This window comes from Enterobacter sp. PGRG2 (assembly GCF_030291195.1).
GTDB lineage: Bacteria > Pseudomonadota > Gammaproteobacteria > Enterobacterales > Enterobacteriaceae > Enterobacter_D.
On the sequence record NZ_CP127837.1, the window covers coordinates 1,346,188 to 1,403,858 of the forward strand.

Genomic DNA, 57,671 nt, shown 5'->3' on the forward strand with positions numbered 1-57,671 from the left:
TAATCCTCTATCACCGACCAAATTTAAAAACCCGTCGTGGAAACACGACGGGTTTTTTGCATTTTCCGCCGCTCCTGTAGGCCGGGTAAGCGSAGCGCCACCCGGCGGAAATAACACTTTTAAATCACGCGTCGATATCGCTCATAATTCTCTGCATTTGCCAGATATTCCATCGTATTTTTTTATATATGTTTGAATCTTTTTTCGCGTTGCTTATGGATAAGCTCAGCATTTTCACCTGTGCGTTTTAACGTTCGCGGTATTAATCGCTCAGATATTCATCATTCCGTCAGAAATTTTTCATAAACTGAGTAAATGTTAATCACTGATGTGAGACTTAAAAGCAGCGGTTTATTCTGGCATCCGACCAGTAGCACAATTTTCCCTGCTGAAAACAGGGGCGTGCACTTTTTTTAATCTTTGTTTGCCAATTCTCACCGTCGTTGTAAATCCCGGTTACCTGTATTGACGTTTTGACATTCTGTTGACAGATTGTAGGGCATGAGGGGCATTTCACGGAGAATCTGCACTGCAACTCAGTCAACCTTGTGAAAGGATTCCCCATCTCTCATATAGCCTCCGGGCACAACCGACCAGACCGGTAAAAAATAAATAAAGGCCTGTCGGATATACCCTTTGCAACGGGTAAACAACACATATCACATTGGAGCAGAATAATGAGTATTTCCTTGAAGAAGTCAGGGATGCTGAAGCTTGGTCTTAGCCTGGTGGCCATGACCGTCGCAGCAAGCGTACAGGCCAAGACCCTGGTTTATTGTTCAGAAGGCTCGCCGGAAGGCTTTAACCCACAGCTCTTTACCTCTGGTACCACTTACGACGCAAGCTCAGTGCCAATCTACAACCGTCTGGTTGAATTCAAAATTGGTACCACCGAAGTGATCCCGGGCCTCGCTGAAAAGTGGGAAGTCAGCGAAGACGGTAAAGTTTATACCTTCCACCTGCGTAGCGGTGTGAAGTGGCAGGACAACAAAGATTTCAAACCGACGCGTGAATTCAACGCCGACGACGTGGTGTTCTCTTTCGATCGCCAAAAAAACGCTGAAAACCCGTACCATAAAGTGTCCGGCGGCAGCTATGAATACTTCGAAGGTATGGGCCTGCCAGACCTGATTAGCGAAGTGAAAAAAGTGGACGACAAAACCGTACAGTTCGTACTGGCGCGTCCGGAAGCCCCGTTCCTGGCTGACCTTGCCATGGACTTCGCTTCTATCCTGTCTAAAGAGTACGCTGACAACATGCTGAAAGCCGGTACGCCGGAGAAAATTGACCTGAACCCAATCGGTACCGGTCCGTTCCAGCTGCAGCAGTACCAGAAAGACTCCCGCATTCTGTACAAAGCCTTCGAAGGCTTCTGGGGTACTAAACCGCAGATCGACCGTCTGGTGTTCTCTATCACCCCGGACGCGTCTGTACGTTATGCAAAACTGCAGAAAAATGAGTGTCAGGTTATGCCGTTCCCGAACCCGGCTGACATTGCACGCATGAAGAAAGACACCAAAATCAACCTGATGGAGCAGGCCGGTCTGAACGTGGGCTACCTCTCTTTCAACACCGAGAAAAAGCCGTTTGATGACGTGAAAGTTCGCCAGGCGCTGACCTATGCAGTGAACAAAGAAGCGATCATCAAAGCCGTTTATCAGGGCGCCGGTACTGCCGCGAAAAACCTGATCCCGCCAACCATGTGGGGTTATAACGACGACGTTAAGGATTACACCTACGACGTTGAGAAAGCGAAAGCGCTGCTGAAAGAAGCCGGTCAGGATAAAGGTTTCACCGTTGAACTGTGGGCGATGCCGGTACAGCGTCCTTACAACCCGAACGCACGCCGTATGGCTGAGATGATCCAGTCTGACTGGGCGAAAATCGGCGTTCAGGCCAAAATCGTGACCTACGAGTGGGGCGAGTACCTGAAGCGTGCGAAGGCGGGCGAACACCAGGCGGTGATGATGGGCTGGACCGGGGACAATGGGGATCCGGACAACTTCTTCGCCACCCTGTTCAGCTGCGACGCGGCGAAACAAGGTTCCAACTACTCTCGCTGGTGCTACAAGCCGTTTGAAGATCTGATCCAGCCGGCACGTGCGACTGACGATCACAACAAACGTATTGAACTGTACAAACAGGCTCAGGTAGTGATGCACGACCAGGCTCCGGCGCTGATCATCGCGCACTCCACCGTGTACGAGCCAGTGCGTAAAGAAGTGAAAGGCTATGTGGTTGATCCACTGGGCAAACACCACTTCGAAAACGTGTCAGTTGAATAATTAAAACCCAGGGGGTGCTCACGCACCCCATGCCCGGCGGCGCTACGCTTGACCAGGCCTACACCCGTAGGCCGGATAAGCGCAGCGCCATCCGGCATAATGCTTTACCTGAGCGGTATCCGCGCAGGATAAGATTTGTGAGCAATACAGACACGTCTTTGACGCTGTCACTACAGAGAATCCGGGTTATGTTGCAGTTCATCCTCCGACGTCTGGGGCTTGTCATCCCTACGTTTATCGGTATCACCCTTCTCACCTTTGCCTTTGTCCATATGATCCCGGGCGACCCGGTCATGATCATGGCGGGTGAGCGTGGTATCTCCCCTGAGCGTCACGCGCAGTTGCTGGCCGAGCTTGGCCTGAACAAGCCGCTGTGGCAGCAGTACGTCAACTATGTGTGGGGCGTGTTGCATGGAGATTTAGGGGTTTCGCTTAAGAGCCGTCTCCCGGTGTGGGACGAGTTCGTGCCGCGTTTTAAAGCGACGCTGGAACTCGGTGTCTGCGCCATGATATTTGCTGTTGCCGTGGGTATTCCGGTGGGCGTTCTCGCCGCCGTTAAACGCGGTTCTATCTTTGACCACACCGCCGTCAGCGTCGCGCTGGCCGGTTACTCCATGCCAATCTTCTGGTGGGGCATGATGCTGATCATGCTGGTGTCGGTGCAACTCAACCTGACGCCGGTATCCGGGCGCGTCAGTGACATGGTTTTCCTTGATGATACTAACCCGCTGACCGGCTTTATGCTGATCGACACCGCCATCTGGGGTGAAGAGGGCAACTTCATTGATGCGCTGGCGCATATGATCCTGCCTGCGGTGGTGCTCGGCACTATCCCGCTGGCGGTGATCGTGCGTATGACCCGCTCATCAATGCTGGAAGTGCTGGGTGAAGACTACATCCGTACCGCCCGCGCGAAAGGCCTGACCCGGATGCGCGTGATCGTGGTGCATGCCCTGCGTAATGCGATGCTGCCGGTGGTCACGGTGATTGGCTTACAGGTGGGCACCATGCTGGCGGGCGCTATCCTGACGGAGACGATTTTCTCCTGGCCGGGACTGGGACGCTGGTTGATCGACGCGCTGCAACGCCGCGATTACCCGGTGGTGCAGGGCGGCGTGCTGCTGGTGGCGACGATGATTATCCTCGTCAACCTGCTGGTCGATCTGCTTTACGGCGTGGTGAACCCGCGTATTCGTCATAAGAAGTAAGGGGCCATCATGTCACAAGTAACTGAAAATAAAGCGGTGTCCGCACCGGTGCCGATGACCCCGATGCAGGAGTTCTGGCACTATTTTAAACGCAACAAAGGGGCGGTAGTCGGCCTGGTGTATATCATCGTGGTGCTGATTATTGCCATCTTCGCCAACTGGATCGCGCCTTATAACCCGGCCGACCAGTTCCGTGACTCGCTGCTTGCGCCGCCGGTCTGGCAGGAAGGCGGCAGCTGGGCGCATCTGCTCGGCACCGATGACGTAGGCCGCGACGTGATGTCGCGTCTGATGTACGGCGCGCGCCTGTCGCTGCTGGTGGGCTGCCTGGTGGTGGTGCTGTCGCTGGTGTCCGGGATTATCCTAGGCCTTATCGCCGGGTATTTCGGCGGCCTGGTGGATAACATCATCATGCGCGTGGTGGACATCATGCTGGCGCTGCCGAGCCTGCTGCTCGCGCTGGTGCTGGTGGCGGTCTTTGGCCCGTCCATCGTCAACGCCTCGCTGGCGCTCACCTTCGTGGCGCTGCCTCACTACGTGCGCTTAACCCGCGCCGCCGTAATGGTGGAAGTGAACCGCGATTACGTCACCGCCTCCCGCGTGGCCGGTGCCGGTGCGATGCGCCAGATGTTCGTCAATATTTTCCCTAACTGCCTTGCGCCGCTGATCGTTCAGGCGTCGCTCGGCTTCTCTAACGCCATTCTCGATATGGCCGCCCTTGGCTTCCTTGGCATGGGTGCGCAACCGCCAACACCGGAGTGGGGCACCATGCTCTCTGACGTGTTGCAGTTCGCACAAAGCGCCTGGTGGGTCGTGACCTTCCCTGGTCTGGCGATCCTGCTGACGGTGCTGGCATTTAACCTGATGGGTGACGGCTTGCGTGATGCGCTCGACCCCAAACTCAAGCAGTAAAGGGCTACGAAATGGCGTTATTAAATATAGATAAATTATCGGTGCACTTCGGCGACGAAGGGACACCGTTCCGTGCCGTAGACCGCGTAAGCTACAGCGTTGAGCAGGGTGAAGTGGTCGGCATCGTCGGTGAATCCGGCTCCGGTAAATCCGTCAGCTCGCTGGCGATCATGGGACTGATTGATTTCCCGGGCCGCGTGATGGCCGACAAGCTGGAATTCAACGGCCAGGACTTAAAGCGCATCTCTGAAAAAGAGCGCCGCAGTCTGGTGGGCGCGGAAGTGGCGATGATTTTCCAGGATCCGATGACCAGCCTTAACCCGTGCTACACGGTGGGTTTCCAGATTATGGAAGCCATTAAGGTGCATCAGGGCGGCAACAAGAAAACCCGCCGCCAGCGTGCCATCGACTTGTTAAACCAGGTGGGAATTCCCGATCCGGCCTCGCGGCTGGACGTTTACCCGCACCAGCTTTCCGGCGGGATGAGCCAGCGCGTGATGATTGCGATGGCCATCGCCTGTCGTCCTAAGCTGCTGATCGCCGATGAACCGACTACCGCGCTGGATGTGACTATCCAGGCGCAGATCATCGAACTTTTGCTGGAGCTTCAGCAAAGGGAGAACATGGCGCTGATCCTCATCACCCACGATCTGGCGCTGGTGGCGGAAGCGGCCCATAAAATTATTGTGATGTATGCCGGTCAGGTGGTGGAAACCGGCAAGGCCACGGATATCTTCCGCGCGCCGCGTCATCCGTACACCCAGGCGTTGCTGCGCGCGCTGCCTGAGTTTGCGCAGGACAAAGCGCGTCTGGCCTCGCTGCCGGGCGTGGTGCCGGGTAAATATGACCGTCCGAACGGCTGTCTGCTGAACCCGCGCTGCCCCTATGCCACCGATCGCTGCCGCGTGGACGAGCCTGCGCTGAATACGCTGAGCGATGGCCGTCAGTCTAAATGTCACTACCCACTCGATGATGCCGGGAGGCCGAATTATGAGTACGCATGAGGCCACCCTGCAACAGCCACTGTTGCAGGCTATCGACCTGAAAAAACACTACCCGGTGAAGAAAGGGCTGTTTGCCCCGGAACGCCTGGTGAAAGCGCTGGACGGCGTCTCTTTTTCGCTGGAGCGCGGTAAAACGCTGGCGGTGGTGGGCGAATCCGGCTGTGGAAAATCCACGCTCGGTCGTCTGCTGACCATGATCGAAGTGCCGACCGGCGGCGAGCTTTACTATCAGGGGCAGGATCTGCTCAAGCCTGATATGAGCGCCGAAAAGCTGCGTCGCCAGAAGATCCAGATCGTCTTCCAGAACCCGTACGGTTCCCTGAACCCACGTAAAAAAGTGGGCCAGATCCTGGAAGAGCCGCTGCAAATCAACACCACGCTGAGCAAAGAACAGCGCCGTGAAAAAGCGCTGGCGATGATGGCGAAAGTCGGCCTGAAAACCGAACACTACGACCGCTACCCGCATATGTTTTCCGGCGGCCAGCGTCAGCGTATCGCCATTGCCCGCGGGCTGATGCTCGATCCGGATGTGGTGATCGCCGATGAACCGGTATCCGCGCTCGACGTGTCCGTGCGTGCGCAGGTGCTGAACCTGATGATGGACTTGCAGCAGGATCTGGGGCTGTCTTACGTGTTTATCTCTCACGATCTGTCCGTGGTGGAACACATCGCCGATGAAGTGATGGTGATGTACCTCGGTCGCTGCGTGGAGAAAGGCACCAAAGAGCAGATTTTCTCCAACCCGCGTCATCCGTATACCCAGGCGCTGCTCTCTGCCACGCCGCGCCTGAACCCGGACGACCGCCGCGAACGTATCAAGCTGACCGGCGAGCTGCCAAGCCCGCTGAATCCGCCGCCGGGCTGTGCCTTTAACGCCCGTTGTGTCCGTCGCTTCGGCCCCTGCACCCAGTTGCAGCCGCAGCTGAAAGAGTACGGCGGCCAGCTGGTTGCCTGCTTCGCGGTGGACCAGGACGAGAATGGCGAAAAGCCGATTGTTCACGGTTGATTAACCCTGCCCGGCGGCCCATGCCTGCCGGGACCGGGGCAGCACCGATTTTCCAGGCCGGGTCAGGCGTAACCGCCGCCCGGCAATTTAAGCACCCGCGCTGGTTGCTTAAAATCCTCTTTTGAACCACCTGACTAATGCAAAAGACTGACTATTTAGGATAAGATAATACTTTGCACTAATAATGTGGTTATTCATGAACGTATAAGACTTTACTTATTCCGACATCAAAAAAAGATAGCATCCTGGCGGGCAAAATTTATATATTTGCTGCCGTTAAGTGGTGGGTTAAAAACGCCCTATAAAATCACCCACTAAATTAGCTTAACGCTTCACCCTGTTATTATACCCGCACGTTATTATTAATTACGCCACCTTATCAGTGAAATGCTTTTAAGAAGCATTAAAGGTTGATTGTAATATTTTTTATTTGTAAATCATGAGTATAACTATGAACCATTATGATGATTTGCAGAGGTTTAAGGATAAGACTCGCACTCAGCATCTCGATTTTAAGGATTTGTCTTCCCAGAATCAGGGTAGCGAGCAGGGGAACTGGGCGATTATTAATCAGCTGTCGCCCGCTACTGAAGAATCGACGCTGGCGATGGGTGGACACGTTTCTGCTGCTATTCCCCAGGCGGTTAATCCTGAAATCTTCGCAGTAAACCCAACCACGCCGCCTGCTGACGCTATGACTCACGCGTCACCTGAGTCAGCGCCCGTGACGACCTCCCTTTTCCAGGACGTGGCCTCACAGCTGGCTGTCCCGCCGCAACCCGAGGCCGCGCCTGCGCCAGCCATCACGCCTGCGGCTCCGCCGTCTGCGCCCGAGCCTGTCGCCATCGCGCCTGCGCCGCAGCGGTCAGTTACCCCTGCGCCTGCCGCCGCACCGGTGAATTTTGCGCAGCTGTTTGCGCCAAAGGTCACAGAGACGAAACCGGCCGCAGAAAAGAACCAGCCCCTGAAATCGCTGTTAGAAAGGATCGCTTCATGCCGTTGATCTGTGTCTGTTCGCCCAAGGGCGGTGTCGGAAAAACAACCATGACCGCGAACCTTGCTTACGCGCTGGCACGGGCGGGAAGCAAAGTGCTGGCGCTGGATTTTGACGTGCAGAACGCGCTGCGCCTGCATTTTGGCGTGCCCCTTGCCGATAGCCGCGGTTTTGTTGCCCGCGCGGCAGAGTTGCCTGACTGGAGCCAGTTTGTATTATCGGCAGGCAGCAACATGTTCGTGCTGCCTTACGGCGACGCCACCGAAGCCCAGCGCGAAGCCTTTGAAGATCGCCTGACGCACGACGAGCATTTTCTGACCCGCGGGCTGAACACGCTGCTTAATTATCCGGGTCTGATCATTATCGCCGATTTCCCGCCCGGCCCCTCACCGGCATTAAAAGCGCTGTCACGCCTTGCGGATCTGCATCTGGTGACCCTGCTGGCGGACACGGCGTCTCTCTCGTTATTACCGCAGGTGGAAAACCACCGTCTTACCGGCGATGTGCTGAACCGCAAAGCGGGGCATTACATTCTGCTGAACCAGAGCGACAACCGTCGGCAAATCAGCCGCGACGTGACGGCCTTTATGGAGCAGCGGCTGGGTGAGCGCCTGATTGGTATCGTGCATCGCGATGAGAGCGTCGGGGAAGCGAACGCCTCGCAACAGTCCGTCTTCGATTTCAGCCCGGCCTCCGCCGCGGCCTTTGATATTGAGCTGATTGCCAAAAAGATTGCCAATATCCTTGATGTGAAAGTTGGCGATGGCACCGTTCATAACCTTCCGAAGATGTCTGGTTTCTAATTCTCCACAGAGCGATTTATGAAAAAGTTCCTGTTTTACTTGCTGGTGCTGGCACTGGCGCCTGCTGCCGTGCTGGTCGTCATTACGCCCATGGACAGCCAGAAACAGTATATTTTTGGATTGATCAGCATCGGGATTTTATTCCTGATGGGCTTTTCTAAAAAACGTAGCATTTCGGTGATCATGGTGGTGATGTCGATATTAATGTCGACCCGCTATATGTATTTCCGCGTCACGCAAACCCTTCATTTTAATTCCGAGATTGAGACGATCCTCGGCATGGGATTATTTCTGGCGGAAGTCTATATCTGGATCATGCTGCTGCTGAACTATTTGCAGACCATCTGGCCGCTGAAGCGCGAAATTGTGCCCTTGCCGGAGGATATGAACCAGTGGCCGACCGTTGACGTTTATATCCCGACCTATAACGAATCCCTCGACGTGGTGCGCGACACCGTGCTGGCGGCGCAGTGCATTGATTATCCGAAAGATAAAATGAAAATTTATATTCTGGATGATGGCAAGCGCCGTGAATTCGCGGTCTTTGCCGCCGATGTCGGCGTCGGCTATATCACGCGTAATGAGCACTCGCACGCGAAAGCGGGCAACCTCAATCACGCCATGAAACTGACCCACGGCGAGCTGATCACCGTCTTCGACTGCGACCACGTGGCAACGCGTATTTTCCTGCAGGCGACGGTGGGCGGTTTTCTCACGGATCCGAAACTGGCGCTGGTACAGACGCCGCACTATTTCTATTCGCCGGATCCCTTCGAGCGTAACCTTTCCGTCGGCCGCAATATTCCTAACGAAGGCCAGCTGTTCTACGGCCCGATCCAGCAGGGTAACGATAACTGGAACGCCACCTTTTTCTGCGGCTCCTGTGCGGTGATCCGCCGTAGCGCGCTGGAAGAGATCGGCGGCTTCGCCGTGGAAACCGTCACCGAGGATGCGCATACCGCGCTGAAAATGCAGCGTCTGGGCTGGAAATCCGCTTTTCTGGATATTCCGCTGGCGGCGGGGCTGGCGACCGAGCGTCTGGTGCTGCACGTTATCCAGCGCACCCGCTGGGCGCGTGGCATGACGCAGATCTTCCGTGTCGATAACCCGCTGTTCGGCCGCGGCCTGACCATCCAGCAACGTCTGTGTTATCTCAGCGCAATGATGTATTACCAGTTCGCCCTGCCGCGCATTGCGTTTCTGACCGCGCCGCTGGCGTATCTGCTGTTTAACCTCAACATCATTTACTCCTCCGCAAGCCTGGTTTTTGCCTACGCGCTGCCGCACCTGTTCCTCGCGGTTTATCTCAATTCGCGTATGAACGGACGTCACCGCTACAGCTTCTGGGGCGAAATTTATGACCTGGTGCTGGCCTTCCATCTGGTGCTGCCGACGGCGGTCACCATGCTGTTTCCGAAACGCGGCAAGTTTAACGTTACCGATAAAGGCGCGCTGCTGAACGTCGGCTACTTTGATTTCCGGGTCGTGCGTCCGCATCTGGTGGTGGCGATCCTGCTCGCCATTGCGGTGATCTGGGGCCTGGTGCGCGCTTTCGCCCATGACCATTTTGGCGTCGATCCTAAGGTTATCGCTCTCAACGTGTTCTGGGGACTCTACAGCCTGATCTTCCTGCTGGCGGCTATTGCCGTGGCGCGGGAAACCCGTCAGACGCGGAAAACCATCCGTATCGACGTGAAGATCCCGGTATTGATCCATTACGCCAGCGGTATCTCGTCGCGCAGCGAAACCCTCGATCTGTCGATGGGCGGCTGCCGTATCGTCGCGCCGGATGAACGCCATTTAAATGATGACATCGAAGAAGTGGAGCTGTTATTACAGTCCGGCGCCATCAGCATTCCGGTGACCACCATGGGCGTGGACGGTGAATTTATCCGCCTGAAGTTTGCAGAGGATATTCCGCTTTCACGTCGCCGTGAACTGGTACGGGTGGTGCTGTCCCGCGCTGATGCGTGGATCAACCCGCCGAAGCCGCAGGACAACCCGTTCCGCTCGATGCTCACCATCATGCGCTGTGTGTTCGACCTGTTCTGGCTGACGTGGAAAACGCGCCGTGAAAACCGGCGTCAGCGTGCTCTCCTCAACGCCTCACCGGAGGACGGCAGCCTATGAAACGTTTAACCCGACTGGCGATTATCGTCAGCGCACTCTTTATCACGCCGCTTTACGCGGAAGAAACGCTGCCGGACACTCTGCTGCCGTCGGATTTCCCCGCGCCTGTGGTGGATACTGCCCCGGCTGCGCCCCCGGCCTTTGTGCCGACGGTGGTGACTTCCCTTTCCGTGGCGCAAATGGGCCAGCCGCAGGGCATCGTCCTGAGCGGCGGCCAGTTGCAGGGCGGGGTGAACTTCACCCTGCCGGTCGGTCAGGTAATGACTAACGCCCAGCTGTCGCTAAACCTGAAAGTCTCGCCCGCCATGGCGACCCGCAACGCCACCATGCAGCTGATGCTTAACGGCCAGCCGCTGGGCACGGTGCCGCTGGGCGCGGCGGAATCCGATGTCTCGCGCTTCCAGCTGGATGTGCCGGCGGCGCTGATGGTCTCCAGCAATACCATCAGCTTCAAAATCAACGATGGCGACGCCATGATGTGCCAGCGGGATCTGACGGATAAATACCGCGTCACCATCCTGCCGGATTCGGCGTTTAACCTCGAAGGGCAGCCGCTGGATATTGGATCGGATCTGAGCCACTTCCCGCGCCCGTTCTTCGACAACATGCAGATGACGCCCGCCACTATCACTTTTGCGTTCCCGGCGAAGCTGACGGCAGATACCATCAGCGCGGCGGCGCTGGTGTCATCGTGGATGGGTATTCAGGCGGACTATCGCGGCGTTTCTTTTGCCGCGCAACGCGATCGCCTGCCGGAACAGAACGGCATTCTGATTGGGCATCCCGGTGAGCAGATCGGCGGCGTTTCGCTGCCGCAGTCGGCTCAGCCGACCCTGACCATTATCGATAATCCGGCAAATCCAACCTACAAGCTGCTGCTGGTGGTGGGGAAAGACGACGCCGCGCTGCGTGCGGCGGCCTGGCGTCTGACGCGCGGCAATTTTGATCTGCAAACCGCCAGCCTGCCGGTGGAGTCCCAGACGATCCCGCAGAGTAAAGCTTACGACGCGCCGCGCTGGATCCCTACCGATCGTCCGGTGAAGCTGTCAGAGCTGATCCGTAAAGATCAGAGCCTGACCGTTAACGGTATCTGGCATGACGCCCTGCGCGTCGCCTTCCGCGCCGCGCCGGATCTGTTCCTGTGGGATGGCGAAACCATTCCGCTGCGCATCGGCTACCGTTTCCCGTCGGAAAACTGGATCGATGAAGAACGTTCGTGGCTGAGTATGACGCTGAACGACACTTTCCTGCACAACCTGCCGGTTAACAAGCAGGGCGCGCTGGAAACCCTGTGGCATAAGATTGGCGGCGATGCGCGTCAGGAACAGTTCGACATGCCGCTGGAGCCTTACATGATTTATGGCGATAACCAGCTGTCGCTCTATTTCAATATTGTGCCGAAGGCCAGCGCGCCGTGCAGCGTGCTGCTGAACAACAACATCAAGAGCCGCATCGACGATGACTCCTGGATCGATTTGAGCCACACGCGCCACTTCGCGCTGCTACCGAATCTCTCCTACTTCGTGGGCGCATCTTTCCCGTTCACGCGACTGGCGGACTACGCCGAGACGGTGCTGCTGCTGCCGGAAAATCCGACCGAAACCCAGGTGGCGACGCTGCTGGACATGGCCGCCCGTTCCGGTAACGCCACCGGCACGGCGCTGAGCCAGAACCGCGTGGTGCTGGGGATGCCGACGGCGGGTACTAATCTGCAACTGCTGCGCGATCGCGACGTGCTGGCGGTGACCGGCCTTAGTCAGCATGACTTCAATGCTGAACTACTGAAGTCCTCGCCCTTTGTCGCCCATGACAATCAGCTCAGCGTCCGCGAGCCGACGCAGTGGGAAAAAATCCAGCGCTGGATGGCGGGCGACTGGAACGCCGAGATCGTGGAAGCCGATCGTTACTTCTCCTCGAACGAATCCTGGCGCGGCTTTGTCAGCTTCCGTTCGCCCTGGAACAGTCAACGCACAGTGGTGACGGCGCTGGGCAGCAATGACGAGCAGCTTGCCCGTCTGCACGGCGATCTGGCCTCCGCCCGCATCAACGCCGGGATCCGCGGCGATGCCGCGATCATCACCAATGAAAACGGCGTGCGCAGTTTCCGCGTTGGCCCGCAGTATCCGCGCGGTGAAATGCCGCTGCACCTGCTGGTGATCTGGTATGCCAACCAGCACTCCGGCCTGCTGGCGGTGCTTGGCCTGTGCTTTAGCGTGGTGATCGGCCTCGCGCTGTACGCGCTGCTGAAAAGACGCGCGCGTAAACGTCTGAATCCTGGGGACAACGAGTGAAAATAATGACCATAAAAACCGCCCGCACGTTATCCACCCTCTGTGTTTCGGGCGTGCTGGCGCTGGCAACAGCGGGGATAGCGCAGGCCGCGCCCAATGACGCGGTGCTGAAGGCCTTATTCGACCAGGCCAATTACTGGCATGAAAAGTCTCACGACGATCTGGCGAACGAATCGCTGAAGAAAGTGTTGATGGTGGATGCCAATAACACCCAGGCGCTGTACCTGATGGCGCTGTGGGCGCAGCAGGGCGGCGATCTGAAAGCGGCCGCGCAGTGGCGCGCCCGGCTGGCGGCCGTATCGCCGGACGACGGCGGGCTACAGGCGCTGGATAATGCCAAACAGCTGGCGCAGGTGCCGCAGGGACAACTGACGCTGGCCCGCCAGCAGGCGCGCAGCGGCAATATTCCCGCCGCGCTCGCCACCTGGCGCAGCCTGTTTAACGGCGATACGCCGCCGCCCAGTCTCGCCCCGGAATACTATCTGACCATGGGAAGCGACAAAGCCATGTATCCGCAGGCGCTCAATGAGATCCAGCGATTCGTGGCGCAAAACCCGCAGGATAACGCCGCCCGCGTGGCGCTGGGCAAAATGCTGACGTGGCGCGAAGAGACGCGCCGCGACGGCATCATGCAGCTTGAGCAGATGGCGAGCGGCAACAAAGAGGCGGACGATGGCCTGCGTCAGGCGCTGCTGTGGCTGGGGCCGCAGGCAGGGGATGAACAGTTTTACGATAACTACCTGCAACGCCATCCGAAGGACAGTGACGTGCAGGCGTATTACCGCAAAAGCATCGGCGGTGCGGCGAAAGGCGAGGGCTATAACGCGCTGAACAGCGGCAATACCCGCGATGCCCGCCGCCAGTTTGAGCAGGTGCTGCAAACCAACCCGGAAGACGCGGATGCGCTGGCAGGACTGGGGTATATCGCCCAGCGTTCCGGCGACTACCAGGCCGCGGCGCAATATCTTAGCCGCGCGGCCAGCCAGGGGGGCGAGGCCTCTGCCGAACGTAAAGCTCAGGCTGAAGACGCGGCTTTTTATGGTCAACTGGCCCAGGCGCAGCAGGCGCTGAAAGAGGGCAACGTCAGCCAGGCGCTGGCATTATCCGCGCCGCTGGCGCAGCAAAGTGGTGAGCGCGGCACGGCGGCGAAGCTGTTCCGCGCCGATGTGCTGCGCCACAACAAAGATTATCCGCAGGCGGAGCAGACGCTGCGCGAGGTGCTGAACGACCAGCCGCAAAACGCCGCCGCGCGGGAAAACCTCTATTACGTGCTGCGCGATCAGAACAAAGCCGAAGAAGCGCAGACCGTATTACGCACGCTGCCCGCCGGTTTACAGGCGAAGCTGCAACCGCGCGTGGTCACCGGCTTGCCGGGCGATCCGATCCGTCGTCAGGCGCAACAGCTGGCGGCGAGCGGTAACACCAGCCAGGCGATTGCCGTGCTGCAACAGGGCGTCGCCCGTCTGCCGGACGACCCCTGGCTGCGTCTCGATTTATCGCGCCTGCTGCAAAAAAACGGCAATGACAGCGAAGCCAGCTCGGTCATCGCCCCGGCCTCTCGTCCTGGTGCGGGAGCCAGTTCGCTGTACGCGGCGGCGCTGTTTGCCAGTGAAAACGGCGCCTGGCAACAGGCGCAAACGCTGCTGTCGCGTATTTCTCCGGCCAGCCAGAACGGGCAGATGCGCGATCTGGCGAAACGGGTGAACTACAACCTGCAAATGGCGACCGCCGGGCGCTATCTGGCGCAGGGTAACACCCTTGCCGCCGCCAATACGCTGAAAACCCTGACCGCCACGCCGCCTGAAAGCCCGGTGGATGCGGGTAAACTGGCGCGTCTGCTGGCGCAAAGCGGCGATCTGACTGGCGCGGTAGCGCTGGTGCGGGAAAACATGCGCGCAGGGGTGCAGGGCAACGCCGGGGATTATGCCGATCAGATCGCCGTGCTGAACAAGGCGGGCCTGAACAGCGAAGCCCAGAGTTTCCTGGCCCGTCCGGAGATTCAGGCGCGCAGCACGCCGACGCAACTGGCGGGCTTACGCACCGGTTATGTCATCAATGAAGCCGATGCGCTGCGCGAGCAGGGTAACTATGCAGCGGCCTATGACAAGCTGATGCGCGCCCTGCAAAGCGATCCGCAGAATACCGATCTGATGTTCGCCATGGGCCGTCTCTACCAGACCGGCAAAATGAACAAAGAGGCCGGGGTGGTCTATGACTACCTGATGACCCGCGATACCGACAGCCAGGATGCACGCGTCGGTGCGATTGATGTGGCGCTGGCGGAAAATAATGTCGAGAAAGCCGACGCGCTGGCCCGTGGCCTGCGTGCGGATAACTCTGCCGATCGGCTGCTGCTGCTGGCCCGTCTGGAAGAGGCGAAGGGCAACCATCAGCAGGCCATGACGTATCTGCGCAGCGCGCGCGGCAAACTGGTGGGGCTGGATGCGTCAAACGGCGCGGCGACGCCGACCATCGGCGGCGTGCTGGTGGCGGATAACCCCTTCGTGCGTACCAGTGCCTCCGCAGGGCAGGCGGCGTCTGCGTCAGTTTACGGCCAGACGCTGCCGTGGCAGGTGGCGCAGGTGGCAGGTGAACCTGGCAGTACGCTGCCGGGCACCACCCGCACCGATCTGCCTGTGGAAACCGCCCAGGCGCGTACGCTGCGTCAGGTGGATGACATGATGCAGAGCATGGAGCAGAAAACCGGCATGTGGATGCAGGGCGGCGTGGAAGTGCGTGGACGCGATGGCGAATCCGGCACCAGCAAGCTGACCGAAGCCAAAGCGCCGTTAACCTGGTCCAGCTCGCCGTTTGGCGAGTCGCGCTTTGAGTTCACTGCCACGCCAATCACCCTGAGCGCGGGCAGCGCCTCGGGCGACACCTGGCGGCGCTATGGCACTAACCCTATTGATAATGCCATCAGCAATATCTCCTCATCCATTGAGAATGCGCAGAACTCCGTCGATCCGACGGCGGCAGCCTTCGCCGATTTGCAGGGCTACAATGCGGAAAATCTCTCCCCGCTGACCGACACTGGCCTTGCCAATCTGAACAGCCTTAATGAATCCGGTCGCCTGAAGGCGCTCAGCGTATCGAACTTCAAATCCAGCCTGGATAACAAGATAACCTCCTCTACCGACTCGCAGAAAGCGAGCGGCGTCGAGCTGGCGATGGCGCTGAGCGGCGAAAGTTACCGACTGGATATTGGCACCACGCCGCTGGGCCAGGATCTCAGTACGCTGGTGGGCGGCGTACAGTGGTCGCCGAAGCTGACCGATTATCTGACGCTGATCATCAAAGGCGAACGCCGCGCGGTCACCGACAGCCTGCTCTCCTATGTCGGCATGAAAGACGCCTATTCGGGTAAAACCTGGGGGCGGGTGACGAAAAACGGCGGTAACGTACAGCTTGGCTATGATGACGGCGACGCGGGCTTTTATGTCGGCGGCGGCGGTTACAGTTATCTCGGCGAAAACGTGGCCAGCAACACCAGCATGAACGCCAGCGCCGGGGTGTATCTGCGTCCGTTCCACGACGATTACCGCCAGCTGCAAACCGGCCTGAACGTCAGCTGGATGGATTTCTCGAAAAACCTCAGCTACTACACCTACGGGCAGGGCGGCTATTTCAGCCCGCAGAACTACGTCAGCGTCTCTTTACCGGTTGATTTTAGCCAGAAAATTAACAACTGGAAGCTTAGCCTTGGCGGTTCCGTGGGCTATCAGTCCTATACCCAGGACAGCAGCGACTACTTCCCGACCGATGCCGGGGCGCAGGGGCTGATGAAAGAGCTTTATGACCTGGGCTACGCGCGTGATTATCGCTATAAAGGCGGATCGGAAAGCGGCATCGGCTACACCATGCGCGCGGGCGTGGATTACAACGTGAATAAAAGCATGACCGTCGGCGGGAAAGTCGGCTATGACACCTTCGGCAACTATAACGAAAGCACCGCCGGACTCTATTTCCGCTATTTGTTAGGAGACAAATAACTATGACAGTGAACAGTCAACACGCGCCGCTGATCGGCTGGTTTCAGCAGCAACAAACGCCGCCGGGCTGGTTTGATCTGCTGACCATTATGATCGACGGTATGGTGCGTAATGTCGGGCAGGTGGAGAGCCAGCCGTTCCTGCGTCAGATGGGCGAAACCCTGGCGGCGCAGTTCCCGTTGCCGCCCGCTGAAACCGTCGGCGAACTGGAGGCGCATATCAATGCGCAGCTGCGCCATTTTGGCTGGGGATTTATCGATATTGAGGCCAGCGACACCGGCCTGACGCTGCGCCATCAGGCGATGCCGATCTCCCGCCACGAGGAGCAGCAAACGCGCTGGTGCCATGCTTTTTGTGCAATACTTGAAGGTCTTTACGCCAGCTGGCTTCAGGGCCAGGGCGGCGAGGCGCATGTTGCGTTGCAACGCGAACGACTGAATTCACTGTCAGACGTTCTGTTCCGTTATCACAACCCACAATGAGTTGAACTATGGTCAAGCGCGTATCTACCGCGATAGTCATGACGGTGAGTCTGTTATTTACCGTATGCGCCCAGGCAGGCCCTGCCTGGGACACCTATAAATCCCGGTTTCTGATGCCGGACGGACGTATTGTCGATACCGGCAATAACAACGTTTCTCATACCGAAGGCCAGGGCTACGCGATGCTGATGGCGGTCGCCAGCAATGACCGCGCCAGCTTTGACAAGATCTGGGCCTGGACGAACAAGACGCTGAAGAACAAGGAAAACGGCCTGTTCTACTGGCGCTATAACCCGGTAGAGCCTGATCCCCTTGCGGATAAAAACAATGCCTCGGATGGCGATGCGTTGATCGCCTGGGCGCTGCTGAAGGCTGACGCGCGCTGGCACGATGCGCGCTATACCGCGGCGTCGGATGCCATCACTAAGGCCATAGTCGCGCATACGGTGATTAATTTCGCGGGCTATCGCGTGATGCTGCCTGGCGCGCAGGGCTTTAACCACAATAGCGATGTGACCCTGAATCCGTCCTATTTTATTTTCCCGGCATGGCAGGCGTTCGCTGAGCGTAGCCATCTCGTCGTCTGGCGTGAGCTGATCCGCGATGCGAACACGCTGACCGCGAAAATGGCCTGGGGGGAGTCGAAGCTGCCGGTTGACTGGGTCACACTGCACGCCGACGGCAAAATGCAGCCTGCCAGCAAATGGCCGCCGCGCATGAGCTACGATGCGATCCGCATTCCGCTGTATGTGGCCTGGCAGAACCCGCAAAGCCCGCTGCTGACGCCGTGGCGCAACTGGTTCGGACAGTTCAGCGGCGATAAAAACCCGGCCTGGGTGAACGTCATGACCAACGAAACCGCGCCCTATAATATGAGCGGCGGCTTACTGGCCGTGCGGGATTTAGCGCTTGGGGTGAAGCACGGCGAACCGCAGATCGACGCGCAGGAAGATTACTATTCGGCAAGCCTGAAAATGCTGGTGTGGCTGGCAGAGCAGGAGTGATTTCTTCCCTCACCCCGTCCGGTTTTCACCGGCACGGGGTGAAGGGAATTCTTATCACTGCGGATACGGTACCCAGTCTCCGCCGTTCAGCCGTACGTACGGCTTATCCTGATACTGGATCACAATCGCGTTCGAGTTTTCCGATACCGGCGCTGTCTGCGGCAGATTGCTGGTCAGTTGATCCCAGTTCACGCTGTCTTCCACGAACAGTTTGCCGTCCACTGCACGAACGACCAGTTCAGATATCGCCAGGAAGCTGCTCGGCTGATCGATGATCAACGGAGCGCCCTGATGCGGGGCTTTCATACCGAAGAACTTAATGCCGACCGGCACGTTGGTGATCGACGGGCTCGGGATGTCGCGCAGACCGGAGACCTGCATTTTATCCCCCTGCAATGCGCCGCCGTGTTCCGGGGCCATCACCACCATCACCTTACGACCTGATTTTTCCAGCTGAGTGAAAAACGCATCCAGTTCATCAAAGAGTTTCTGGGCGCGCACTTTATAGTCAGCGGTTTTACTGACGCCAGGGAAGTGGTTGCCATCATGCAGCGGCAGCAGGTTGAAGTAAGTGGCGGTGCGCTGATTGTTTTTACCTTCTTCAGACTCCATCCAGCGGTTAAGCACTGCCGTATCGTCATATACCGGCGAACCGTCGAACGACAGCAGCGCGGTCGGCAGTCCGGCCTGATTCATCAGCGGCGCCTGCATGCCGCCGTTTTCGCGCACTTCTTTCAGGAAGCCGCCAAACACGCCGTTATGATCGAGCATAAACTGCGATGAGAAGCCCAGTTTCGCCAGGTTATCGAACAGATAGCACTCGTTACCCGCCTGCTGATAAAGATTTTTATGCGACGGCTGACCACAGCTGGCGCGCAACAAACGGATGGCCGCCGGGCCGCTGTAAGAGGTGGCGGAGTTAAAGTGCTTAAACTGAATATCGAAGTGCGACCACAGCGGATGCGACATCAGTCCGGCGGCTTCCACATCCGCCCAGGAGAGGGAACAGATGTTGATCACCAGCAGCTCAAACGGCTGGGCATCGGCGGGCAGCGAGGCGGGGAACGGCGTTTTACGCTTCTCCTCAGCCTGATAAAAACTGTTCAGCCAGGCATCAAGATTCGCTGTAGTCGGTGGCGCTGTCTGGGCGGGCATACCGTCGACGACCGGCTTGTTGCCTGCGTTGGCCACTGTCGCCGCCGCATTGCCGCCGGTGGTGGTCACCGTGGTGGTCGGCTGACCCGCAGGCCACAGGGAAAACGCCGGGCCGGTGAGGGTGATCAGGTTCAGCCAGATCATGATGGCCACCACAAATACCGTCACGCGGATCCACTGCGCCAGGAACAACCATGCCACCAGCAGTACAAAGATCGCGCCAAGCATCTGCCAGTTGATAAAACGCGTGACCAGGTCCAGCAGATAATCGGCGCTGAATCCCGCCACCTGGCTGCCCTGGCTCATCATACTTTGCGGACCCGGCAGCCAGGTATCGTGCCAGAACAGCGCAAAGCCGATAGGAATGGCGATCCAGTGGCGCAGACGATGCAGTTTGCGTTTTGGCAGCGGCATCAGCAAAAACGCCATAAACACCAGATTTTGCAGCGCATGGAAATTGAGATAGCCCGCCCATAACAGGCCGAACTTCACTAAAAAATAGAAGTTCCAGCCAGAAAGCCCGCGCCAGTATTGCCACAGCGGCGACGGCGCAGAGGGAGTATAAGATTGATTAGTCATGTTTTCGGTCTGCTTTGACGGTGGATGCCCGGCGTAACGTTCCGGCGGGTTTGACATATTTCGGCTTAACAAACATTAGCCGGAGTACGGTTCTGATGCGGCGCGACGAATGCCGCGCGGCGTAACCCAGCGGAAAGAAAATCAGCGCGCACAGCACCACTAACTGAATAATATCGCTGAGAGTCATCATGATGAGCGCTCCGTCGTCTCACTGAGCAGGCGGAGAGGTTGAGGAATACGCCGCCAGCTGCGGCCGTCGTGCTCCGCATTCCGGATCTGATTCGGGCCGTCGGTCACCGGCAGCGGGCGTGACCACTTCTCCGGTTGCAGCGCGCGCATGTTCACCAGTTCCGCGGAAATCTGGTTATCCTCAAACCACACCATGCGGTTAGAAAAAATATCGGCGATGGGCAGCGGGAAAATATGGTTGAGCGCGGTATCGAGATCGTTGACCCGGCAGAAGGATAAAAACAGCACCAGCCGGTTATCGCCGATGGTCATAATGTCCCCGACGCGGTTCGGGCGGCACAGCGTCAGCGCCTGCTCGACGCGGATCCCCGGCACCGGACGCAGCGCCACCAGCACGCCTTTGCCATCCGGCGGCAGTAATGTGTTCTGCATCATATTGCCGACGGCATCGCAGAAAATGTCCCACGTCTGGAAACCTCGCAGCTTCAGCGGCTGCGTCATGGTCAGGAGCGTGGCGATATCCTCCGGCACGTGGCGGTTAAATTGCTGGCCCTGCACGCTTTCAATCAGCGTCAGACAGCGTGACAGGGGCGCATTCCACGGGATCACCATATTCGCGCCGCAGCCTAATAACAGGCGTTCATCGGTGGCGCGCAGGCTGGCGGTATTTTCACGTACGATGATTTTCAACGCGCTGCCGCGCTGGCGGCGCAGCGAGTGTATCTGCCGCGCGAGGTTTTCAATCTGATTATTTTGCGTGAGCGAGAAAATGACCGTCGCGGCCTGGGTGGTACGCGCTTCTTCAAACAGCGCTTCGTTATTATCGAACAGCGTCCAGTATTCCGAGAGCGGCGGCGCGCCTTCCAGCAGGGCGACATTACTTAAAATGCGTTTTTCGTCGCTGCGCGGCTGTACGGTAGTTTCTTCCTGGCGGGCTAATTGCCAGCCGTCGCCGCGTGGCTCCAGAATAAGCTGCTGGCGCGCGCTGACGCCTTTTTCGTTACACCAGAAGGCAACGTCATACAGATGAATATCCTGCTGGCTGCGCAAACTGGCGAGGCCATATAATGAGCGATATTCCGTCGTCAGAAAGGAGAACAGTTTATCATTATTGTTCCCGGGGTTAACGATCAGCAGCGTACAATTGTGGTATTTCGACCACCTATGAATATTCTCAAGCCATACACGTAATTTATCATTGGATATATTCTGCCAGGCATTACTGGCACACAGCAGGATAAATAAATGGTGATGAGGATCGACCGAACAGAGTAAATCAGGGGCAAGCGAGTATAGACTATTTTCTTTATCCGGCATGAAAAACAGCCTAATTTTTTCCGGACCGTGATGCTCGTCCAGTTTAATGATATTCTTCGGCTCCTTGCCCATGCTGATCACCGCGACCTTGCTGGCAGCGGGCTGCGAGGCAACGGTCTGATTAACCAGCCTTACCGCATCGTTGTCGCGGTCAGCGTTGATCCACCAGACCCCTCCGGCAGGCATATGGCGCAATTCGTCCCACAAGGAGTGAATGCCAATAGAAAATATGGGGTCCATCGCGTCCCTCTTGTTGCAGATCGTCAGTTATCTCAGTTTACTAGCGAAAGCAAAGAAATAAACCTAACATTGAAATTAAAGAGCATCAGATTTAGCATGTAAACACATTTTTTTCGCCGGGCAAGCGGATAAATTCTTTCCAGCTGTTTTTTATTCAAAACGATAGGATAAAAAATGAATAATAATGAAACCGCTAATTCGAAAGATTCAAGCCTGAACTATACCTGGCAGAATGATTTTCTGGCACTCAGTCGGGTGTTTTCATTGCCTGAAATAGATTACACCGACATTTCTCAACGGGAACAATTGGCGGCAGCGATTAAACGCTGGCCATTGCTCGCTGAATTCTCCCAACTGCCATAAGGAAGCCGGAATGGCCATTCTGGGATTACAGGGCATACGCGGCGGCGTGGGTACGACCTCCGTCACCGCTGCGCTGGGCTGGTCACTGCACATGCTTGGCGAAGCGGTGCTGCTCGTTGATGCCTGCCCGGATAATCTGCTGCGCCTGTCATTTAACGTCGACTTTACCCAGCCCGCAGGCTGGGCGCGCGCGTTGCTGGACGGGCAGGACTGGCGCGACGCGGGGCAACGTTACACCTCGCAACTGGATCTGCTGCCCTTCGGTCAGCTCACCGCAGGCGAGGCGGAAAACGCGCACCTGCTGCATGACGCGTTAAGCGGCATCGGGCCGATCCTGCAAAACCTGAAAGCGCAGAGCCATTATCAGTGGATCCTGGTGGACCTGCCCCATGGTCAGACGCCGCTGACGCGCCTGATCCTCGAACAGTGCGATCGGGTGCTGACCCTCGTCAGGCCGGATACCAATTGCCACGTGCGTTTACATCAGCAGGCGTTGCCGGCGGGGACGCACATTCTGCTTAACGATCTGCGTATCGGCAGCCAGTTGCAGGACGATCTGTATCAGGTATGGCTGCAAACCCAGCGCCACCTGTTGCCGACGGTTATTCACCGCGACGAGGCGATGGCCGAATGTCTGGCGGCGAAACAGCCGCTGGGAGAGTACCGCAGTGACTCGCTGGCCGCCGAAGAGATCATGACGTTGGCGAACTGGTGTCTGCTGCACGCCGCGCAACCTGCCAGCGGGAGCGACGCATGAGCCGTCTTTCCGCCTGGTTTTTGATCCCCCCGGTTAGCGAACGCCTCGGCGCGCGCTACCAGCTTTATCGCAGCCACGGCGCGCCGGCATTCAGCGCCGCCCTGGGCTGCCTGTGGGCGATCCTGGCCTGGCTTTTCCTGCCGCTGGAAAATCCGCGCTGGCAGTCGATCCGCGAACGCCACCGTGAGCTTTACCCGCATATTCGCGCCGAACGGCCGCGCCCGCTCGATCCGGCGCGTTACCTGCTGCAAACCCTGTGGCTGATGGTTACGCCCGAACAGGCAACGGCAGGCGCGCCGCGCAAACGCCGTCGCGCAGGCTTCTCGCAATTAATGGCCCGCTACCATGCGTGGCTCGACGCGCTGCCGCAGCGCTTCAGCGCCCGGACCAGCCATCTGGATAATCAGAAAGAACTGGCGCACCTGCATCCGCGTCTGCGGCGCATTATTCTTGGCGTGATCGTGGCCTTTTCCGCCATTCTGGCGCTGCTGTGCATCACCCAGCCGTTTAACCCGATGTCGCAGTTCATCTTCCTGGTTCTGCTGTGGGCCGTGGCAATGATGGTGCGGCGTATCCCCGGACGCTTCTCGGCGCTGATGCTTATCGTATTGTCACTGACCGTTTCCTGTCGCTACATCTGGTGGCGTTATACCTCCACGCTCAACTGGAACGATCCGGTCAGCCTGGTCTGCGGCCTGATCCTACTGATTGCCGAAACCTACGCCTGGGTGGTGCTGGTGCTCGGCTATTTCCAGGTGGTGTGGCCGCTCAATCGTCAGCCGGTGCCGCTGCCGAAGGATATGTCTCTGTGGCCGACCGTTGATATTTTCGTCCCGACCTACAACGAAGATTTGAACGTGGTGAAAAACACCATTTATGCCTCGCTGGGCATCGACTGGCCGAAGGATAAGCTGACTATCTGGATCCTCGATGACGGCGGGCGTGAAACCTTCCGCCAGTTTGCCGAGACCGTAGGGGTGAAATACATCGCCCGTACCACCCATGAACACGCCAAAGCCGGGAACATCAACAACGCCCTGAAATATGCGAAGGGCGAGTTTGTATCGATTTTCGACTGCGACCACGTGCCCACGCGCTCGTTTTTGCAGATGACCATGGGCTGGTTCCTGAAAGAGAAAGAGCTGGCGATGATGCAGACGCCGCACCACTTTTTCTCGCCGGATCCCTTTGAGCGCAACCTTGGCCGCTTCCGTAAAACCCCTAACGAAGGCACGCTGTTTTACGGTCTGGTGCAGGACGGCAACGACATGTGGGACGCGACCTTTTTCTGCGGTTCCTGTGCGGTGATCCGTCGCGGGCCGCTCGATCAGATTGGCGGCATCGCAGTGGAGACGGTGACGGAAGATGCGCACACTTCTCTGCGTTTACACCGTCTCGGCTACAGCTCGGCCTATATGCGTATTCCGCAGGCGGCGGGCCTGGCGACGGAAAGCCTCTCGGCGCATATCGGACAGCGCATCCGCTGGGCGCGCGGCATGGTGCAGATCTTCCGCCTCGATAACCCGCTGTTGGGCAAGGGGCTGAAGCTCCCGCAGCGGCTCTGTTATGTGAACGCCATGTTCCACTTCTTATCCGGTATTCCGCGGCTGGTGTTCCTCACCGCGCCGCTGGCGTTCCTGTTGCTCCACGCCTATATCATTTACGCCCCGGCGCTGATGATCGCGCTCTTTGTGGTGCCGCATATGATCCACGCCAGCCTGACCAACTCCAAAATCCAGGGCAAATATCGCCACTCGTTCTGGAGTGAAATTTACGAAACGGTGCTGGCCTGGTATATCGCCCCGCCGACCATGGTGGCGCTGTTTGCGCCGCATAAAGGTAAATTTAACGTCACCGCCAAAGGTGGGCTGGTGGAGGAGGAGTACGTCGACTGGGTCATTTCCCGGCCCTACATTTTCCTCGTGCTGCTGAATATCCTCGGTATCCTGGTGGGCGTCTGGCGCTATTTCTATGGGCCGGAGAATGAAATTCTTACCGTATTCGTCAGTATCGCCTGGGTGTTCTACAACCTGATCGTGCTCGGCGGCGCGGTGGCGGTGTCGGTGGAAAGTAAACAGCTACGCCGCGCTCATCGCGTGGAAATCTCGATGCCAGCGGCCATCGCCCGTGAAGATGGCCATATGTTCTCCTGTACCGTACACGACTTCTCTGACGGCGGGCTGGGCATCAAAATTAACGGCCAGGCGCAGGTGCTGGAAGGGCAGAAGGTGAACCTGCTGCTCAAACGCGGCCAGCAGGAGTATGTCTTCCCGGCGCAGGTGGCGCGCGTTTCCGGTAATGAAATCGGTCTGCAACTGATGCCGTTGACCACCCGTCAACATATTGATTTTGTACAGTGTACCTTTGCCCGCGCCGATACCTGGGCACTCTGGCAGGACAGCTTCCCGGAAGATAAACCGCTGGAAAGTTTGATGGATATTCTCAAGCTGGGTTTCCGTGGCTATCGCCACCTTGCAGAATTTGCACCTTCGTCCGTAAAAATGATTTTCCGGTCCCTCACTTCACTGGTTTCCTGGCTTGTGTCGTTCGTTCCGCGCCGCCCCGAGCGGGACGTGGTAGTACAGCAACCGGGTTCGTGACTGGCTCAACAATGATGATAATGCGATGAAAAGAAAACTTTCCTGGATGTGCGCAGTGGTAATGGGATTAAGTGCATACCCCTATGCAATGACGATGGCGGCGCCTGCCAGTCCGGCGGCTACGGCTGCGCCCGTGGTGCCGACGGTAACGCCTGCAACACAAGGGGCCGCCACGCCGGCGCCGACGCAGCCGGAATCCATGATGCCCGTGACGCCGGTCGAAGCACAGACCACGCCGGTGGGTCAGGTCATGCCGGGCGTAAACGGGGCAAATGCGCCGATTGTCGCCGATAATGCGCCTACGCGCGACGTTACCCTGACTTTTGCGCAGATCGCGCCGCCGCCGGGCAGCATGATCCTGCGCGGCGTCAATCCGGACGGCGGCATTGAATTCGGAATGCGCAGCGACGAAGTGGTGTCGAAAGCGGTGCTGAATCTGGAATACACGCCATCGCCGTCATTGCTGCCCGTCCAGTCGCAGCTGAAGGTCTATCTGAATGATGAGCTGATGGGCGTTTTGCCGGTCACCAAAGAACAACTGGGTAAAAAGACGCAGGCACAGGTCGCCGTCGATCCGCTCTATATCACCGATTTTAACCGTGTGCGGCTGGAGTTTGTCGGCCATTACCGCGATGTGTGTGAAAACCCCGCCAGCAGCACCCTGTGGATGGATATCGGCCGCAACAGTTCACTGGCGATGACCTACCAGAAGCTGACACTGAAAAATGACTTGTCCTCTTTCCCGGTGCCCTTCTTCGATCCGCGCGACAACCGTCCGCTGAACCTGCCGATGGTCTTCGCTGGCGTCCCGGCGCTGGCGCAGCAACAGGCGGCGAGTATTGTCGCTTCATGGTTCGGCACCCGCACCGGCTGGCGCGGCCAGCAGTTCCCGGTCTCTTATGACGCGCTGCCGGACAGCAATGCCATTGTCTTCGCCACCAACGACAAACGTCCGGCATTCCTGCGTGATGTGCCGCCGGTGACCGCGCCGACCGTGATGATGATGAACCACCCGACTAACCCGTTCATGAAAGTGCTGGTGGTGTTCGGGCGCGATGACAAAGACATCCTGCAGGCGGCGAAGGGCATTGCCCAGGGCAACCTGCTGTTCCGTGGCGACCGCGTGGTGGTGGACGAGGTGAAACCGCTGCTGGCGCGTAAACCTTACGATGCGCCTAACTGGGTGCGTACCGACCGGGCAATCACCTTTAGCGAGCTGAAAACCTATGAGGAGCAGTTGCAGGCCACCGGCTTACAGCCCGCCTCCATCAACGTGGCGATGAATCTGCCGCCGGATCTTTATCTGTTGCGCAGCAGCGGCATTGATATGAACCTCAATTACCGTTACACCGCGCCGCCGACGAAAGATAACTCGCGCATGGATATCAGCCTGAATAACCAGTTCCTGCAATCCTTCAGTCTGACCAGCAGCCAGGATACTAACCGTCTGCTGCTGCGGCTGCCGGTGCTACAGGGTCTGCTGGACGGTAAAACCGAAGTGTCTATTCCGGCGCTGAAACTGGGGGCGCTGAACCAGCTGCGCTTCGACTTCCAGTACATGAACCCGATGCCGGGCGGTACGATCGAAAACTGTATCACCTTCCAGCCGGTGCAAAACCGTGTGGTGATCGGCGACGACTCCACCATTGATTTCTCGAAGTATTATCACTTTATCGCCATGCCGGATCTGCGCGCCTTTGCCAATGCGGGCTTCCCGTTCAGCCGGATGGCTGATTTGTCGGACACTTTGGTGGTGCTGCCCGCGCAGCCAACGGCCGCTCAGCTCACCACGCTGCTGGATTCCATGGGCGGCATCGGAGCGCAAACCGGTTTCCCGGCGGTGAACGTCACCCTGACCAACGATGGTAATCAGCTGGCGAATAAGGATGCCGATATCCTGATCATCGGCACCTTACCGGAAAAACTGAAAAACGATGAACGTATCGACTTGCTGGTGCAGGCCACGCAAAGCTGGGTGAAAACGCCGCAGCGCCAGACAGACTTCCCGGCCATTGTGCCGGACGTTAATGACCGCCAGGCCGACACGCAGACTGCCGTCAGCTCCAGCGGCCCGATGGCGGCGATCGTCGGCTTCCAGTCGCCCTATAACGATCAGCGCAGCGTGGTGGCCCTGCTGGCGGACAGCCCGCGCGGCTACAGCCTGCTGAACGAGGCGATGAACGACAGCGGCAAGCGCGCCGCCATGTACGGTTCGGTGACGGTGATCCGCGAATCGGGCGTTAACGGCCTGCGGGTGGGTGATATCTATTATGTGGGTCATCTGCCGTGGTTTGAACGCATCTGGTATGCGCTCTCAAACCATCCGATCCTGCTGGCGGTGCTGGCGGCAGTGAGCGTCGTGTTGCTGGCCTGGGTGCTGTGGCGTCTGCTGCGCATCATCAGCCGTCGTCGTCTTGATGGCGACCATGAATAAATTGCGATACCGGGGTCCGTCATGCGCAGGTTAACGCTACGTTTTATCGCCTTATCGCTCGGCTTCTCGGCGATGCCGCTTGTGCATGCCGCGCCGGATGCGCAACAGCAACTGCTGGAACAGGTGCAACTGGGGGAGGCGACAAAACGAGAAGATCTGGTGCGCCAGTCGCTCTACCGGCTGGAGCTGATCGATCCGGCAAACCCGGACGTTATCGCCGCGCGCTTCCGTTATTTGCTGCGCCAGGGCGACACCGCGGGCGCGCAAAAACAGCTCGACAGGTTACAGGAGCTGGCGCCGGACTCCGGCGCGCTGCGCGATTCCCGCAATATCATGACGCTCTCCAGCCCGGAAGGGCGACAGGCGTTGCAGGAAGCGCGTTTGCAGGGCACCACCGGCCATACCCAGGAGGCGCTGGCTGCTTACGATAAGCTGTTTAACGGCCATCCGCCCACCGGCGATATTGCGCGGGAATACTGGGTGCTGGTAGCGAAAGTCCCCGCCCGGCGCAATGAAGCCATCAATCAGTTAAAAGCGCTTAACGCGCGGCGTCCGGGAGATGGCGAGCTGCAAAACGCCCTCGCGCAATTGCTGTTTGCCAGCAATCGCCCGGATGAAGGCTATGCGGTACTTCAGCAAATGGCGAAATCCGGCACCAGCCGCAATGCCGCCGCCGCTATCTGGTATCAGCAAATCAAAGATCTGCCCGTCAGCGACGCCAGCGTACAGGCGCTGCAACGTTTTCTGGCGCAGTTCAGCGAGGGCGATAACGTCGATATGGCGCGTCAACAGCTGGCCGAACAGCAGCAGAAGCTGGCGGATCCGGCGTTTCGCGCCCGTGCTCAGGGGCTGGCGGCGGTGGATGCCGGGCAGGGTGGCAACGCCATTGCCGCTCTGCAACAGGCAGTCAGCGCCGACGCGCGTGACGGCGAAGCCACTGGCGCGCTGGGTCAGGCATACTCCCAGAAAGGCGATCGCGCCCGCGCGGTAGAGCAGCTGGAAAAAGCCATTGCGCTGGCGCCGCAAAGCAGCAACCGCAGTAAATGGGACAGTCTGTTGCAGACCAACCGCTACTGGCTGCTGATCCAGCAGGGGGACGCGGCGCTGAAAGCGAATAATCCGGCCCAGGCGACGCGTTTTTATCAACAGGCGCAGCAGGTGGATAACACTGACAGCTACGCGGTGCTGGGGCTGGGCGATGCCGCGCTGGCAAGAAAAGAGACCGCCAGCGCCGAGCGCTACTATCAGCAGGCGCTGCGGATGGACAGCGAGAACAGTAACGCGGTGCGCGGGCTGGCGAACCTCTACCGGGCGCAGTCGCCCGAGCGCGCTGAGGCCTTTATTCAGACGCTGAATGCCCGCCAGCGGCGCAGCATTGACGACATTGAACGCAGCATGACGGGCGACCGTCTGGCGCAGCAGGCCGAAACTCTGGAAAACCGCAGCGACTGGGCGCAGGCCGCTGAGGTGCAGCGTCAGCGCCTGGCGCTGGATCCGGGCAGCGTGTGGATCACCTACCGGCTGGCGAGCGATTTGCGTAACGCCGGGCAGCGCGCCCAGGGCGATGCGCAGATGCGCGATCTGGCGGCGAAAAAACCGAACGACGCTGAACAGGTTTACGCTTATGGCCTGTATCTCTCCGGCAATGAAGATCAGGGCATGGCGGCGCTGGCGCATCTCAACACGCTGCCGAAAAGCCAGTGGACGCCCAATATTCAGGAGCTGGCGGATCGCCTGCAACGGAATCAACTGCTGGCCCGCGCTAATCAGCTGCGCGACAGCGGCAATGAACCGGCGGCAATAGATCTGCTGAAGGCGCAGCCCGCTTCCACGCCCATTGATTTAACCCTGGCCGACTGGGCGCAACAGCGCGGCGATTACCCTGCCGCCAGCGCCTTGTATAGCGCTGTGCTGACAAAAGAGCCGGATAATCTGGATGCCCGTCTGAGCCTGGCGGAAGTGGCCGTGGCGCAGCAAAACCCAATGGAAGCCCGCGCGCAGCTGGCGAAAATTTCCCCGTCAGCCACGCAGCCATTATCCATGAATACCGAGCGGCGTATGGCGCTGGTTGAGGCGCGACTGGGGAATACTCGTGAGGCGCAGCAGACCTTCGCCAGACTGGTGCCCCAGGCAAAATCCCAGCCGCCGTCGCAGGACAGCGCGCTGGTACTGCGTGATGCCGCCCGGCTTTCGCAGGCGACGGGTGAACCGCAGCAGGCGCTGGAAGGTTATAAAGATGCGATGGTCGCCGCCGGGATCGCCGCGGTACGTCCGCAGGATAACGACACCTTTACCCGTCTGACGCGCAGCGATGAAAAAGATGACTGGCTTAAGCGCGGGGTGCGCAGCGATGCGGCAGAGCTGTATCGCCAGCAGGACGTGAACGTCACCCTGGATCATGATTATGGCCGCTCAGACGGGACGGGCGGTTATTCCGATCTGAAAATGCACACCACCATGTTGCAGGCCGACGCGCCGTTAGCCGACGGGCGCATGTTCTTCCGCACCGATGTCATCGATATGGATGCCGGTTCCTTCAGCAAGAACAGCGACGGCCTGTATGATCCTAACTGGGGTACCTGCGGCGAGTTGGGCTGTGACAATATCGATAAAAAACAGAGCGACAGGGGCGTAAGCGTCGCGGTTGGCTGGCGTAATGACACCTGGGACATGGACATCGGCACCACGCCGATGGGGTTTAATGTCGTTGATGTGGTGGGCGGGCTGAGTTACAGCAGCGATTTGGGGCCAGTCGGTTATACCCTGAACCTGCATCGCCGCCCGATCTCCAGCTCATTGCTGGCCTTTGGCGGACAGAAGGACGCCAGAGGTTATCAATACGATCCGGACGATGAAGATAATAACCGGGGCGGCACCGGGAAAACCTGGGGCGGCGTGCGGGCCAGCGGCGGTGGCGTCAGTATGAGTTACGATCGCGGCGAAGCCCACGGCGTGTGGGCAAGTCTGAATGCGGACACTCTGAACGGCAAAAACGTCGAGGATAACTGGCGCGTGCGCTGGATGACGGGCTATTACTACAAGCTTATCAATAAAGACAATGAGCGCATGACCGTCGGCCTGAACAATATGATCTGGCATTACGACAAAGATCTGAGCGGTTATACGCTGGGTCAGGGCGGTTATTACAGCCCGCAGGAGTACGTCTCTTTTGCGGTGCCGGTGACATGGCGCAAACGCACGGAAAACTGGTCATGGGAGCTGGGCGGATCGGGTTCCTGGTCCCACTCACGCACCAAAGCGCAGGCCAGTTATCCGCGCTTAAATCTCATCCCGGCGGCCTTCCGGCAGGATGCCAGCGATGAGGGTAGCGAAGGCGGCAGCAGCCAGGGCTTCGGGTATACGGCCCATGCGCTGGTGGAACGCCGTATTTCATCGAAATGGTCAATAGGCGCAGGTATTGATATTCAGCAGGCGAAAGATTATACCCCCAGTCACGGGATGATCTTTGTTCGCTACTCCGATGCGGGCTGGCAGGGCGATATGGATATGCCGCCGCAACCGCTGATGCCTTACGCTGACTGGTAACGGGAATCTAGAATTATCTTATATCCCCCGGACAGTCTCTTAATGATGCCGCTATAGGGTATACTCTGGCGGCGGTAAGGTAACAGCAGGTTACTTTTCGTGTTAAGGGTATTCCGGAGAAACAATTTGCGCGTCAGCCGTTCATTAACCATAAAACAAATGGCGATGGTGTCAGCCGTCTCTATGCTGTTTGTGTTCATTTTTTGCGTCATTTTGCTCTTTCATTTTGTACAGCAAAACCGCTACAACACCGCGACGCAGCTTGAAAGCATTGCCCGTTCGGTGCGCGAGCCACTCTCATCCGCCATTCTGAAAGGCGATATTGTTGACGCGGAAACCATCCTGAAAGGCATTCAGCCTGCGGGCGTGGTCAGCCGTGCCGACGTGGTGCTGCCCAACCAGTTCCAGGCGCTGCGCATGCGCTTTATTCCTGAACGCCCGGTGCCGGTGACCATTACCCGTTTGTTTGAACTGCCGGTACAGATTTCCCTGCCTATTTATTCCCTGCAACGTCCGGCGAATCCGCAGCCGCTGGCATATCTGGTGCTACAGGCGGATTCGTACCGCATGTATAAATTCGTAATGAGCGCGCTGTCGACGTTTGTGACGGCTTACTTACTGCTGACGCTGATGATCACCGTGGCTATCACCTGGTGTATTAACCGTCTGATCGTTCATCCGCTGCGCCGTATCGCCCGCGAACTTAACGATCTGCCCCAGCACGAGCTGCCGGGGCATCAACTGGCGCTGCCGCGTCATCACCATGATGATGAAATCGGCATGCTGGTGCGCAGCTATAACCGCCACCAGCAGCTGGCCTTGCCGCATCACGACGACGCGCGCTATCCGGTCGCCGGATCGGCGCATAAAGCGATTCTTACCGCACTGGATAATCACCAGTACACCATCTGGCTGCAACCGCAGGTAAATCTGGCGACCGGTACCCTGCTGGGGGCGGAAGCGCTGCTGCGCGTGCGCCAGCCGGACGGCAGCTGGACGCTGCCGGAAGGGCTTATCGAGCATATCGAAAATACCGGTCTGATGGTGACTGTCGGTTACCGGGTGCTGGAAGCGGCCTGTCGCCAGCTGGCGGCCTGGCAGGGGCGCGGTATTATGCTTCCGCTGTCGGTGAACCTGTCGGCGCTGCAACTGATGCATCACGCGATGGTGCCGGATCTGCTGGCGCTGTTAAGCCGCTATCGTATTGCGCCGGGTACGCTCATCCTGGAAGTGACCGAAAGCCGCCGTATCGACGATCCGCAGACGGCGGTGGGGATTTTACGCCCGCTGCGTAACGCCGGAGTGCGTATCGCGCTGGATGATTTTGGGATGGGCTACGCGGGCCTGCGTCAGCTGCACCATATGAAATCGTTGCCGGTGGATCTGTTGAAGGTGGATAAAACCTTTGTGGAAGGGCTGCCGGACGATAACAGTATGGTGTCGGCGATTATCCATATGGCGAACAGCCTGGATCTGGAGATCATTGCCGAAGGCGTGGAAACCGACGCTCAGCGCGAGTGGCTTGCCGCCGCTGGCGTGACCATGGCGCAGGGATTTTTATTCGCCCGCGCTATGCCGCCGGACGCCTTTGAGGCGCGCTATTTTTCCGCCTCGCCGGAAGATGAAAAAGAATAGTCTGTTTTACACTTGTGCGAGTCAGCTCAAATTTCTTAACATTATTGTTTCAAATTTGAAGTAAGTTTATTTCTGTCATGTTTATCGGGTGTTATTTTAAAGCCGCAGGCAAACCTAAACCCTACAAGGCCTGTGGTTTTTACTTCAAGGACACCCTATGAAAACCTCACTGTTTAAAAGCCTCTATTTTCAGGTCCTGACCGCCATCGCCATCGGTATTTTGCTCGGCCATTTTTATCCGGAAATCGGCGCGCAAATGAAGCCTTTTGGCGATGCCTTCGTAAAACTGATTAAAATGATCATCGCCCCCGTCATCTTCTGTACGGTGGTCACTGGCATCGCAGGCATGGAAAGCATGAAGGCGGTTGGCCGTACCGGCGCGGTGGCGCTGTTGTACTTTGAAATCGTCAGCACAGTGGCGCTGATTATTGGCCTGATTATCGTTAACGTGGTACAGCCAGGCGCAGGCATGAACGTCGATCCGGCGTCCCTTGATGCCAAAGCGGTGGCGGTCTATGCCGAACAGGCTCAGCAGCAGGGCATTGTCGCCTTCCTGCTGGATGTGATCCCCGGCAGCGTTATAGGCGCGTTCGCCAGCGGCAATATCCTGCAGGTGCTGCTGTTTGCAGTACTGTTTGGTTTTGCGCTGCACCGTCTGGGCCACAAAGGTCAGCTGATTTTTAACGTGATCGAAAGCTTCTCGCAGGTCATTTTCGGCATCATCAATATGATCATGCGTCTGGCACCCATTGGGGCTTTTGGCGCGATGGCCTTTACCATCGGTAAATACGGGGTCGGTACGCTGGTGCAGCTGGGCCAGCTCATCGCCTGTTTCTACATCACCTGTATCCTGTTTGTGGTGGTGGTGCTCGGCTCTATTGCCCGCGCCACGGGCTTCAGCATTTTCAAGTTTATCCGCTATATCCGCGAAGAATTGCTGATCGTGCTCGGCACCTCGTCGTCAGAATCGGTGCTGCCGCGTATGCTGGATAAAATGGAAAAGCTGGGCTGCAAAAAGTCGGTGGTGGGGCTGGTTATCCCGACGGGCTATTCCTTTAACCTCGACGGCACCTCTATTTATCTGACCATGGCGGCGGTGTTTATCGCCCAGGCGACGAACAGCCATATGGATATTTTCCATCAGATCACCCTGCTGGTGGTGCTGCTGCTGTCGTCGAAAGGCGCGGCGGGAGTCACGGGCAGCGGCTTTATCGTGCTGGCGGCAACCATATCGGCAGTCGGGCATTTACCGGTGGCCGGGCTGGCGTTGATCCTCGGTATCGACCGCTTTATGTCTGAAGCCCGTGCGCTGACCAACCTGGTGGGTAACGGCGTTGCCACTGTGGTGGTGGCAAAATGGGTTAAACAGCTTGATGAAAAACAGCTGACGGATGTGCTCAATAAGCGTGCGCCGGACGGCAAATCGCAAGAAATCTCCTCATAATTTCGCCACTTAGACCCGTCGTCCCTTGTGGGGCGACGGGCTCCTGCGCATAATTACCCAAAATTTCACTTCCCGGCGTGACGTTTCGCTTTTTACGCTGTCTAACACGAAGTGTTTAGTCGTCATCTCTTAGACTGCCCGGCAATGAGGCGGTCATTTAACCAGGAATGTTGATCAGGGGTTCACATGCAGGGCACAAAAATTCGACTCTTCACTGGCGGCTTGCTGATGATGGTTGCCGCCAGTCATGTGCAGGCAGATGCGCTCCAGCCCGACCCGGCCTGGCAACAGGGAACGCTGGCAAACGGTTTTCAGTGGCAGGTGTTGTCCACGCCCCAGCGCCCCAGCGATCGTATCGAAATTCGCCTGTTAATTAATACCGGCTCGCTCACCGAAAGCACCCAGCAGAGCGGCTTCAGCCATTTTATTCCCCGTATCGCGCTGACGCACAGCGGCGGCCTTGAGCCTGCCCAGGCGCGTTCGCTGTGGCAGCAGGGCATCGATCCCAAACGCCCGCTACCGCCTGCGATAGTTTCTTACGAATACACGATGTTTAACCTGAGCCTGCCGAATAACCGTAACGATCTGCTGAAAGAGTCGCTGGCTTATCTGGCAGATACCGCAGGCAAACTCACCATCACCCCGGAAACCGTAAACCACGCTCTCGCCAGCCAGGACATGGTGGCGACCTGGCCGCAGGATACGAAAGACAGCTGGTGGCGTTACCGCCTGAAGGGCTCGTCTTTGCTGGGCCACGATCCCGCCGACCCGCTCAGGCAGCCGGTGGATACCGAACAGGTGAAATCGTTCTACCAGAAGTGGTACACCCCGGATGCCATGACGCTGATCGTGGTGGGCAATATCGACAGCCGCGCCGTTTCCGAACAAATCAACAAAACCTTCGGCGAGCTGAAGGGCAAGCGTAGTACCCCGGCGCCGGTGCCGACCTTATCGCCGTTACCGCGTGAATCCGTAAGCATTATGAGTGACGCGGTGCGCCAGGATCGACTCTCCATCATGTGGGACACCGCCTGGCAGCCAATCCGCGAATCCGCCGTGCTGTTACGCTACTGGCGCGCCGATTTAGCCCGCGAAGCCTTGTTCTGGCATGTGCAGCAGACGCTCAGCAAAAACAACGCCAAAGACATTGGCCTCGGCTTTGACTGCCGGGTACTGTTCCAGCGCGCCCAGTGCGCGATCAACGTCGAATCCCCGAATGACAAGCTGAACAGCAATCTTGGCGCTATCGCCCGGGAGCTGGCGAAAGTGCGCGATAACGGCCTGGCGCAGGAAGAGTTCAACGCGCTGGTGGCGCAGAAGAATCTGGAGCTGCAAAAACTGTTCGCGACCTATGCCCGCACCGATACCGATGTGCTGATCAGCCAGCGTATGCGTTCGCTGCAAAATCAGGTGGTGGATATCGCGCCGGAACAGTATCAGAAGCTGCGTCAGGATTTCCTGAACAGCCTGACGCTGGAAATGCTGAATCAGGATCTGCGCCAGCAGTTATCACAGGAAATGGCATTGATACTGCTGCAACCTAAGGGTGAGCAGGAGGTCAACATGAAGGATTTGCAGGCCACCTGGGAAAACATTATGTCTCCCGCCACCCATGCGCCTGTCCCGGTGAATGACGATACGCATCAGGACGTGTCGGATATTCCACCGGCCCAGCGCTAGAAATAACCCTCTCCCCAGGGGAGAGGGGATTTATTTTTACTGCGGCATCGCCTCGCGCGGAATAATCGCGCCGCGATACTGGATCACCGCACTGGCCGTCAGATGCCCGCGTCTGGCGGCAGCTTCCGCATCGCCGCCCGTCAGACGTACCGCCAGATAGCCTGCGCTGAACGAATCGCCCGCCGCGGTGGTATCAATCACTTTCTCTTTTGGCAGTTTCACCGCCGGTACATCAATCACCGCTTCTCCGGCGACCGACACCAGGCAGGACTCTGCACCTCGTTTCACCACCACTTCCGTCACGCCCGCCGCATGGGTACGGGCGATGACGTCCTCAACCGGCTGCTGTCCCCACAGGGCGTCTTCATCATCCAGCGTCAGGAAGGCGATGTCGGTGCACTCCAGCATCTGCTGGTACACCTGCTGCGTCTCTTCTTTGCTGGCCCACAGGCGTGGACGATAGTTGTTATCGAAAATCACTTTACCGCCGTTGGCGCGGCATTCACGCAGCAACGACAGCAGTTTGTCACGGCTGGCCGGGCTTAAGATGGCAAGGCTGATACCGCTCAGATACAGGTAATCAAAGGTTGCCAGCTCTTCGCAGATGGCGGCAGACTGTTCGCTTTCCAGCCAGAATTTTGCCGCTGCTTCGTTACGCCAGTAATAGAAGGTGCGCTCGCCGGTACTGTCGGTTTCGATGTAATAAAGACCCGGCAGGCGGTTTTCCATGCGCTGCGTCAGATCCGTATCCACCTTTTCACTCTGCCAGGCGTCCAGCATCTGCTGGCTGAAATTGTCCGTGCCGAGGGCGGTAACGTAGTGCACCGTCAGCGCTTCCGGGGCGACCTGGCGGGCGATATAAACCGAAGTATTTAAGGTATCGCCACCAAAGCCACGGTTAACTTCGGAGCCTTTTTGTGACAGTTCAATCATGCATTCGCCAATGACGGCAATTTTCCTGGACATAGTCGTAACCTGAATCGGAGTGATGGACAGTAGTTTGCGTTGCGGGTGTTTCATGGTCAATCATATTAAAACAACGTTCCATAAATTTTTTGAGCTGGCGCGTATAACGTGCATATTCTGCTGCCTGATTTTCCATATTGCCTTTTAAGTGAACATAAAGTTCTGTCCCTCCCCGCCGATAACTCAAGGACGAGTTCCGACAGGCCACTCACTCAATCAACAGGACAGACTGATAATGAAGTTAAAGCAGGTTATCCAGCGGCTAAACATTCCGGAGGCGAGCATTGAAAGCTTGCAGGAGCGACGGTACTGGTTGCAGTGCGAACGTGCTTATACTTATCAGCCGATCTACAAAACCGATGGCCATCTGATGGCGATTGAGGTCCTGACCATCGTCACGCATCCATCCGATCCCACACAGCGCATTGCGCCGGATCGTTACTTCGCGGAAGTGGCGGTGCGTCAGCGTGTTGACGTGGTGGAGGAGCAGATCACGCTGCTCGCCCGTCAGCATGATTTTTTTATGCGGCACGGCATTCTGGCATCGGTGAACGTCGACGGGCCGACGCTGCTGGCGATGCGCCAGCATGAATCGATGATCGATCTGATTAACACGCTGCCGTGGCTGCGTTTCGAGCTGGTGGAGCATATCCGCCTGCCGGATGACGTCTCCTTTGCGGCAATCTGTGAGATTTGCCCGCTGTGGCTGGATGATTTCGGCACCGGCATGGCCAACTTCTCGGCGCTGAGCGAAGTGCGTTACGACTACATTAAAGTCGCCCGCGATCTGTTCATCATGCTGCGTCAGACCCCGGAAGGCCGCAATCTGTTCACGCAGTTGCTGCAACTGATGAACCACTATTGTCAGGGCGTGATCGTGGAAGGTATTGAAACGCTGGAAGAGTGGCGCGACGTACAGGCCTCCCCTGCGGCAGCGGCGCAGGGCTATTTCCTCTCCCGTCCGGTTCCACTGGAAAATCTGCATCGTGTGATCCTGGCCCTGTGATGCTGGCGGTAATATCCCGCTGATTACGCAGTCATTCTGCCCTTTTTGTCAGCCTCAGCTATCTTTAAAAGAGGCAGGAAAAGACAGGAAGGAAGCAGGAATGACTAAAACAGGCAAAATTATAACCGCCGTCATTGGAACCCTCGTATTGTTGATCGTTATTGCGATCATCATCATTGCGACATTTGACTGGAACCGGCTCAAACCCACCATTAACGAAAAAGTCTCAACGGAGCTGAACCGTCCCTTTGCCATTCGCGGCGATCTGGGCGTGGTGTGGGAGCGCCAGAAACAGGAAACCGGCTGGCGCAGCTGGATCCCGTGGCCGCATGTGCACGCGGAAGACGTGGTGCTCGGCAACCCTCCTGATATTCCTGCTGTCACCATGGTGCATTTGCCGCGCGTTGAAGCGACGCTCGCGCCGCTGGCGCTGCTCACCAAGACCGTTTACCTGCCGTGGATCAAATTCCAGCAGCCGGACGCGAGGCTGATCCGCCTTTCGGAAAAAAACAATAACTGGACCTTCAATCTTGCCAGCGACGACAAGCCAAAAGATGAAAACGCGCAGCCATCGTCGTGGTCATTCCAGCTGGACAACATTCTTTTCGATCGTGGCCGCATTGATATTGACGATAAGGTCAGCCGCGCGGACATTGAGATCCTTGTCGATCCGCTGGGCAAACCGCTGCCTTTCAGTGAAGTCACCGGAGCGGATAAAGACAAAAACGCCAAAGTCGGCGACTACGTGTTCGGCCTGAAGGCCAAAGGACGCTACAACGGACAGCCGCTGACCGGTAGCGGTAAGATCGGCGGTATGCTGGCGCTGAAAAGCGAAGGCACGCCGTTCCCGGTGCAGGCGGATTTCCGTTCCGGCAATACCCGCGTGGCTTTTGTCGGTACGGTGAGCGATCCGATGAAAATGGGCGGCGTCGATCTGAAACTGAAATTCGCCGGGGATTCCCTGGGCGAGCTGTACGATCTCACCGGCGTCCTGCTGCCGGACACCCCGCCGTTTGAAACCGACGGCCGTCTGGTGGCAAAAATCGACGCTGAAAAAACCTCGGTTTACGATTATCGCAACTTTAATGGTCGCATCGGCGACAGCGACATTCACGGCTCGCTGACTTACACCACCGGCAAACCGCGTCCGAAACTGGAAGGCGATCTGGAATCCCGCCAGCTGCGTCTGGCGGATCTGGGGCCGCTGATCGGGGTGGATACCGGTAAAGGCGCAGAGCAGTCAAAACGCTCGGAAGAGAAAAAAGGCGAGAAAACTAACCAGCCGGCGGGCAAAGTGCTGCCCTATGACCGCTTCGAAACCGACAAGTGGGACGTGATGGACGCCGATGTGCGCTTCAAAGGGCGTCGCATTGAGCACGGCAGTTCGCTGCCATTGAGCGATCTTTCCACGCATATCATCCTTAAAAACGCCGATCTGCGTTTGCAGCCGCTGAAGTTCGGCATGGCGGGCGGCACCATCAATTCCAATATCCACCTGGAAGGCGATAAAAAGCCGATGCAGGGACGGGCGGATATTCAGGCGCGTCGTCTGAAGCTGAAAGAGCTGATGCCGGACGTGGAGCTGATGCAGAAAACCATTGGCGAGATGAACGGCGACGCGGAATTCCGCGGCACCGGCAATTCCATCGCCGCGCTGCTCGGCACCAGCAACGGTAATCTCAAGCTGCTGATGAACGACGGCGTCATCAGCCGCAACCTGATGGAAATTCTCGGGCTGAACGTCGGTAACTTTATTGTCGGGCAGATCTTTGGCGACGACGAAGTGCGGGTGAACTGCGCGGCGGCGAACATGGATCTGGTTAACGGCGTGGCGCGCCCGAGTATTTTCGCCTTCGATACGGAAAACGCCATTATCAACGTTACCGGCACCGCCAGCATGGCGTCTGAACAGCTGGATCTGACCATCAATCCGGAAAGTAAGGGCATACGTATCGTCACGTTGCGCTCGCCGCTGTACGTGCGTGGCTCGTTCAAAGATCCGCAGGCGGGCGTGAAGCCTGGTCCGCTGATCGCCCGTGGTGCGGTCGCCGCCGCGCTGGCCACGCTGGTGACGCCAGCCGCCGCGCTGCTGGCGCTGATCTCCCCGTCGGAAGGTCAGGAAAACCAGTGCAGTAATATTCTTTCGCAGATGAAACGCTAAGAGAGTCCCCTTTCCCGCCAGGGAAAGGGGTTATTCCCGGCACAGCCATTGCGTGGCTCCCCGGGTAATGAGGGCCGATTGGCGCGGCGTCGGCGGTCGGTCGCTGACCACAAAATCGAAGTCTGACAGGCTGCCGTTCTGGCAGACGGCGGTGCGGCCAAACTTACTGCTGTCCACCACCAGCACGGTTAACGCCGCGCTCGCCACCAGCGCATGACGCGCGGCGACCTCATCATCGTTAAAATCGAACAGCTCCCCCGCGTCACTGAGGCCGCCAACGGATACCACGCCCATATCCACCCGGTAGCGGCTAAAAAAGGCCAGCGCATCGCCGCCGATCACATCTAAATCACGCTTACGAATTCGCCCCCCGGCAATTGTCAGCGCGCAGTGTTCCCGCTGACTGAGCGGCAACGCGGCGTGCAGATTATTGGTGAATACCGCCAGACGGGAATCAGCGGGCAGCGCATGGGCCACCATTTCCACCGTCGTGCCGGTGCCGAGAAAACAGCTTTGCCAGCGGCTCAGCAGTTGCGCAGTGCGCTCGCCGATCCAGCGCTTACCGCTGATATTCACAATCTCCCGCTGCTGATAACCAATATTTTCGCGCGCGAAAGGGGCGACCACACCGTGACGGCGCAGCAGCAAACCCTGCGAGGTGAGCGTGCGCAAATCGCTGCGTACCGTTTGCAGCGATACGCCAAAGTAGTGGGCCAGCTGTTCAATGCTGATTTCGCCGCGCCCGGTGACCAGTTCAACGATGGCAGTCCGGCGGATTTCTGGAGTCATCTCACTTTCCTTCAATACGATTTCCCACAAGGTTACCGCGCCAATATGAAAATATTACTACGAAAGGAGATGGTCATATTTTTGTCAGATTGGCCTGTTTTAATCATCACAACGAAAACCGAGGGGAAACGGAAATGAGTAAAAAATTAGCGCTGGCGGCCGTTGTACTGGCAACACTGAGCGGACAGGCACTGGCAAAAAGCACGCTCACGCTCTACACCAGCCAGCCGAGTGAAGACGCGCAAATGACGGTCAATGCGTTTGAGAAAGCGCACCCGGATATTGAAGTGAAATGGATCCGCGACGGAACCACCAAACTGACCGCGCGCTTACAGGCGGAGATGGCGGCAGGCGGCGACGCGCCGGATGTGCTGCTCATCGCTGACAGTGTAACCATGGAATCCCTAAAGCAGCAGGATTTGCTGGCGGCCTATCACTCCCCGGAAGCCAGCCGCTATGACGCGCAGCTGTATGATAAAGCGGGCTTTTACTACGGCACCAAACTCATCACTACCGGCATCGCTTATCACACCAAAGCGCCGGTGAAGCCCTCCTCCTGGCAGGATCTGCTGAAGCCGGAGCTGAAAAATATGACCACGCTGCCCAGCCCGCTTTACTCCGGCGCGGCGCAAATCCATATGGCCGCATTGATGAACACCCCGCAGCTGGGCTGGGCCTATTACGAAAAACTGAAAGCCAACGGCGCGATGCCGCAGAGCGGTAACGGGGCGGTGATGAGCGCCATCACCTCCGGCAACAAAGCCTATGGCGTGCTGGTGGATTACATGGCGATCCGCGAGAAAGCAAAAGGCGCGCCTATTGATTTCGTCTTCCCGTCAGAAGGGGTCAGCATGGTCACCGAGCCGGTGGCGGTGATGAAGAGCGCCAAAAACCCGCAGGCGGCGCACGCCTTTATTGATTTCGTTCTCTCCGACGCGGGGCAGCGGCTGGTGCTGCAACAGGGTTATCTGCCAGCGGACGCCAGCCTGCCGGTTCCCGCCGGTTTCCCGCCGCGCGACAGCATCAAACTGATGCCGTTCGATGCCGCCAGAGCGCTGGCCGACGCGGAGCCGAACAAAAAACGCTTCAGCGATCTGTTTGGCAGCAAATAACCGATGAGCATCATGACCCTTCGTCAACCGACCAGCAGCGGCCCGCCGAAAGGGCTGCTGTGGTTATTGTTATGCATTGTGGCGCTGCTGAGCCTGTTGCCCAGCCTGCGTCTGTTAATGGCCGCGCTGCTGGACTGGCAGCAGGGCAGCAACAGCAGTTTAGGCCGCGTGCTGAGCAATCCATCAACCTGGACGGCGCTGTATAACAGCCTCTATACCAGCGGGCTTGGCACGCTGTTGTCGTTGCTGCTGGGCAGTCTGTTCGCCTTTTGTCTGGCGCTGACCAACATCCGCCTGAAACAGATGTGGGTGTTCCTGTTTATGCTGCCGATGATGATCCCGCCGCAGGTGACGGCGCTCAGCTGGCTGCAACTTTTTGGTCCCGGCAGCATTCTGCTGAACAGCATTGGCCTTGCGCCGTCGTTCGGCAGCCCGAATCCGCTCTATTCCGCCGAAGGTATCGCCCTGCTGCTGGGGATCCAGCATGCGCCGCTGGTCTTTCTGGCGCTGCGCACCCAGTTGCAGTGTCTGCCGAAAGAGCAGATCGAGGCCGCGCGGCTGAACGGCGCGTCGCTGTGGCGCGTATTCGTCGATATTGTGCTGCCGCTGTGCCGCACCGCGCTGTGGGCGGGGGCGGCGATTGCCTTTGTTTCCGCGCTCGGCAACTTCGGCATTCCGGCGATGCTCGGTATTCCCATCTCGTATTTCGTACTGCCGATCCAGATTTACCAGACGCTCTCCAGCTTCGGCCCGTCGATGCTCAGTGACGTGGCGGCGCTGTCGGTGCTGATGGGCGTGCTGGCGATTGGCATTGTGTCCTTACAGGGCGTGATGCAGCGACGCCACGCGCTGCCGCTGATCGGCATGGCGGGGCGGTCGCTGGATTTCCAGCTGGGTAAATGGCGGCTGGCGACGGAATCGCTGCTGGCGGTGGTGCTGTTCGCCATTTTGCTGCTGCCGCTGCTGGCGCTGATCGCCACCTCACTGGTGCCGACTCTCGGCGTACCGCTCAATAGCCAAACCCTGACGTTCGCCGCCTGGCATGCGATGTTCGATAACCAGAGCGCCACCTGGCGCGCGCTCACCAACAGTATGGTGCTGTCGGTTTCCGCCGCGCTGCTGCTGATGCTGATCGCCCTGCCGCTGGCCTGGCTGCTGGTGCGCTACGCCAGTCGCCCGCTGCGCTGGCTGCAAAACGCTATCGATATTCCCTACACCCTGCCGGGCGTGGTGCTGGCGATCGCCATTATTCTGCTGTTCTCGCGCCCGCTGCCGCTGCTTAACGTCAGCCTCAGCGGTACGCTGATGATCATCTTTATCGCCTATCTGGCGCGCTTTCTCACCGTCTGCCTGAAACCGGTGCATAACAGCATGCTGCAACTGGATCCGGCGATGGAAGAGGCCGCCAGTCTCGCCGGCGCGAATTTTTCCCAGCGTCTGCGCCATATTGTGCTGCCGTTGCTGGCGCCAGCCGCCTTTGCCGGCGCGCTGCTGGTTTTTCTCACCGCCGTGAATGAACTCACTGTTTCGGCGCTGCTGTGGAGCGCAGGCAAGGAGACCATCGGCGTGGTGATTTTCAACCTCGATGAGAGCGGCAATAAAGTGCTGGCGTCGGCGGTGTCGGTGCTGGTGGTGGCGCTGGTGACCTGTGTGATGTTGTTATTAAGCGGCCTGGGTCGCTATCTTCCCAAAGGAGTTATCCCGTGGCAGAACTGAAACTGGAGGGGCTTGGCAAAACCTTCGGCGAACAGACCGTGGTTCGCGATCTGCGCCTCACCATTCCGCAGGGGGCGTTTACGGCGTTGCTCGGGCCGAGCGGCTGCGGCAAAACCACGACGCTGCGTATTCTGGCCGGGCTTGAGCATCTGAGCCACGGGCGGTTATGGCTCGGCGATCGCCTGCTGGCGGATGAAAAAATCCATCTGCCGCCGGAGGTGCGCAACATGGGGATGGTGTTTCAGTCCTATGCCCTGTGGCCGCACATGACGGTGGCGGAAAACGTGGGCTATCCGTTAAAGCTGAAAAAAGTGCAGGGCGCGGCGCGACAGAAACAGGTGATGGCGGCGCTGGAGGTGGTGGAGCTGGGCGCGTACGCCGACCGTTCCCCGCAGGCGTTAAGCGGCGGGCAGCGGCAACGGGTGGCGCTGGCGCGCTGTCTGGTGTCGGAGCCGCAGGTGGTGCTGCTTGATGAGCCGCTGGCTAACCTCGACCGGCATCTGCGCGCCACCATGGAGCAGACGTTCCGTGAATTTCATCGCCGTACCGGCGCGACCTTTGTCTATGTGACGCACGATCAGGCCGAAGCGATGGCGCTGGCAAGCCATATCGCGGTGATGCATAAAGGGGAGCTGATGCAGTGGGGCACGCCGCAGGGGCTGTATCAGCATCCGCGCAGCGCCTGGGTGGCGCGTTTTATCGGCAAAGGCAGCGTGCTGGACGTCAGGGCGCAGGCTGATGACCGCCAGCTTAACGGCGGCGAATTGCACCGGGCATTAAGCGCCGGGGCCGCGGGACAGTGTCAGCAGGTGCTGGTGCGCCCCGAGCATGTCGAAGTGGCGCAGGACGGCCTGCCTGCCGAAGTGGAAAGCTGCATTTATCAGGGTGAGCGTTATCTGCTGGCGCTGCGTCTGGCGGACGGTCAGCAGTTGAGCGCGTTTCACCATTCGCCGCTGGATGTACAGCAGGCGGTGGCGGTGCGGCTGCATCAGGGCTGGCGTCTGGAGGCCGCGTGAACTTTCGCATCGAGATCATCAGCGGACTTAACCAGAAAGCGCCTGCCGCCATTTTACTGAGCACGCCGTCGCAGCGCATTTTGCTGGATGCGGGCGGGGCGCTTGACGCAGAGAGCGATGACTGGGCGGTGCCGGATAATCTGGATGCAGTATTGCTGAGCCACGATCACATTGATCATATCGCCGGGCTGTGCCGTCTGCCTCCACAGGTTCCGGTTTACTGTAGCGCGGTGACGGCCCGCTCGCTGCCCGCGCACCGCTCTGTTCATGTGATTGCGGTACGAGGTCAGTTCCGGCTTGGCGATCTTACCGTGACTACCGGCAGTTGCGGCCATGCCTATGGCGGCGTCTGGTTTCATTTCGATGTGCCGGGCGGTCTGTTTTACAGCGGCGATATCAGTATGGAGTCGGCGCTGTTTCGCTTCGATCCCCCGCCGCGCGCAGAGATTGCGCTGGTGGATGCCTCTTACGGATTGTATGACACGCCGCAATCGCAGCAGCGCGCGCACATTGCCGCGTATCTGCGTCAGCCGACGTTATGCCCGGTGCCGCCGTCAGGTCGCGCAGTGGAAATCGCGCTGCTTGAAGCGCAGGCCGGACGGCTGGCGATGGCGCTGGACGACGACTGCCGGGCGATGCTGACGGCGATGGCAGAGTACGATGACGGCAGTTTACAGACCGGCGTGCAGGCAGGCTTACGCGCGCTGCGCCAGCAACTGCTGCCGTTTTCCGTGACCGCGCCGCTGATCCTCGCCGCCGATCCTGACGGACAAACCGGCATGGCCGGGGCATTACGCGCGCAGCCGGATTTTTATCATCGCACCCTTTTTACCGGCCACATGAACCCGCGCGCCCGCCAGCAGTGGCAGAGCGGCGAGGTGGACTTTTGCCGCTGGAACGTCCACCCGACGCGGCGCTGTCTGCAACGCCTGGTGGTGATGCTCGGCTGTCATGCGCTGGCTCCGCTGTTTACGCCTCTGGACGATGTGCCACGCTGGCAGCAGGCGCTGGGCTGCACAATCATCACCGACAGCACCATTGAGAGGGAAGTATGTCATTAATCTGTAAGCCTTTTGTGCTGGTGCGCCACGGCGAGACGCCGCTTAATCTTGCACAGCGGATCGGGGGACGCAGCGATGTGCCGCTGACCGCGCGCGGCGAAGAACAGGCGCGTGCCGCCTCGGCGCTGCTGATGCGCCAGCGCTGGAGTTGCATTGCCGTCAGCCCGTTGCTGCGCGCTCGTCGTACCGCTGAACTGGCGCTGCCGGGCCAGCCCCTGACCCTGGTCGACGATCTGCGGGAGCGGGACTGGGGTGACCTGGAAGGGATGCCCATTGCCTCGCAACCGCCCTATGAACAGACGCCGCCGCACGGCGAATCATGGCAGGCATTTTGCGATCGCGTCACCAGCGCGCTGAACCTTCTGCTTACCGCCCACGAGACGCCGCTGCTGGTGGCGCATTCCGGGATCTTCCGGGTCATTAATCTGTATGCCACCGGCACGCCATACGGCGAACGTATGGGGAATGTTGTACCGATGTGGATCATGCCAGGCCTGCGGGCTGGCGAATGGGAAATCGTCCCGCTGGAGGAACGTTATGTCGTATGAAGAGTGCGTGATCGTCGATATTGACGGCACGCTCGCCGAATTTGATGCAGAAGCTGTGCGTCAGTGGGTACTGGGCGAAGAGAAGCAGTGGCTGCCGTTTTTTGAACATATGGCGCAGGCGCTGCCAGGGGTGGCGGTAGCCCGTCTTGTTGGCATCCTCAGCGCTCAGCAGCAAAAAATCGTTATTTGCAGCGGACGCCCGGCCAGTTATCAGCACTACACGCAGACATGGCTGGAGCAGCACAGTATCCCGTTTGATGCGCTCTATCTGCGGCCGGACGACGAAGATCATCTTGCTGATGAAGTGGTAAAAAAGCGCCTGTTGCAGCGCATCCGCGAGGATGGTTATCAGCCCTGGCTGGTGATCGATGACCGCCAGGCGGTGGTGGATTTCTGGCGGGCCGAAGGGCTGACCTGCCTGCAATGCGCGCCGGGGGATTTCTAGCTGTCAGGGGGCTTCCATTAACCGGCTGATGTGAATACTCAGCCAGGTCAGTTCATCTTTTGGCAGCGTGAGCTGATATTTTTCCTGCACATAGTCGCGGATCGCCCAGGCGACGTTCATGGCGTCCGGGCGATGGCGCAGCAGTTCCTGATAGAAATCGTCGGTGTCATTGGCAGTGACGTTGCCGGCGATCAGCCGCTCGGCAAAGTAGCGCAGGTGGGTAATAAAACGGTTGTAGTTTACCGAGTTGATGTCGAGATTTTTATTGAGCTTATAGCGCACGATCTCCGCGATGCGGTTGACCAGTTCCACCTGCTGGTGGGCGCTGGCCTGATCGCTGCTGCCCGTCGCGTTGATAATATGAAAAGCGATATTCACCGCCTCGTCATCCGGCAGCGTGACGGCAAAGCGGGCGTTGACCTGCTGCATTGCCTGCTGGCCTAACAGATACTCTTTCTGATAATACCGCTTCACTTCCCAGCTGAGCTTGTTAAAAAACGGCTGATCTTTACGGCAGCGTTCCACGGCAAACCACAGGTGCTCGGCGAGGGTAAAGAACAGCACGGCGTTGAGCTTTTCCACATACGCCTGCTGGATCTGCGTGATGATGTCGTGGGTCAGCTCAAAAAAAGCCGCAGGAATGGTGTCCGTCAGCGATAAAAAGTGCCGGGATTTCAGATCCGCCAGCGGCAGGAAGATCTTTTCCACCTGCGCAATGTCGATAAGCTCGCCGGGTTTGCTGCCAAACCCGATGCCCTTACCGAACAGGATCATCTCCTGCTGGTCATAGTCGACCAGCAGCATACTGTTATTCAGCGACTTTTTTACTGTTATCACGGTCAATTCCTGCGGCTTTACAGCCGTTAGTCGAGGTCGGCCCCGTTGCTGGCGATCACTTTCTTATACCACCAGAACGAGTCTTTACGCAGACGTTCCAGCGAGCCATTGCCTTCATCATCCTGATCGACATAGATAAAACCATAGCGCTTGGACATTTGCGACGTCCCGGCGCTGATGATGTCAATCGGCCCCCAGGTGGTGAAGCCCATCACCTCCACGCCTTCGTTAATCGCCGCCAGCGTTTGCGCAAAGTGGGCGCGGAAATAGTCGATACGGTAGCTGTCATGGATTTCGCCATTTTCCACCACGTCTTTCGCGCCCAGGCCGTTTTCAACGATAAACAGCGGTTTTTTATAGCGATCGTAAAGCTCCAGCAGCGAGATTTTCAGCCCCACGGGATCGATCTGCCAGCCCCAGTCGGACGCCGGAAGATGCGGGTTCTTCACGCCAAGAATGGTGTTGCCCGGCGTGCGCTCGACGTCTGGCTGGGTGCTTTCAGTAAGAGACATGTAATAGCTGAACGACACAAAATCCACGGTATGGGCTTTGAGGATCGCCTTATCCTCCGGCTGCATAGCGATGTGAATATCACGCCGTTCAAGGTCGCGCAAAATCAGCGGCGGGTATTCGCCAGACACCTGCACATCGGCATAGAAGTAGTTTTCGAGGTTTTTCTTCAGCGTCGCTTCCACATCCTCCGGGCGGCAGCTGTAGGGATACGTGGTCAGTTTGGTGAGCATACAACCCACCTGGCTGCCGGGGATTTTGGCATGGCAGTCGCGGGTCACCAGCGCCGAGGCGACAAACTGGTGATGCAGCCCCTGATAAATATCCTGCTTCGCCTTGCCCGGCGCGCTTTTATCCTCGCGGATCCCCGCAGTGGTAAACGGATGGCGATGGATGCTGTCGATTTCGTTAAACGTCAGCCAGTAGCGCACCTGATCTTTGTAGCGGTCAAAACAGACATTTGAGAAGCGCACAAAGGCGTCCAGCACGTTACGGTGCACCCAGCCGTTATATTTTTCGCTCAGCGCCAGCGGCATTTCATAATGCGAAAGCGTCACCAGCGGTTCAATGTTGTAGTGGCGCAGCTCGCGGAACAGATCGTCGTAAAATTGCAGGCCTGCTTCGTTAGGCTCGGCATCTTCACCGGTGGGGAAAATGCGCGACCAGGCAATGGACACGCGCAGCACCTTAAAGCCCATCTCGGCGAACAGCGCAATGTCGCCTTTATAGCGGTGGTAAAAGTCGATGCCGCGCCGTTTCGGGTACAGGGCGTCGTTTTTGCCGGTTAAGGCATCGCTGACGTTTTCGTCGCTCAGCGCCAGATGACCATCATAGCTCTTCAGGGAAAGGTTTGGTTTCCAGGTGATGGCGTCGGCCACGGATGGCCCTTTGCCGTCAACATTCCACGCGCCTTCCGCCTGATTCGCGGCAATGGCGCCGCCCCATAAAAACCCCTGCGGAAAGCCAGAATATTTATCCATTACACGGACTCCTTTAACGTCATTATGATGTGAGGATGAGTGGATTGCGCCCCGCGCGCGGCGGGGGCAATGGCAAAGCGTTCGCTGTTGGTGACGATCATCATCACCACCGGATCGAATCCGGCCGCCACGATGTCATCAAGATCAAAACGGACCAGAACATCGCCGGTGCTGACGTGCTGACCTTCGCTCACCTGCGGGTGAAAGCCCTGACCGTTCAGTTTGATGGTGTCGATACCGATATGAAAAATCAGCTCCACGCCGTCATCGGTCAGCAGACTGACCGCATGGCCAGTGTCAAAAACGTTCATGATGGTGCCGCTGGCAGGCGCACGCAGTATGCCCTGCGAAGGGATGATGGCGATGCCGTCGCCCATGATGCGCTTTGAGAATACATCGTCCGCAACGCGCTCCAGCGGGATGATTTTCCCCTCCACCGGCGGCGCGAAATCCAGCTGACGTTCAGCGGCCTGCGGCGTTTTATCCCGCCACAGCAGCAGGGCGGCGAAAAAGGCAATGGCGAAGGACAGGCCGCCACCGGCAAAGGCCCAGAGAATATTCACGGGATTGGTTGGGGAGACGAACATGGAGATGCTGGCAAGGCCGGGACCGACCAGCGCGAAGGCTTCAATCGCCATCCAGCCGATAAACGCGCCGCCAATCACGCTGCCGGCAATCACGCTATAGAGCGCTTTTTTATGCAGCAGCGTGACGCCGTAAAGCGCGGGTTCCGTAATGCCGAACAGGGCGGAGATCCCGGCGGAAATCGCCGTGGATTTCAGCGCTTTGTCTTTGCTTTTTAAGGCAATGGCAAAACAGGCGCCGGATTCGGCGATGTTATGCGCCAGCGACGCGGGCAGGTAGAGCATTTCGCGCCCGAACTGGCTCATCGACGCCACGGCGTAAGGCAACATGGGTTTGTGCATTCCGGCGGCCACCATAAAGGGTAACGCCGCTGCCAGCAGGCCCGTCGCCACGAATCCCAGTTTGCCGTAGAGCCATAAGATCACCGTTGCCAGTCCGGCCCCCAGTTCGTAACCCAGCGGGCCTAAAATCAGCAGCGTAACGGGGACAGTGACCAGCAGCGACAGCATCGGCGAGAGAAAAATACGCAGCGCGCCGGGGGAGTAGCGGTTGAAGATTTTTTCCGTCTGCGCATAAAACAGCACGCATAAAATCGCCGGGAATACCTGCGAGGCATAGGCAACGTTCTGTAAATCAAGCGATAAAAAGGTCGCGCCCTCCGCCAGCTGTTTAGACATGGCGGGCAGCACCATCACCGACACCGCCGACACCGCCACCAGCACGTTTACTTTCAACTTAATGGCGGTGGTGATGGCGACGAGAATGGGCAGGAAATAGAGCGGTGCGGAACCGATGTTATCCAGCACTTTATAGGTGGAGGAATCCCGCGTCAGCCAGCCCATCAGATCCAGCAACAGCAGCAGCGACTTGAGCACGCCGCCGCCCGCAATGGCCGGCACCAGCGGCTGAAAAACGCTGATCACAAAATCCACTATCTTTGCGCCACGGCTGACTTTATCGGTTGTGGACGGTGTGGTCTGTTGCGGCGTGCCCACCAGCGATCTTACCGCATCGTAAACCTGTACGACGTCATGGCCGATGATCACCTGACACTGTACGTTGACCCGTACGCCTAACACGCCGGGAATGCTTTCCAGCGCGGGCTGATCCACTTTGGCGTTATCGTGCAGGCTGAGCCGTAACCGTGTGGAGCAGTGCTCAATATGGGCAATGTTTTCTGCGCCCCCAATGTGGGCGATGATATCCAGAGCTGTCTGTAAGTGGTTCATATCAGGCCTCATTTATTTGGCGCAAAAAAAAACCTGAAGCCTTCCCCCACTGTGCAGAGAGGGAAGGCTTCAGGTCTTGCCTACGTAACGTAGTAACACGCCTTAGCCTTTTATATCGTCGCAGAACGTACTGAAAGTCAAACATCCACCGCGCGAACGATGCATAACTGTGAGCTGATTAACAACTCGCCGCCCTTTTGTGAACAGGCGACGAGGTGCAGTTTCAGCTTTTTTTCGCGCCGTAGCGTGCAAACCAGGTCAGCATGCGCTGCCAGCCATCCTGCGCGGATTCGGCGTGGTAGCTCGGGCGATAATCGGCGTTAAAGGCATGCCCGGCATCGGGATAAACCACGATTTCCGCCGTGGCGTTAGCCGCCCGCAGCGCCTGGCGCATGGTGTCGACAGTGTCCTGCGGAATACTGGAGTCCTGCGCGCCGTAAAGACCAAGCACCGGGGCGGTGAGTTCGGTGGCAATATCCACCGGATGGGACGGTGAGTTCATGGTTTTATCCCCCACCAGTTTGCCGTACCACGCCACCGCCGCTTTCAGCTGCGGATTGTGCGCGGCATACAGCCAGGCGATGCGGCCGCCCCAGCAAAAACCGGTCGCCAGCAGGCGGTGCGGATCGCCGCCGTTGCGCGCAGCCCAGTTGGCGACATGATCCAGATCCGCCAGCACCTGTGCGTCCGGCACCTTTGAAACCAGTTCGCTGAACAGGGTCGGAATATCGTCATACGCATTCGGATCCCCCTGACGGAAATAGAGCTCCGGCGCCACGGCAAGATAGCCTTCCTTCGCCAGGCGACGGCAGAGATCGCGGATGTGCTCATGCACGCCAAAAATTTCCTGGATGACAATCACCACCGGCAGCGCGCCGGCAGCCTCTGCCGGACGGGCGTGGTAGGCAGGCATATTGTCTCCCCGCGAGGGGATGGACGTCAGACCCGCGACAATACCGTCGTCAGCAGTCGTGATGGCGGTGGATGCATGGGGCGAAGCAGCAGGGGCAAAGCCGGGTTGTTTGTCAGTGGTCATGGCGATCTCCGTACCCTTGTAGTGGTGCAAAAAAGTAGCGCAATAAATAACTATAGTCAGCCGTCTAAAATACAGCGCTCACGAAAGCGGCTATCTTTTGAGAAGTGCCCGCCTGACGAACATGTTAATGTGATGTGTATCACTATTTTATGGAAAACCACTGCAAACAATTTTATTGGTGGTGATGGTTGTCACGAAATTTAACGTGCAGCTTCTGTAAAGTACCTTTTTGCTACTTCTGACAAACCGATCTACAGAGGAGTCACCTATGTCACAGTCTGATGTTTTTCACCTCGGCCTCACTAAAAACGATTTACAAGGGGCTACGCTTGCCATCGTCCCTGGCGACCCGGAGCGAGTGGAAAAGATCGCCGCGCTGATGGATAAGCCGGTTAAGCTGGCATCGCACCGCGAATTCACCTCCTGGCGCGCTGAACTGGACGGCAAGCCGGTGATCGTGTGCTCCACCGGTATCGGCGGCCCGTCCACCTCTATCGCCGTGGAAGAGCTGGCGCAGCTGGGCATTCGTACTTTCCTGCGCGTCGGCACCACCGGGGCGATCCAGCCGCACATTAACGTCGGCGACGTGCTGGTGACCACCGCCTCTGTACGCCTTGACGGCGCCAGCCTGCACTTTGCGCCGATGGAATACCCGGCCGTCGCTGATTTTGCCTGCACCACGGCGCTGGTCGAGGCGGCGAAGTCCGTCGGCGCCACCACGCACATCGGCGTGACCGCCTCTTCTGACACCTTCTATCCGGGTCAGGAACGTTATGACACCTTCTCTGGCCGCGTGGTAAAACGCTACAAAGGTTCCATGGAAGAGTGGCAGTCCATGGGCGTAATGAACTACGAAATGGAATCCGCCACGCTGCTGACCATGTGCTCAAGCCAGGGTCTGCGCGCCGGTATGGTGGCGGGCGTGATCGTTAACCGCACCCAGCAGGAGATCCCGAACGCGGAAACCATGAAGCAGACCGAAAGCCACGCGGTGAAAATCGTGGTGGAAGCGGCGCGTCGCCTGCTGTAGTTCGCGTTTTTTACCTCCATTTCCAGGGCCGATCCATTCGGCCCTTTCTTTTTGCGTAGCGCCTCGCAGGAAATCCCTTCCCAGGTGGACATCTGTACAGCACAATCTTACTTTGCACCGGACAGTGATTTTTGCAGGGGAAGATGTGGATATTTCAATACTGTTAAGCGTGGCGGCAGCGCTGCTGGGCGGCGTCATGCTGGGATGGCTGGCCATGAAATCGCGCGCCGATCAGCTGCGGGCCGATCTGCTCGAAGATCGCCGGGAACTGGACATCGAATTAAGCGCGGCCAGACAACAGCTGGCGCAGAACCAGCACTGGCGCAACGAGTGCGAACTGCTGAATAACGAACTGCGCAGCCTGCGGGAAATTAATACCTCGCTGGAAGCCGATCTGCGCGAAGTCACCACCCGTCTTGAATCCACCCAACTGCATGCGGAAGACAAAATCCGCCAGATGATCAACAGTGAACAGCGCCTCAGCGAGCAGTTCGAAAACCTCGCCAACCGCATTTTTGAACAGAGCAACCGCCGGGTGGATGAGCAGAACCGCCAGAGCCTCGGCAGTTTACTGACGCCGCTGCGCGAACAGCTGGACGGTTTTCGTCGTCAGGTACAGGACAGCTTTGGGCAGGAGGCGCGCGAGCGGCATACGCTGGCGCACGAGATCCGCAATCTCCAGCAACTGAACGCGCAGATGGCGCAGGAAGCGGTAAACCTCACCCGCGCCCTCAAGGGCGACAATAAAACCCAGGGCAACTGGGGCGAAGTGGTGTTAACCCGTGTGCTGGAGGCGTCCGGCTTACGGCACGGTTATGAGTACGAAACCCAGGTCAGCATCGAGACCGACGCGCGGGCGCGTATGCAGCCGGATGTGATTGTCCGTCTGCCGCAGGGTAAAGACGTGGTGATTGACGCCAAAATGACGCTGGTGGCCTACGAGCGCTATTTTAACGCCGAAGAAGACTATACCCGCGAAACCGCGTTGCAGGAGCACCTCGCCTCGGTGCGCAGCCACATTCGTCTGCTGGGCCGCAAGGATTATCAGCAACTACCAGGGCTGCGTTCGCTGGATTACGTGCTGATGTTCATCCCCGTCGAACCCGCCTTTTTGCTGGCGCTCGATCGGCAGCCGGAGCTGATCAACGAAGCATTGAAAAACAATATCATGCTGGTCAGCCCTACCACCCTGCTGGTGGCGCTGCGCACCATTGCTAATCTCTGGCGCTACGAGCATCAAAGCCGCAACGCCCAGCAGATCGCCGACCGCGCCAGCCGCCTGTACGACAAAATGCGGCTGTTTGTGGATGATATGTCGTCCATCGGCCAGGGGCTGGATAAAGCGCAGGATAACTACCGCCAGGCAATGAAAAAACTGACTTCCGGACGCGGCAATCTGCTGGCGCAGGCCGAGGCGTTTCGCGGGCTGGGGGTGGAGGTCAAACGCGAGATTAATCCGGATTTGGTTGAACAGGCCACCGCTCAGGACGAGGAGTTTCGTTTGCGTGCCGGTGAGCCGGACGCTGAAGAATCTCAGGAAGACAATGAATTAGCCACGCGGGCCGCGGTGAATGACAGCCCGGAGCGCGTATCGCAAGGCGGTTGAAACATAGGGCAATTGCGCCCAATCTGTTACACTTCACGAACAATTTCTTGATAAGCAGGCACTGAGATGGCGGAAGATCGACAAGAAACTTCACAGGACACGACCCACTTTGGTTATCAGACCGTCGCCAAAACGCAGAAAGCTGACATGGTGGCGCACGTATTTCATTCCGTGGCGGCAAAATACGATGTCATGAACGATCTGATGTCCTTTGGCATCCATCGTTTATGGAAGCGTTTTACGATCGATTGCAGCGGCGTACGCCGTGGGCAGAAAGTGCTCGATCTGGCAGGCGGCACCGGCGATCTGACGGCGAAATTCTCGCGTCTGGTGGGTGAAACCGGGCAAGTGGTGCTGGCGGATATTAACGACTCGATGCTGAAAGTGGGCCGCGACAAGCTGCGTAATATTGGCGTCATCGGCAACGTTGAATATGTACAGGCGAATGCCGAAGCGCTGCCGTTCCCGGACAACACCTTTGACTGCATTACTATCTCCTTTGGTCTGCGTAATGTGACGGACAAAGAGAAAGCGCTGCGTTCAATGTTCCGCGTGCTGAAGCCGGGTGGCCGTCTGCTGGTGCTGGAATTCTCCAAACCAGTTATCGAGCCGCTGAGTAAAGCCTATGACGCCTACTCGTTCCATATTCTGCCGCGCATCGGCGAACTGGTCGCCAGCGACGCCGGTAGCTATCGTTATCTGGCGGAATCCATTCGTATGCATCCCAATCAGGATACGCTGAAGGCGATGATGCAGGACGCGGGCTTTGAAAATGTCGATTACTACAATCTGACCGCCGGTATCGTTGCCCTGCATCGTGGTTATAAGTTCTGACAGGAGTCTGCCATGCCCTTTAAGCCTTTAATGACCGCCGGGATAGAGCGTGTGCTTAATACGTTTTTATACCGTCCTCAGGCCCTGAAACCTGCACGCCAGCGCTTACAGGGCAAGGTGCTGCGTATTGTCGTCAAAGAGCTTTCCACGCCGCTGGTGCTGGCGTTCAGCGAGCGTCAGCTTGATGTGCTGGGCGAGTGGGAGGGCGAAGCAGACTGTACGGTTATTACCCGACTGCGCGTCCTGCCGACCCTGCGCGATCGTAAACAGCTCACCTCGCTTATCCGTAGCGGCGAGCTGGAAGTGCAGGGCGATTTGCAGGTGGTGCAAAACTTCGGGGCATTAATGGATCTGGCCGAGTTTGACGCGGCGGAGCTGTTAGCGCCCTGGACCGGTGATATTGCCGCCGAAGGCATCAGCCAGGCGCTGCGCGGCGGTACCGCCTTTGTACGCAAAAATTTTCAGCGCCAGCAGCAGTATGTCGCCGAAACCCTGACCGAGGAGTGGCGTATGGCGCCCGGCGCGCTGGAAGTGGCCTGGTTCGCAGAAGAAACCGCAGCTATCGCGCGTTCGGTTGACGCGTTAACCCACCGTCTAGAAAAACTGGAGGGCAAATGACGCCTGGTGAAATTCGGCGCCTTTACTTCATCATCCAAACTTTTTTGAGTTACGGGCTTGATGAGCTCATCCCCAGAATGCGTCTTACCATGCCGCTTCGCCTCTGGCGCCGCACGCTGTTCTGGATGCCAAACCGCCATAAAGATAAAGAGTTAGGTCACCGCCTGCGCCTCGCGTTACAGGAATTAGGCCCGGTGTGGATCAAATTTGGACAGATGCTCTCCACCCGCCGCGACCTTTTCCCGCCGGTCATTGCCGACCAGCTTGCCATGTTGCAGGACCGCGTGGCGCCTTTCGATGGCGCGCTGGCTAAGCGACAAATCGAAAAAGCGATGGGCGGTATTCCTGTTGAAACCTGGTTTGATGATTTTGACATCAAGCCGCTGGCGTCGGCGTCTATTGCGCAGGTGCATACCGCCCGGCTGAAAGAGAACGGCAAAGAGGTGGTCATCAAAGTGATCCGCCCGGACATTTTGCCGGTCATCAAAGCCGATATGCGCCTTATCTACCGCCTTGCCCGCTGGGTGCCGCGCTTGCTGCCGGATGGTCGCCGTTTGCGTCCGCTGGAAGTGGTGCATGAATACGAAAAAACGCTGATCGACGAGCTGAATTTACTGCGCGAAGCCGCTAACGCTATCCAGCTACGCCGCAATTTCGAAGACAGCCCGATGCTCTACGTGCCGGAAATTTACTCCGACTATTGCAGCCAGGACATGCTGGTGATGGAGCGTATTTACGGCATCCCCATCAACGACGTGGCGGCGCTGGAGAAAAACGGCACCAATCTGAAGCTGCTGGCAGAGCGTGGCGTACAGGTGTTCTTTACTCAGGTGTTCCGCGACAGCTTCTTCCATGCGGATATGCATCCGGGCAATATTTTTGTCAGCTATGAACATCCGGAAGATCCGCAGTATATCGGTATCGACTGCGGCATCGTGGGTTCGCTGAATAAAGAAGACAAGCGCTATCTGGCCGAGAACTTTATCGCCTTCTTTAACCGCGACTACCGTAAGGTGGCGGAATTGCATGTGGATTCAGGCTGGGTACCGCCGGACACCAACGTGGAAGAGTTCGAGTTCGCTATCCGCACAGTCTGCGAGCCTATCTTCGAGAAGCCGCTGGCGGAGATCTCCTTTGGTCACGTGCTGCTGAATCTGTTCAATACCGCGCGCCGCTTCAATATGGAAGTGCAGCCGCAGCTGGTGCTGCTGCAAAAGACGCTACTGTATGTGGAAGGGGTTGGCCGCCAGCTCTATCCGCAGCTCGATTTATGGAAAACCGCGAAACCTTTCCTTGAATCCTGGATCAAAGATCAGGTAGGCATTCCGGCGCTGATCCGTTCGCTGAAAGAAAAAGCGCCGTTCTGGGTGGAAAAAATGCCGGAACTGCCGGAGCTGATTTACAACAATCTGCGCCAGAGCAAGCAGTTGCAGCACAGCGTGGAGCAAATCTCCCGTGATCTGCACGTTAACCATATGCGTCAGGGGCAATCGCGCTATTTGTTCGGCATTGGGGCAACGTTGATACTCAGTGGTA

Annotated in this window: 43 protein-coding genes (1 of these 43 running past the window's edge); 34 read left to right on the forward strand and 9 right to left on the reverse strand. The window is 58.0% G+C overall.

Annotated features, from left to right (window positions below):
* The 13 genes from QRD42_RS05800 to QRD42_RS05860 all read left to right on the forward strand — a co-directional run.
* Positions 1–196 (forward strand): hypothetical protein (locus QRD42_RS05800; protein WP_321988391.1); only part of this gene is annotated, 196 nt, incomplete at its 5' end.
* A 481-nt stretch (positions 197–677) separates the two neighbouring features.
* Positions 678–2,285 (forward strand): dipeptide ABC transporter periplasmic-binding protein DppA, encoded by a 1,608-nt coding sequence (dppA, locus tag QRD42_RS05805; protein WP_072571461.1) that lies wholly within the window; start codon positions 678–680, stop codon positions 2,283–2,285.
* Between the two features lie 188 nt (positions 2,286–2,473).
* Positions 2,474–3,493 carry a dipeptide ABC transporter permease DppB gene (gene dppB, locus QRD42_RS05810; RefSeq protein ID WP_072571462.1) on the forward strand — a complete coding sequence of 340 codons (1,020 nt, stop codon included), beginning with the start codon at positions 2,474–2,476 and terminating at the stop codon, positions 3,491–3,493.
* A gap of 9 nt (positions 3,494–3,502) precedes the next feature.
* On the forward strand, positions 3,503–4,405 hold the full coding sequence (gene dppC / locus QRD42_RS05815) for a dipeptide ABC transporter permease DppC (protein ID WP_072571463.1): 903 nt from the start codon (positions 3,503–3,505) through the stop codon (positions 4,403–4,405).
* Positions 4,406–4,416: 11 nt separating this feature from the next.
* Positions 4,417–5,409: a dipeptide ABC transporter ATP-binding protein gene (gene dppD, locus QRD42_RS05820; protein ID WP_072571464.1), complete on the forward strand. Its 993-nt coding sequence runs from the start codon at positions 4,417–4,419 to the stop codon at positions 5,407–5,409.
* The gene (gene dppF / locus QRD42_RS05825) at positions 5,396–6,415 is read left to right on the forward strand and encodes a dipeptide ABC transporter ATP-binding subunit DppF (RefSeq protein ID WP_072571465.1); all 1,020 of its coding nucleotides are present in this window, start codon (positions 5,396–5,398) and stop codon (positions 6,413–6,415) included. The genes dppD and dppF overlap by 14 nt, the downstream gene beginning before the upstream one ends.
* A 451-nt stretch (positions 6,416–6,866) precedes the next feature.
* Positions 6,867–7,418 carry a cellulose biosynthesis protein BcsO gene (bcsO, locus tag QRD42_RS05830; protein WP_321988392.1) on the forward strand — a complete coding sequence of 184 codons (552 nt, stop codon included), beginning with the start codon at positions 6,867–6,869 and terminating at the stop codon, positions 7,416–7,418.
* Positions 7,409–8,212 (forward strand): cellulose biosynthesis protein BcsQ, encoded by an 804-nt coding sequence (bcsQ, locus tag QRD42_RS05835; protein WP_321988393.1) that lies wholly within the window; start codon positions 7,409–7,411, stop codon positions 8,210–8,212. Before bcsO ends, bcsQ (QRD42_RS05835) begins: the two co-directional genes overlap by 10 nt.
* An 18-nt stretch (positions 8,213–8,230) precedes the next feature.
* The gene (bcsA, locus tag QRD42_RS05840) at positions 8,231–10,342 is read left to right on the forward strand and encodes a UDP-forming cellulose synthase catalytic subunit (protein ID WP_318364574.1); all 2,112 of its coding nucleotides are present in this window, start codon (positions 8,231–8,233) and stop codon (positions 10,340–10,342) included.
* Positions 10,339–12,633 carry a cellulose biosynthesis cyclic di-GMP-binding regulatory protein BcsB gene (gene bcsB / locus QRD42_RS05845; RefSeq protein ID WP_321988394.1) on the forward strand — a complete coding sequence of 765 codons (2,295 nt, stop codon included), beginning with the start codon at positions 10,339–10,341 and terminating at the stop codon, positions 12,631–12,633. Before bcsA (QRD42_RS05840) ends, bcsB (QRD42_RS05845) begins: the two co-directional genes overlap by 4 nt.
* Positions 12,634–12,638: 5 nt before the next feature.
* Positions 12,639–16,625 (forward strand): cellulose biosynthesis protein BcsC, encoded by a 3,987-nt coding sequence (locus tag QRD42_RS05850; RefSeq protein WP_321988395.1) that lies wholly within the window; start codon positions 12,639–12,641, stop codon positions 16,623–16,625.
* A gap of 2 nt (positions 16,626–16,627) precedes the next feature.
* The gene (gene bcsD, locus QRD42_RS05855) at positions 16,628–17,107 is read left to right on the forward strand and encodes a cellulose biosynthesis protein BcsD (protein ID WP_072571470.1); all 480 of its coding nucleotides are present in this window, start codon (positions 16,628–16,630) and stop codon (positions 17,105–17,107) included.
* An 8-nt stretch (positions 17,108–17,115) separates the two neighbouring features.
* Positions 17,116–18,111, forward strand: coding sequence for a glycosyl hydrolase family 8 (locus QRD42_RS05860; protein ID WP_072571471.1), 996 nt, complete (start codon positions 17,116–17,118; stop codon positions 18,109–18,111).
* 54 nt (positions 18,112–18,165) lie between these two features.
* Here QRD42_RS05860 and bcsG read toward each other — a convergent pair whose 3' ends face one another.
* The 3 genes from bcsG to bcsE are packed head-to-tail and all read right to left on the reverse strand — an operon-like array spanning position 18,166 to position 21,591.
* Positions 18,166–19,845 (reverse strand): cellulose biosynthesis protein BcsG, encoded by a 1,680-nt coding sequence (gene bcsG, locus QRD42_RS05865; RefSeq protein ID WP_072571472.1) that lies wholly within the window; start codon positions 19,843–19,845, stop codon positions 18,166–18,168.
* A complete protein-coding gene (bcsF, locus tag QRD42_RS05870) occupies positions 19,838–20,035 on the reverse strand; it encodes a cellulose biosynthesis protein BcsF (protein ID WP_072571473.1) in 198 nt (65 codons plus the stop codon). Before bcsF ends, bcsG begins: the two co-directional genes overlap by 8 nt.
* The gene (gene bcsE / locus QRD42_RS05875) at positions 20,032–21,591 is read right to left on the reverse strand and encodes a cellulose biosynthesis c-di-GMP-binding protein BcsE (RefSeq protein WP_321988396.1); all 1,560 of its coding nucleotides are present in this window, start codon (positions 21,589–21,591) and stop codon (positions 20,032–20,034) included. The genes bcsF and bcsE overlap by 4 nt, the downstream gene beginning before the upstream one ends.
* A gap of 174 nt (positions 21,592–21,765) precedes the next feature.
* Between bcsE and bcsR the strand changes: the two genes are divergently transcribed.
* The 8 genes from bcsR (at position 21,766) to QRD42_RS05915 (ending at position 36,050) form a co-directional block, all read left to right on the forward strand.
* On the forward strand, positions 21,766–21,954 hold the full coding sequence (bcsR, locus tag QRD42_RS05880) for a cellulose biosynthesis protein BcsR (RefSeq protein WP_072571475.1): 189 nt from the start codon (positions 21,766–21,768) through the stop codon (positions 21,952–21,954).
* Positions 21,955–21,964: 10 nt separating this feature from the next.
* Positions 21,965–22,711 (forward strand): cellulose biosynthesis protein BcsQ, encoded by a 747-nt coding sequence (gene bcsQ, locus QRD42_RS05885; protein WP_321988397.1) that lies wholly within the window; start codon positions 21,965–21,967, stop codon positions 22,709–22,711.
* Entirely contained in the window at positions 22,708–25,311 is a 2,604-nt protein-coding gene (bcsA, locus tag QRD42_RS05890; protein WP_318364753.1) for a UDP-forming cellulose synthase catalytic subunit, read from the forward strand. Before bcsQ (QRD42_RS05885) ends, bcsA (QRD42_RS05890) begins: the two co-directional genes overlap by 4 nt.
* A gap of 25 nt (positions 25,312–25,336) precedes the next feature.
* Positions 25,337–27,745 (forward strand): cellulose biosynthesis cyclic di-GMP-binding regulatory protein BcsB, encoded by a 2,409-nt coding sequence (bcsB, locus tag QRD42_RS05895; protein ID WP_072571478.1) that lies wholly within the window; start codon positions 25,337–25,339, stop codon positions 27,743–27,745.
* Positions 27,746–27,766: 21 nt separating this feature from the next.
* Positions 27,767–31,291, forward strand: coding sequence for a cellulose synthase complex outer membrane protein BcsC (bcsC, locus tag QRD42_RS05900; RefSeq protein ID WP_321988398.1), 3,525 nt, complete (start codon positions 27,767–27,769; stop codon positions 31,289–31,291).
* A 126-nt stretch (positions 31,292–31,417) separates the two neighbouring features.
* A complete protein-coding gene (locus QRD42_RS05905) occupies positions 31,418–32,926 on the forward strand; it encodes an EAL domain-containing protein (RefSeq protein ID WP_083580995.1) in 1,509 nt (502 codons plus the stop codon).
* Positions 32,927–33,083: 157 nt separating this feature from the next.
* Positions 33,084–34,370 (forward strand): dicarboxylate/amino acid:cation symporter, encoded by a 1,287-nt coding sequence (locus QRD42_RS05910; protein WP_318373363.1) that lies wholly within the window; start codon positions 33,084–33,086, stop codon positions 34,368–34,370.
* Positions 34,371–34,556: 186 nt separating this feature from the next.
* Positions 34,557–36,050: a M16 family metallopeptidase gene (locus QRD42_RS05915; RefSeq protein WP_321988399.1), complete on the forward strand. Its 1,494-nt coding sequence runs from the start codon at positions 34,557–34,559 to the stop codon at positions 36,048–36,050.
* A gap of 36 nt (positions 36,051–36,086) precedes the next feature.
* Here the strand turns inward: QRD42_RS05915 and QRD42_RS05920 are convergent, their stop codons facing one another.
* Complete coding sequence (locus QRD42_RS05920) at positions 36,087–37,016, reverse strand: sugar kinase (RefSeq protein ID WP_321988400.1); 930 nt, start codon at positions 37,014–37,016, stop codon at positions 36,087–36,089.
* Positions 37,017–37,251: 235 nt separating this feature from the next.
* Between QRD42_RS05920 and pdeH the strand changes: the two genes are divergently transcribed.
* Both pdeH and QRD42_RS05930 read left to right on the forward strand, forming a co-directional pair.
* Positions 37,252–38,022, forward strand: coding sequence for a cyclic-guanylate-specific phosphodiesterase (gene pdeH / locus QRD42_RS05925; protein WP_321988401.1), 771 nt, complete (start codon positions 37,252–37,254; stop codon positions 38,020–38,022).
* 100 nt (positions 38,023–38,122) lie between these two features.
* A complete protein-coding gene (locus QRD42_RS05930; protein WP_321988402.1) occupies positions 38,123–40,183 on the forward strand; it encodes an AsmA family protein in 2,061 nt (686 codons plus the stop codon).
* Positions 40,184–40,213: 30 nt separating this feature from the next.
* Here the strand turns inward: QRD42_RS05930 and QRD42_RS05935 are convergent, their stop codons facing one another.
* Complete coding sequence (locus QRD42_RS05935; protein ID WP_318364760.1) at positions 40,214–40,972, reverse strand: DeoR/GlpR family DNA-binding transcription regulator; 759 nt, start codon at positions 40,970–40,972, stop codon at positions 40,214–40,216.
* 134 nt (positions 40,973–41,106) lie between these two features.
* On the opposite strand from QRD42_RS05935, the gene QRD42_RS05940 reads away from it, so the two are divergent.
* The 6 genes from QRD42_RS05940 to QRD42_RS05965 are packed head-to-tail and all read left to right on the forward strand — an operon-like array spanning position 41,107 to position 46,870.
* A complete protein-coding gene (locus QRD42_RS05940; protein ID WP_318364761.1) occupies positions 41,107–42,084 on the forward strand; it encodes an ABC transporter substrate-binding protein in 978 nt (325 codons plus the stop codon).
* A gap of 12 nt (positions 42,085–42,096) precedes the next feature.
* On the forward strand, positions 42,097–43,800 hold the full coding sequence (locus tag QRD42_RS05945) for an ABC transporter permease (protein ID WP_072571515.1): 1,704 nt from the start codon (positions 42,097–42,099) through the stop codon (positions 43,798–43,800).
* Positions 43,788–44,816: an ABC transporter ATP-binding protein gene (locus QRD42_RS05950; RefSeq protein ID WP_321988403.1), complete on the forward strand. Its 1,029-nt coding sequence runs from the start codon at positions 43,788–43,790 to the stop codon at positions 44,814–44,816. Before QRD42_RS05945 ends, QRD42_RS05950 begins: the two co-directional genes overlap by 13 nt.
* A complete protein-coding gene (locus QRD42_RS05955) occupies positions 44,813–45,877 on the forward strand; it encodes an MBL fold metallo-hydrolase (RefSeq protein ID WP_321988404.1) in 1,065 nt (354 codons plus the stop codon). Before QRD42_RS05950 ends, QRD42_RS05955 begins: the two co-directional genes overlap by 4 nt.
* Positions 45,868–46,425, forward strand: a complete 558-nt coding sequence (locus QRD42_RS05960) for a histidine phosphatase family protein (protein ID WP_072571489.1) — start codon at positions 45,868–45,870, stop codon at positions 46,423–46,425. Before QRD42_RS05955 ends, QRD42_RS05960 begins: the two co-directional genes overlap by 10 nt.
* Entirely contained in the window at positions 46,415–46,870 is a 456-nt protein-coding gene (locus QRD42_RS05965) for a polynucleotide kinase (RefSeq protein ID WP_072571490.1), read from the forward strand. The genes QRD42_RS05960 and QRD42_RS05965 overlap by 11 nt, the downstream gene beginning before the upstream one ends.
* Positions 46,871–46,873: 3 nt before the next feature.
* Here the strand turns inward: QRD42_RS05965 and QRD42_RS05970 are convergent, their stop codons facing one another.
* The 4 genes from QRD42_RS05970 to QRD42_RS05985 all read right to left on the reverse strand — a co-directional run bounded on the left by QRD42_RS05970 (position 46,874) and on the right by QRD42_RS05985 (position 52,047).
* Positions 46,874–47,707, reverse strand: a complete 834-nt coding sequence (locus QRD42_RS05970) for a PRD domain-containing protein (RefSeq protein WP_321988405.1) — start codon at positions 47,705–47,707, stop codon at positions 46,874–46,876.
* A gap of 26 nt (positions 47,708–47,733) precedes the next feature.
* A complete protein-coding gene (locus QRD42_RS05975) occupies positions 47,734–49,197 on the reverse strand; it encodes a glycoside hydrolase family 1 protein (protein WP_321988406.1) in 1,464 nt (487 codons plus the stop codon).
* Entirely contained in the window at positions 49,197–51,011 is a 1,815-nt protein-coding gene (locus QRD42_RS05980; protein WP_321988407.1) for a beta-glucoside-specific PTS transporter subunit IIABC, read from the reverse strand. Before QRD42_RS05980 ends, QRD42_RS05975 begins: the two co-directional genes overlap by 1 nt.
* A 223-nt stretch (positions 51,012–51,234) precedes the next feature.
* On the reverse strand, positions 51,235–52,047 hold the full coding sequence (locus QRD42_RS05985) for a dienelactone hydrolase family protein (protein WP_072571494.1): 813 nt from the start codon (positions 52,045–52,047) through the stop codon (positions 51,235–51,237).
* Positions 52,048–52,315: 268 nt separating this feature from the next.
* On the opposite strand from QRD42_RS05985, the gene udp reads away from it, so the two are divergent.
* The 5 genes from udp to ubiB form a co-directional block, all read left to right on the forward strand.
* Positions 52,316–53,077 carry a uridine phosphorylase gene (gene udp, locus QRD42_RS05990; RefSeq protein WP_072571495.1) on the forward strand — a complete coding sequence of 254 codons (762 nt, stop codon included), beginning with the start codon at positions 52,316–52,318 and terminating at the stop codon, positions 53,075–53,077.
* Positions 53,078–53,222: 145 nt separating this feature from the next.
* Complete coding sequence (gene rmuC / locus QRD42_RS05995; RefSeq protein ID WP_072571496.1) at positions 53,223–54,683, forward strand: DNA recombination protein RmuC; 1,461 nt, start codon at positions 53,223–53,225, stop codon at positions 54,681–54,683.
* Positions 54,684–54,749: 66 nt separating this feature from the next.
* Positions 54,750–55,517, forward strand: coding sequence for a bifunctional demethylmenaquinone methyltransferase/2-methoxy-6-polyprenyl-1,4-benzoquinol methylase UbiE (gene ubiE / locus QRD42_RS06000; protein WP_072571497.1), 768 nt, complete (start codon positions 54,750–54,752; stop codon positions 55,515–55,517).
* A 12-nt stretch (positions 55,518–55,529) separates the two neighbouring features.
* Complete coding sequence (ubiJ, locus tag QRD42_RS06005) at positions 55,530–56,135, forward strand: ubiquinone biosynthesis protein UbiJ (protein WP_072571498.1); 606 nt, start codon at positions 55,530–55,532, stop codon at positions 56,133–56,135.
* A protein-coding gene (gene ubiB, locus QRD42_RS06010; protein WP_321988408.1) for a ubiquinone biosynthesis regulatory protein kinase UbiB crosses the window boundary here: on the forward strand, positions 56,132–57,671 show its 5' portion. The gene runs 107 nt beyond the window's last position; only the first 1,540 of its 1,647 coding nucleotides appear in the window; its start codon is at positions 56,132–56,134; the stop codon falls past the right edge of the window. The genes ubiJ and ubiB overlap by 4 nt, the downstream gene beginning before the upstream one ends.

Excerpts from the sequence above, each read along its gene's own strand:
- dppA (WP_072571461.1), top strand. The coding sequence starts at position 678 with ATGAGTATTTCCTTGAAGAAGTCAGGGATGCTGAAGCTTGGTCTTAGC.
- dppB (WP_072571462.1), top strand. The coding sequence starts at position 2,474 with ATGTTGCAGTTCATCCTCCGACGTCTGGGGCTTGTCATCCCTACGTTT.
- dppC (WP_072571463.1), top strand. The coding sequence starts at position 3,503 with ATGTCACAAGTAACTGAAAATAAAGCGGTGTCCGCACCGGTGCCGATG.
- dppD (WP_072571464.1), top strand. The coding sequence starts at position 4,417 with ATGGCGTTATTAAATATAGATAAATTATCGGTGCACTTCGGCGACGAA.
- dppF (WP_072571465.1), top strand. The coding sequence starts at position 5,396 with ATGAGTACGCATGAGGCCACCCTGCAACAGCCACTGTTGCAGGCTATC.
- bcsO (WP_321988392.1), top strand. The coding sequence starts at position 6,867 with ATGAACCATTATGATGATTTGCAGAGGTTTAAGGATAAGACTCGCACT.
- bcsQ (WP_321988393.1), top strand. The coding sequence starts at position 7,409 with ATGCCGTTGATCTGTGTCTGTTCGCCCAAGGGCGGTGTCGGAAAAACA.
- bcsA (WP_318364574.1), top strand. The coding sequence starts at position 8,231 with ATGAAAAAGTTCCTGTTTTACTTGCTGGTGCTGGCACTGGCGCCTGCT.
- bcsB (WP_321988394.1), top strand. The coding sequence starts at position 10,339 with ATGAAACGTTTAACCCGACTGGCGATTATCGTCAGCGCACTCTTTATC.
- QRD42_RS05850 (WP_321988395.1), top strand. The coding sequence starts at position 12,639 with ATGACCATAAAAACCGCCCGCACGTTATCCACCCTCTGTGTTTCGGGC.
- bcsD (WP_072571470.1), top strand. The coding sequence starts at position 16,628 with ATGACAGTGAACAGTCAACACGCGCCGCTGATCGGCTGGTTTCAGCAG.
- QRD42_RS05860 (WP_072571471.1), top strand. The coding sequence starts at position 17,116 with ATGGTCAAGCGCGTATCTACCGCGATAGTCATGACGGTGAGTCTGTTA.
- bcsG (WP_072571472.1), bottom strand. The coding sequence starts at position 19,845 with ATGACTAATCAATCTTATACTCCCTCTGCGCCGTCGCCGCTGTGGCAA.
- bcsF (WP_072571473.1), bottom strand. The coding sequence starts at position 20,035 with ATGATGACTCTCAGCGATATTATTCAGTTAGTGGTGCTGTGCGCGCTG.
- bcsE (WP_321988396.1), bottom strand. The coding sequence starts at position 21,591 with ATGGACCCCATATTTTCTATTGGCATTCACTCCTTGTGGGACGAATTG.
- bcsR (WP_072571475.1), top strand. The coding sequence starts at position 21,766 with ATGAATAATAATGAAACCGCTAATTCGAAAGATTCAAGCCTGAACTAT.
- bcsQ (WP_321988397.1), top strand. The coding sequence starts at position 21,965 with ATGGCCATTCTGGGATTACAGGGCATACGCGGCGGCGTGGGTACGACC.
- bcsA (WP_318364753.1), top strand. The coding sequence starts at position 22,708 with ATGAGCCGTCTTTCCGCCTGGTTTTTGATCCCCCCGGTTAGCGAACGC.
- bcsB (WP_072571478.1), top strand. The coding sequence starts at position 25,337 with ATGAAAAGAAAACTTTCCTGGATGTGCGCAGTGGTAATGGGATTAAGT.
- bcsC (WP_321988398.1), top strand. The coding sequence starts at position 27,767 with ATGCGCAGGTTAACGCTACGTTTTATCGCCTTATCGCTCGGCTTCTCG.
- QRD42_RS05910 (WP_318373363.1), top strand. The coding sequence starts at position 33,084 with ATGAAAACCTCACTGTTTAAAAGCCTCTATTTTCAGGTCCTGACCGCC.
- QRD42_RS05915 (WP_321988399.1), top strand. The coding sequence starts at position 34,557 with ATGCAGGGCACAAAAATTCGACTCTTCACTGGCGGCTTGCTGATGATG.
- QRD42_RS05920 (WP_321988400.1), bottom strand. The coding sequence starts at position 37,016 with ATGTCCAGGAAAATTGCCGTCATTGGCGAATGCATGATTGAACTGTCA.
- pdeH (WP_321988401.1), top strand. The coding sequence starts at position 37,252 with ATGAAGTTAAAGCAGGTTATCCAGCGGCTAAACATTCCGGAGGCGAGC.
- QRD42_RS05930 (WP_321988402.1), top strand. The coding sequence starts at position 38,123 with ATGACTAAAACAGGCAAAATTATAACCGCCGTCATTGGAACCCTCGTA.
- QRD42_RS05935 (WP_318364760.1), bottom strand. The coding sequence starts at position 40,972 with ATGACTCCAGAAATCCGCCGGACTGCCATCGTTGAACTGGTCACCGGG.
- QRD42_RS05940 (WP_318364761.1), top strand. The coding sequence starts at position 41,107 with ATGAGTAAAAAATTAGCGCTGGCGGCCGTTGTACTGGCAACACTGAGC.
- QRD42_RS05945 (WP_072571515.1), top strand. The coding sequence starts at position 42,097 with ATGACCCTTCGTCAACCGACCAGCAGCGGCCCGCCGAAAGGGCTGCTG.
- QRD42_RS05960 (WP_072571489.1), top strand. The coding sequence starts at position 45,868 with ATGTCATTAATCTGTAAGCCTTTTGTGCTGGTGCGCCACGGCGAGACG.
- QRD42_RS05965 (WP_072571490.1), top strand. The coding sequence starts at position 46,415 with ATGTCGTATGAAGAGTGCGTGATCGTCGATATTGACGGCACGCTCGCC.
- QRD42_RS05975 (WP_321988406.1), bottom strand. The coding sequence starts at position 49,197 with ATGGATAAATATTCTGGCTTTCCGCAGGGGTTTTTATGGGGCGGCGCC.
- QRD42_RS05980 (WP_321988407.1), bottom strand. The coding sequence starts at position 51,011 with ATGAACCACTTACAGACAGCTCTGGATATCATCGCCCACATTGGGGGC.
- QRD42_RS05985 (WP_072571494.1), bottom strand. The coding sequence starts at position 52,047 with ATGACCACTGACAAACAACCCGGCTTTGCCCCTGCTGCTTCGCCCCAT.
- udp (WP_072571495.1), top strand. The coding sequence starts at position 52,316 with ATGTCACAGTCTGATGTTTTTCACCTCGGCCTCACTAAAAACGATTTA.
- ubiE (WP_072571497.1), top strand. The coding sequence starts at position 54,750 with ATGGCGGAAGATCGACAAGAAACTTCACAGGACACGACCCACTTTGGT.
- ubiJ (WP_072571498.1), top strand. The coding sequence starts at position 55,530 with ATGCCCTTTAAGCCTTTAATGACCGCCGGGATAGAGCGTGTGCTTAAT.